Source organism: Ruegeria sp. EL01 (assembly GCF_900313035.1).
In the GTDB taxonomy this organism is placed as follows: domain Bacteria; phylum Pseudomonadota; class Alphaproteobacteria; order Rhodobacterales; family Rhodobacteraceae; genus Ruegeria.
The window spans coordinates 56649-113106 of the sequence record NZ_OMPS01000016.1; the positions used below are offsets into that span (position 1 = coordinate 56649).

Genomic DNA, 56458 nt, shown 5'->3' on the forward strand with positions numbered 1-56458 from the left:
GTGGTGGTGAAGGCTGCATCTGTGAGATCGGTATCGCCGGGTTCAACGCGTGCAAAGCACTTTCGACGAAATACGCTGACGATCCCAAAGCGGCCAGTCGCCCTTATGACATAGACCGTGATGGGTTTGTCATGGGCGAAGGGTCAGGCATCGTGGTTCTTGAGGACTACGAACACGCCAAGGCCCGCGGCGCAAAAATCTATGCCGAGGTGTTGGGTTATGGCATGTCCGGCGATGCGTATCACATCACGGCCCCAAGTGAAGACGGTGATGGTGCCGAGCGTTCTATGAGAGCGGCACTGCGCAGCGCCGGGTTGGAGCCGACTGATCTGGATTACATCAACGCGCATGGTACTTCGACCATGGCGGATACGATCGAATTGGGCGCAGTAGAGCGCTTGCTGGGAGATCACGCCAATGAGGCGACAATGTCGTCGACCAAATCTGCCACGGGGCATCTATTGGGAGCTGCAGGCGCGATCGAGGCAATCTTCTCGATCCTCGCCATCCGCGACCAGGTTGCGCCGCCAACGATCAATCTGGACAATCCGGCGGTCGAGACTGCACTTGATCTGGCGCCTAACGCAAAGCGCGAACGTAAGATCGATGTGGCGCTGTCAAATTCGTTCGGGTTCGGTGGTACGAATGCCAGCGTGATCTTCGGAAAGGTCGGATAAATGTGGCGGGCTCTTGCTTCTAATATGCTGACCGTTTTGGTAGTCGGCCTGTTTCTGGCGGGCGGGCTGATCCTTTGGGGTCAAACGCAATATAAAGAAGAGGGCCCGCTTGAAACCGCGATCTGCCTGCAGGTCAGAAGCGGTTCGAATATGACAAATGTCAGCCGCGAATTGGAAGATCAGGGCGCAATTAGCAACGCCACGATCTTTCGCATGGCGGCAGACTATGCGGATAGATCACAGCAACTGAAAGCTGGCAGTTTCTTGGTGCGCGAAGGCGCGTCGATGCAACAGATCATCGCTGAGATCACGAGTAGTGGCGCCAGCACATGCGGGTCCGAAATTGAGTATCGCATCGGTGTCACGCGTGCCCAGATCCGGGTCCGCGAGTTGAATCCGGCCACCCTGGATTTTGAGGACGTCGCATCGTTTGATGCGTCTGAGGAAGAATTTCCGGCAGCGTACACTGAAAAGCGGGAAGAGGCTGATACGCGTTACCGTATTTCTTTGGCGGAAGGCGTGACCTCGTGGCAGGTGGTCGAAGCGTTGAAGTCATTTGACGCATTGACCGGAGAGATATCTGAGATTCCGGCCGAAGGCATGTTGGCCCCCGACAGTTACGATGTGGCGTCTGGCCAAGATCGCGCTGAAGTGCTGCAAGCGATGCAGGGCAAACAGCAGCGACGGATCAATGCTGCCTGGGAGAGCAGGCAAGACGGCTTGCCTTTGGAAAGCCCAGAAGAGATGTTGATCCTGGCCTCGATCATCGAGAAAGAAACAGGTGTCCCTGACGAGCGGGGTCAGGTTGCGAGCGTCTTCGTGAACCGCTTGAATCAGGGAATGAAGCTGCAAACAGATCCAACCGTGATCTATGGCGTGACCAAAGGTCAGGGTTCGCTGGGTCGCGGCTTGCGTCGAAGTGAGCTGCGTCGCGCAACGCCCTGGAATACTTATGTTATCGATGGTTTGCCGCCGACGCCAATTGCCAATCCTGGTCAGGCGAGCCTTGAGGCTGCCGTCGCACCCGAACAGACCAATTTCGTATTCTTTGTTGCGGATGGAACGGGTGGTCACGCCTTTGCGGAAACGTTGCAGGAGCACAACCTCAACGTTGCTAAATGGCGCGAAATCGAAGCCGAACAACAAAGTTCCGGAAATTAGAGCAGCCGGTCAGATCTGCCGGCTGTCTCAGTTCGTATGCTCGCGCCAGCATATCGCCGGCGCGAGCAGAGAGGCCAAAAGTAGAGTGCTGCTTATGCCGCGGGCCGACGTTTTGGGCGGCGGCGTTTTGCATGGGCAGGCTTTGGGTTTCCGTTGGCGGCTTGTGGTTTGAAGTTACGACGGCGGTTGTTTTGGTTCCGCGCCGGTTTCTTTACCTCAACAGCTTCGGGCATTGTGCCACTGGCCACCGGAATCTCGATTTTCATCAGTTTCTGGATTTGACGCAGCAGATCGACCTCTTCAGCCGAACAGAAGGCAATCGCTTCGCCCTCGCGCCCTGCGCGGGCGGTCCGACCGATGCGGTGGACATAGTTGTCGGGCACCTCTGGCAGGTCATAGTTGATCACATAAGCCACGCCGGGGATGTCGATCCCGCGAGCGGCGACATCGGTGGCGACGAGAACGTTGATCTCGCCTGCGCGGAAGGCCTTGATGGCGCGGTCGCGTTGCCCCTGGCTTTTGTTGCCATGGATTGAGGCGGCGTTGAAGCCGTCGGCGACAAGTCCCTTCATCAGTTTTTCAGCACCGTGCTTTGTGCGCGAAAAAACCAGCGTCAGGGCGTCCATGTCCTTTGACAGAATCTCGCGCAGTTTGTGCGGTTTTCCCGGTTTGCTGACGAAGTGGATCGATTGAGTGATCTTGTCGGCGGCTTTGCCCGGAGGCGAAACCTGAACCCGGTGTGGGTTGTTCAGGTAGGCACGGCTGAGCTCTTCCATCTGTTTCGGCATGGTGGCCGAAAACAGCATGGTCTGGCGCGGTGTGCCGAGTTCGGGCGCGATGCGGCGCAGGGCGTGGATGAACCCCATGTCGAGCATTTGGTCGGCCTCGTCCAGCACCAGGTGTTTGACTGAACTCAAGTCGACCGCGCGGCGATCCATCAAGTCGATCAGGCGGCCCGGCGTGGCGACAAGGATGTCGGTGCCGCGCGACAGGAACATGATCTGTTTGTTAATCGACTGGCCGCCAACGACTGTGGCGACTCGCAATTTGGTGTTCTTGCACAGGCCGCGCAGGCTGTCGGCGATCTGGTTAACCAGTTCGCGGGTGGGTGCGAGGATCAGTGATTTGGCCATTTTGGGCGCGGGCTTGCCGGGTTGCGCCAGCAGGTGGTCGATTAGCGGCAGGCCGAAGGCAAGTGTTTTGCCGGTGCCGGTCTGGGCGAGGCCTAGGATATCGTGACCCTCAAGCGCCAATGGAATGGCCTTGTTTTGGATCGGTGTGGGCTGTGTCAGTTTGGCGCTTTTCAGCGCGTCATTCAGGGCGGGCGCAAGGCCCAGCATGTCGAAGTCGAACAAAAAATATTCCTTTGAAATCCGCAAGATTGGCCTGCGGACGAGTCAGTACTGGCCACGCAATGCGCGTGACCGGCAGGGGTTGTGCGAGACCTCGGGACGTGCAGGCGGTTCCTGCGGCATCTGGCCGTCGCGTCAAGAACCCTGCGTGAATGGGAACTGGAAATAGGTTGGGCGCTGTGGGGCCGGTTACGGCCCGCCGATGCTCACGCGTCAGCGCTGTGTTACGGGGCAGATGAGGGTTCGGCCCGGAAATGTCAAGCGCAGGCTTCTGTGTGCCACGTTCCTGCGCTGCAAATGGCACATACAAGAAGGTAGGGGTTTTGTCTCATAGAGTTAGGCCAACAGCCCGATTGATTGCACCACCCGTGTTCACAGCTTTGTAGATCGGAAACGGCATCCGACCTGAGGTTACAATATCCCGCCGGATCCAGTCTTGTGCCTCCAACTGATGCAGAGAAGAAGACAAAGCTCGGTCTGTGATCGGTGATAGATCCGACTTGATCGCTGAAAAACGATGTGGGGAGCCGGTCAGCGCCAGTATCGGCACTGTCCATGATTTGCGAAGCAGTCCGAACTCCGTTCCGTCGGGAACGGTCTTTACGATGCTGCTGGCTATTTCAGCGGCGCTAGCCCCGATCGAGGTCAAACGGAATTCAGGCCGCAGCGGGTGACCGTGACCCGGGTTCCTTTCGATCAAGCCAAGCTGAACAAGATGAGAGAGGCTCGACGCGAAGGCCGTTCTGCTTGCGCTGGTGGCAGCCAGAAGCGGCGCCTGCCGACCGGGAGTTCCTGCGTGCAGCAGGTCCAGAATGTTCAGGGACCACGCACGAGAGGTCAGCTTGACAAGAGCATTTATGTCCATAAAGTATAGTTACATTATTTTTAGCAAAAAGGAAAGTTCGATGCCGGTTGTTTCATTGAAAAATACGATCACGCTGGCGATGTCCGTTCGGGATCGGCATGCCAGCGCAGATTGGTACAAAGACAAACTTGGATTTGAACTGGTCCATCACATTGATGAAGCAGGGTGGAGTGAATTGCGCACCAATGTTGAAGGTGTGACGCTAGGGCTGGGCGAACAGTCGGAGCCTTCTCCGGGCAATAGCGTTCCTGTGTTTGAAGTCGCCGACATCGCAACGGCGCGCGGCGCATTAGAGGCGGTCGGTGTTAAGTTCGACGGTGAAACTGACACGATCGAAGGAATGGTGAGTACAGCCAGCTTTTATGACCCAGACATGAACGCATTGATGTTGGCGCAGGATCTGACGATCAGTGGTTGAGACGGGTTGGACGTTTCGCGATCTAATAGCAATTTGTTAACCATCGCCGTTCGGTCCCTGTTGCGCCTGTGTTGCGTAAAGTATTGACTTTGCGTACTTAATCTCCTATAGATTGTGTCATGCTAGAAGAAATGAGCAACGGCCCCGGGGCGACCCGGTGGCCGTTTTTCGTTTCTCTCGTGCGGAAACACTCACGCATGAGGTCACAAGCAAACATGACTTTGATTACCCCGGAAGAGCGGATGTCCCAGACGGCAGAACTTTTGCAGTCACTGGAGGCATCCATTCGCGGTCTGCGCCAAGCAGCGGAAGAACTGCGTAGGCAGATCGGAACCGGGGAGGATGCAGATCTTGCTGGTACAGGCAAGCGACTCGGGCAGCTAGAGGGGCTGATCCGCAGTTGTCAGAAAGTGGAGACAAGCTTTGTCGAACAACATCACAGGCAAGTCGGAATTGCACAAGGGAGCTATGCGCTTGACCTTGAACGGGCAAGATCTGAGATCGGGTGCAGGCTGGCTCGCCTCCGCGCCTGCTGCGACGCGAGATAGATTTCTGAGTGAAATTGGGGAGGGAGGGCTGTGCGCCCTCCCTTTTCTGTTCGAGTTTTGGGCGTTGCCGCATCAACTGCCGCCCGAAGGCGACTGGCGGTCCTGGGTGATCATGGGCGGGCGCGGTGCGGGCAAGACGCGGGCCGGGGCTGAATGGGTGCGGTCGATGGTCGAAGGATCATTGCCGTTGGACAAGGGTCAGGCGTGTCGCGTCGCTTTGATCGGCGAGACCTTTGATCAGGTGCGCGATGTGATGATTTTTGGAGACAGCGGGATTTTGCAGTGCTCGCCGCCGGATCGGCGGCCCACGTGGAAGGCATCCGAGCGCAAGCTGGTCTGGCCCAACGGGGCCGAGGCGCAGGCGTTTTCGGCGCATGACCCGGAAGGGTTACGCGGGCCGCAATTCGATGCGGCCTGGGTGGATGAACTGGCTAAATGGAAAAAAGCGGGCGAGACCTGGGACATGTTGCAATTTGCCTTGCGGTTGGGCGAGCGACCCCGGGTCTGTGTGACCACGACACCGCGCAATGTGAAGGTATTGAAGGAGTTACTGGCGTCTCCGTCCACCGTGCAATCCCATGCGCCGACCGAGGCGAACCGGGCCAATCTGGCGGATTCATTCTTGGCAGAGGTGCGCGCGCGGTATGCGGGCACGCGGCTGGGACGGCAAGAGCTGGACGGGGTGTTGCTGTCGGATGCCGAGGGGGCGCTGTGGACCGGCTCGATGCTGGAGGCGGCGCGCTGTGCGCAGGTGCCCGAACTGGACCGCATCGTGGTTGCGCTGGACCCGGCGATGACAGCGGGGTCAAATGCAGATGCCTGCGGGATCGTGGTCGTGGGCGCGCAATTGCAGGGTCCGCCGGAGGCGTGGCGGGCTTTCGTATTGGCTGACCGGACGGTGCAGGGGGTTGGCCCGGCGGGCTGGGCGCAGGCGGCGATTGACGCGATGGATGAGTTCGGGGGTGAACGGCTGGTGGCCGAGGTCAATCAGGGCGGGCAACTGGTGGAAGAGGTCGTGCGGCAGGTGGACCCTTTGGTGCCTTATCGCGCGGTGCGGGCCTCACGCGGGAAGGTGGCGCGGGCCGAGCCTGTGGCAGCCTTGTACGAACAAGGGCGGGTGGCGCATGTCGCCGGGTTGAGCGCGCTGGAGGAGCAGATGTGCCAGATGACCGCGCGCGGGTTCGAGGGGCAGGGCTCACCCGACCGGGTTGATGCGCTGGTTTGGGCGCTGCATGAGTTGGTTGTGGGGCCTGCGGGGGCGTATCGGCGGCCTAGGGTGAGGGCGTTGTAAGTATTAAATTGGAGTAAGTTAAATATCTGGCAAATTGTAATTTTAACGGGTTGCTCACCCGTGCGAACTAACTAAGAGTCGCAGTATGAAGCGACGCCCTAAATACATTCTGCATAGCCCGATCTCAGATGGTCTTCAGCTTGAGCAATTTGTCGAGCGCTGTCTGAAAGAAAAAGCCTCCTTGTTAGCGATCTTTGGCACTGATTGTTCGGGGCTTGAAGATTTGATCGACGATATTGTCATCGGAGACGGAAGCGATGCGGACCGCTTCTTGTGTACTACGTCTCATCCTGACGAGGCACTCGAAGACGTATTATCCTTCGCTCAGAAATGGGAAGCCGATGACGCTGGTGAGATACATCAAGTTCGTATTTGATGGAGAGGCACATTTCATCAGCGCATGTTTTCGATAGGCATTTCACCATGACTTCAGAATTGCGAGAACTCCAAAAAGAAGTCTGCAATGAATTCAATGCTGACGTTTGCGAAGTATTTCTAGGCGACAAGGTGGGAATATCGCAATCCGCAATGGATGGAGTGCTACCACTCAATGGACTTAGGCATCCCTATACCTCTGGTACAACTGGTTGGTATCTGTGGGGAGGAGAAGAACTTTCTGACGCAGCCGACTTTTTCAGACCCCTTCATGTGGGTCATCTACAAGAGTTTTGCAAGCTAAGCCTGAAGTACCTTTTACTGCCTCCAGGTTGGCGTTTTCTGACCAATGGTTCGTACGAAGACATTTGGTTTGACCCGAGCCCGCTCAATGTTGATGGAGATTGAGTTCAGAGTTCATCTGAACCCGTTGCCCAACCCCCGTACTCCCTGTTCCTAAGCCCTAAACTTCTTTCCGTCATAACTCCTTTCAACAAGCCGGGCAGAGCGGCGGCAGAAAGGAGCACAGATGGTATTCGATTTCTTGCGTCGTGGTTCGGCTGAGACAGCACCCGAGGCTAAGGCGAGCGCGACGGGGCCGGTGGTGGCGTGGCAGACGGGTGGGCGCGTGGCGTGGAGCCCTCGGGACACGGTCTCGCTGACGCGGACGGGATTTTCGGGGAACCCGGTGGGGTTTCGATCCGTCAAGCTGATTGCCGAAGCAGCAGCGGCATTGCCTTTGGTGCTGCAGGATCAAGCGCAGCGGTATGATGTGCATCCGATCCTGTCCCTGATGCGGCGTCCGAATGCGGCGCAGGGGCGGGCGGAGTTGATGGAGACTTTGTTCGGGCAGTTGTTGCTGTCGGGTGATGCGTATGTTGAGGCGGTTCAGGCTGACGAAGGGCTGCCGGTTGAGCTGCATGTTTTACGCTCGGACCGGATGAGCGTGGTGCCGGGGGCGGATGGCTGGCCCAAGGCTTATGATTATACGGCGGGGGGCAAGACGCACCGGTTTGCGGCGGAGGCCATCTGTCATATCAAGTCGTTCCACCCGCAGGATGACCACTATGGGTTTTCGCCGTTGCAAGCGGCGGCGATGGCGATTGATGTGCATAACAGTGCGTCGCGGTGGTCGAAATCGCTGCTGGACAATGCGGCGCGGCCTTCGGGGGCGCTGGTGTGGAAGGGCGGCGATGGCCATGGGGTAATGGCCGAGGATCAGTTCCGCCGCCTGAGTGATGAGATCGAGCAGAACTATCGTGGTGCGCGCAATGCTGGTCGTCCGATGGTTCTGGAAGGGGGGCTGGATTGGAAGCCGATGGGATTCTCGCCCTCTGACATGGAGTTTCAGAAGACCAAGGAAGCCGCCGCCCGCGAGATCGCGCTGGCCTTTGGGGTCCCGCCGATGCTGCTGGGGATTCAGGGCGACGCGACTTATTCGAACTATCAGGAGGCCAACCGGGCGTTTTATCGCCTGACCGTTCTGCCCCTGGTGACGCGGGTGGCGGCGGCGGTGTCGGAATGGCTGGCGAGCTTTGCCGGTGAGGAGCTGATGCTGAAGCCCGATCTGGATCAGGTGCCTGCATTGGCGGCTGAGCGTGACGCGCAGTGGACGCGGGTCAGTCGCGCGGAATTTCTGACGGATGCAGAGAAACGTGCGTTGTTGGGGCTGCCGGAGCGTGTTGATGAGTGAGGGGTATCCGCCATTTGACTGTGCGCCTGGCCTGCGTCTTGCCGCGCATGAGCGGGTGGCCGAGATCCAGCATGCCCATCTGTGCCGGCGGCTGGATCAGATCGAAGAGATGATGGAGCGGCTGGAGAAGCGGTTGTGGCTGGCGGTTTACGGCGTCGCTGCGGTGATCCTGGCGCAGGCGTTCCAGTCAATCTTGGTAGCAGTACCATGAATTCAGATACTTACAAGGAGTTGCTCATGGATTTGGAGCACAAGTTTGCGCGGTTTGGCGATGGATTATCGGTGACCGAGGATGCGGCGATCGAAGGCTATGCCAGCCTGTTCGGTCAGGTCGATCAGGGCAGCGATGTGGTACAGAAAGGTGCATATCATGGCTCGCTTGAGGGTCTGAAAATCGCCGGGCAGCGGGTCAAGATGTTGTGGCAACACGATCCGGCGCAGCCCATCGGCGTGTGGGATGAGGTGCGTGAGGACGACCGGGGCCTATGGGTCAAGGGCCGATTGCTTGAAAGCACGCAGAAAGGCCGTGAGGCGGCGGAGTTGATCCGGGCGGGCGCTATTGACGGGCTGTCGATTGGTTATCGCACCAAACGGGCCGTGAAGAATGACAAGGGCCAGCGGCTCTTGACCGAACTGGAGCTATGGGAGGTGTCACTGGTGACCTTCCCTATGTTGCCCAGTGCGCGGGTGGCAGCCAAGGGGACGGACCCCGAGGTCGAGGATACCTGGCGCAGTATTGCCGAGGTGTTCGACACCGCCCGGCAGGAGCTGGCGCGAATCTAGCGCGCCGCAAACTCACCCCGAAAAGGAAGTGCTGATGAGCAAGACCGAAACCCCGGCCTTGGCCGGAGAGGGTGTGCCCCTGGTTCAGGAGGTGAAGCAGGCGATGACTGGCTTCGTGAATGAATTCAAGGGCCTGAAGGCTGAAGTTCAAACAAAATTGCAACAGACAGAAGAGCGACTGACTATGCTGGATCGAAAATCTACTATTGCGGCGCGTCCGCATCTTGCCGCCTCGATCGACGAGGGTGCACCACATCAGAAGGCCTTTGACGCCTATGTGCGATCCGGCGAGGACGATGGGTTGCGCGGGCTTGAGATGGAGGCGAAATCTCTGTCGAGCGCAGTGAACAGCGACGGTGGCTATCTGGTCGATCCCCAAACCACCGAGATCATCAAGTCGGTTTTGAAATCCACGGCTTCGATCCGCTCGATTGCTGGAGTGGTGAATGTTGAGGCGAACTCGTTCGATGTTCTGGTCGACCATACCGATGTTGGTGCGGGTTGGGCGGACGAAAGTTCGGACACAACCGGGACGGCGACGCCGATGATTGATCGCATCTCGATCCCGCTACACGAGCTGAGCGCACTGCCCAAGGCGTCACAGCGATTGCTGGATGACAGCGCGTTTGACGTGGAAGGCTGGCTGGCCGGACGTATCGCGGACAAGTTCGCGCGGGCCGAAGCGGCGGCCTTTATCAACGGCGATGGTGCGGACAAGCCCAAGGGCATTCTGACCCACGGAACCACTGCAAATGATGGCTGGACCTGGGGTAATCTGGGTTATGTGCCGAGCGGTATCGATGGCGGTGTCGACGCAGATGCGATTGTCGATGTGGTCTATGCGTTGGGTGCGCAGTACCGCGTGAACGGTACCTTTGTGATGAACTCAAAAACCGCCGGTGTGATCCGCAAGCTGAAAGACAGCGACGGCCGCTTCCTGTGGTCGGATGGTTTGGCTGCTGGAGAGCCGGCGCGCCTGATGGGGTATCCGGTACTGATCGCCGAGGACATGCCAGATGCGGCCACGGACAGTTTCTCCATCGCGTTTGGCGACTTCCAGTCCGGATACACCATTGCAGAGCGTCCTGATTTGCGTGTGCTGCGGGACCCGTTCAGCGCCAAGCCGCATGTCTTGTTCTACGCGACCAAACGTGTGGGCGGCGACGTAAGCGACTTTGCCGCGATCAAGCTGGTGAAATTCGGCACCGCCTAAGCGGTGGCGGATCCGGGGGGCCTCGGCCCCTCGGACGGCGGGCGCGGGCCGGGGTGAGATCCCCCGCGTTGTCTAGCTGCTCCCCTCCGTCCGAGCAACGTGGGGCGGCGCGTGCCCGTCATTTTCCTGAGAGTGCGGCCCCCGGAGGGGTCCCAGATTGCGGAGTGAATGGATGATGTTGATCGAAGAAGCCGCCATCGCGGATGCGGCGCTGCCGGTAGATCAGTTCAAGGCGCATTTGCGGTTGGGCACAGGGTTTGCCGAGGCGAGTGTACAAGATGAGGTGCTGAAGGGTTTTCTACGGGCGGCGATCGCGGCGATTGAGGCGCGTACCGGCAAGGTATTGATCGAGCGTGAGTTCTCGTGGAGCCTGAACGGCTGGCGCGATGCGGCGGGCGAGGTATTGCCGGTTGCTCCGGTCGTAGCGATTGATGCGGTGACGGTCACTGACACAGCCGGGGCTGAAACTTTAGCCGCCACCGACGCCTATCGGTTGGAGCGGGACAGTCAGCGGCCCCGGTTGCGACCTTTTGCTGCCGCGCTGCCTGCGATTGCGACGGGTGGGTCGGTCAAGATCGACTTCACTGCTGGGATGGCTGCGGATTGGGGTGGTTTGCCAGCCGATCTGGGGCAAGCCGTGCTGCTGCTGGCGGCGCATTACTACGAATACCGCGATGAAACCGCGTTGGGCGACGGATGTATGCCGTTTGGCGTGACCAGCCTGATCCAGCGGTATCGGATGGTGCGTTTCGGCGCAGGGGTGGCGAAATGAAGATGCCGCATTTGAACCGAAAGCTGGTGCTTGAAGCGCCGGTGCGAGTGGCTGACGGCGCGGGTGGTTATACCGAAACCTGGGCCGGGCAGGGAACGCTGTGGGCCGAGGTCACGGCGCGCAACGGGGCCGAGCGCCAGATTGCCGGGGTGCCGGTGTCGCGCGTTGGTTATCGCATCGTCGTACGGGGTGCGCCTGAGGGGTCGTCGATGCGGCCGGCGCCAGATCAGCGGTTTCGCGAGGGCGACCGCCGTTTCGTGATCCGGGCGGTTGCCGAGCGCGACCCACGTGGCCAATTCCTGACCTGCTTCGCAGATGAGGAGGTGGCGGCATGAGTTACGGCGTTTCAGCCGCCCTGCAGGCGGCGGTCTATCAGCAGTTATCGACGGACGCAGACGTCGCCGCTTTGTCCGGTGGGGCCATTTACGACGCAGTTCCTGCCGGGGTAGTGCCGCAAACCTATGTGACGCTGGGCCCGGAAGATGTGCGCGCAGCCTCGGACAGATCAGACGAAGGGGCCGTGCATCGGTTCACGGTGTCGGTGGTGTCAGAGGCCGCTGGGTTTGGCGCCGCCAAGACGTTAGCGGGCGCGGTGTGTGACGCGCTGGAGAATGCGTCACCGGCATTGGATCGGGGGCGTTTGGTGGGGCTGTGGTTTGAACGGGCCCGCGCCAGGCGCACAGGAACCGGCGGCGCAATCCGCCAGATCGACCTGAGATTCCGCGCCCGCGTGGAAGACGACTAAGCAATCATTGGAGAGAGCATATGGGTGCCCAGAACGGAAAAGACCTGTTGGTCAAAGTGGATATGAACGGCTCGGGCCTGTTCGAGACCATCGCGGGGTTGCGCGCGACGCGCGTCAGTTTCAACGCGGAAAGTGTGGATGTCACCAGCCTGGAAAGCCAAGACGGCTGGCGCGAGTTGTTGTCCGGGGCAGGGGTCAAGTCTGCTGCGATTTCGGGATCAGGCGTGTTTAAGGACGAAGGGACGGATGAGCGTGCCAGGCAGTTGTTCTTTGACGGCGAGACGCCGGGGTTTCAGGTGATCATCCCCAATTTCGGCATTGTCGAAGGCCCGTTTCAGGTCACTGGGATCGAGTATGCGGGTTCGCACAATGGTGAGGCGACTTATGAGATGAGCATGGCAAGCGCTGGCGCTCTGACCTTCACGGCGCTGTAACCCATATGGCTAATCCATGGACGGGAGAGGTGGCGTTGACCATCGATGAGGAGCAGCGGGTGCTCAAGCTGACATTGGGTGCTTTGGCAGAGCTGGAACAGGAACTGGGAGTTGGTTCTTTGGTTGAGCTGGTGCAGCGGTTTGAAGGCGGGACTTATTCAAGTCGTGATGTGCTGGCGCTGATCGTGGCGGGATTGCGGGGCGGAGGCGCGGAAATGACCGGCTCCGACCTGCTGAGCGCCGAGATTAAGGGTGGCCCGATGGAGGGCGCACGAGCAGCGGCGGAGTTGCTAGCGCGGGCGTTCATGGTTCCAGAGCAGGCATGAGTGGGTTCGACTGGCCTGCGTTGATGCGTGCCGCGTTTCTGGGGCTGCGCCTGACGCCAGATCAATTCTGGCGTCTGACCCCCGCCGAGCTACGGCTGATGCTTGGGCACGGCGCGGGTTTGCCAGCGATGAGCAAGGCTGGCCTGGACGCCTTGTTGGCGGCCTATCCGGACAAGACACAAGGAGAGCGTGATGACGGATCGTGACGGGTTTGATGACCTGCAAGAGCGGGGGGAGGCGCTGGGTGACTCGTTGGGCGATGCTGCATCGATGGCAGCGGCCTTTGACGGACAAATGAAGCGGATCAGCGCCGCCTTTGAGGAAACCGGTAAGGATGTCGCCACCCTGGAGCGCGGCATGTCAGGCGGGTTGCGCAAGGCATTCGATGGCGTGGTCTTGGATGGGATGAGCCTATCGGATGCGTTGGATGTGCTGAAGAATTCGATGATACGGACTGCCTACTCGGCGGCGATCAAGCCGGTTACGGACCATTTTGGCGGCCTGCTGGCGGGTGGGATTGGCGGCCTGGTGCAAGGGTTGTTGCCGTTCGCGGATGGAGGCAGCTTTTCCCAGGGTCGGGTCATGCCCTTTGCAAACGGTGGCGTGGTCAGCGGACCAACCACCTTCCCGATGCGCGGCGGAACCGGGTTGATGGGCGAGGCAGGGCCGGAGGCGATCATGCCACTTGCGCGTGGGCCGGATGGAAAGCTGGGCGTTCGAAGTGCGGGCGGCGGGCAGCCAGTGAATGTCGTTATGAATATCTCCACTCCTGATGTGCAGGGATTTAGACGTTCGCAAGGCCAGATCGCCGCCCAGATGAGCCGGGCGTTGGGCCGTGGCAATCGCAACAGATAGACAAGGGAGCAGGTCATGAATTTCCACGAGGTGAGATTTCCCGCGAGTCTGAGTTTTGGCTCGGTCGGCGGTCCAGAACGGCGCACGGATGTCGTGACATTGGCCAATGGGTTCGAGGAACGCAACACGCCCTGGGCGCATTCGCGGCGGCGGTATGATGCGGGTCTGGGGATGCGATCCCTTGATGACATTGAAACGCTGATTTCCTTTTTCGAAGCACGGCAAGGGCAGATGTTCGGGTTTCGTTGGAAAGACTGGTCGGATTTCAAGTCCGGCAAAGCGTCCGCGGATGTTACGGGGGAAGATCAGGTCATCGCGCGCGGTGATGCGGTGCAGACCCAGTTTCAATTGGTCAAAACCTATAGCTCGGGCGGTGTCAGCTATGTCCGCCCGATTGTGAAGCCTGTACTTGGAACGGTGCGCTTGGGGCTGGATCAGGATCAGGTTCGGGAAGGTGTCGACTTTGAAGTGGACCTGACAACCGGGGTAGTTACGTTCGCTGACCCGCCCCCGGAAGAGGTCGATATCACGGCCGGGTTCGAGTTTGACGTGCCGGTGCGCTTTGATACTGACAAGATCCAGACCAGCGTCGCCAGCTTTCAGGCAGGCGATGCACCCAATGTACCTGTGGTCGAGGTGCGGGTCTGATGGCGGGCGATAAACACGGACTGCACGCTCACCTGCAAAGCGGGCTGACAACGGTGTGCCGCTGTTGGACGATCACGCGCACAGATGGGCAGGAATACGGATTTACAGATCATGACAAGGAGCTGCAGTTTGATGGGTTGGTCTTTAAGGCCAGTACCGGTCTGACGGCAGCAGCGATCGAGCAAGCGACCGGCCTCTCGATAGACAATTCCGAGGCCATGGGCGCGTTATCCGACGCCTCGGTAAGGGACGAGGATATCGAGGCTGGGCGCTTTGACGGTGCACAGGTTCGGGCCTGGTTGGTCAATTGGGCAAATCTGGATCAGCGCATGCTGCAGTTCCGGGGCTCGATCGGTGAATTGCGTCGAGCAGGTGGAGCCTTTCACGCCGAGCTGCGGGGGCTGACAGATTTGCTAAATCGGCCTTTGGGCCGCGTCTACCAAAAGCCTTGTACGGCTGTGTTGGGAGATGGGGTGTGCCGTTTCAACACGGAAACTCCGGGGTATTCAGTCGAAGCAGAAATCCTCGGATTTGACGGAGGAACATTGCTGCGCCTGATCGGTGGAGAAGCCGCAGACGAGGCTTGGTTCGAACGCGGCAGGTTGGACGTAGTGTCTGGCCAGGCGAGCGGTTTGTGGGCGTCGATCAAACAAGACCGGCGCATCGATGGTGGCCGCGAGGTTACGCTGTGGTCCGGCATAGGTGGCGGGCTTGCCATCGGGGACAGGATCAAGCTGACCGCTGGATGCGACAAGCGCATGGAAACCTGCCGCTTGAAGTTCGCCAATACTCTGAATTTCCAGGGTTTCCCGGATCTTCCCGGCGAAGATTGGGTGATGGCTGTGCCGAAGAAAAACAAGTCGAACAAAGGGGGGAGCATCAGGTGAAGGCACGCAGAGAAGATATTGTGGCCGAGGCCCGCTTGTGGCTGGGCACACCCTACGTACATCAGGCTGCAACCAAAGGGGCTGGTACGGATTGTCTGGGTCTGCTGCGCGGTGTTTGGCGGGCTTTAATCGGACGGGAACCCGAAGCGGTGCCAGCCTATAGCAAGGACTGGTCTGAACCTCAGGGCGAGGAACGCATGTGGGCGGCCGCGCAACGGCATCTGGTTGCAAAGCCGACGTCCGTGCTGGAAGCGGGTGATGTGCTGCTGTTCCGGATGCGAGATCGCGGCGTCGCTAAGCATCTTGGTATCGTCAGTGAAACAGGCGACGCGCCACGTTTTGTCCACGCATATTCCGGATATGGCGTTGTCGAAAACGCATTAAGCGATCCATGGCGTCGCCGGGTGGTCGCTTGTTTTGAATTCCCGTTGGAGGACCTCTGATGGCTACTATTCTTCTTTCTGCTGCAGGGGCGGCGCTGGGCGGTTCGATTGGGGGCACGGTCGCAGGTTTGTCGACCGCGATCATCGGGCGCGCGGTTGGTGCCACCGTGGGTCGGATCATCGACCAAAGGCTGCTAAGCCAATCAGTCATGGGCGATGGTAGTGAGGTCATTGAGACCGGCCGCATGGACCGTTTCCGGTTAACAGAAACAGGCGAAGGCGCACCGGTTACCACCGTGTTTGGACGTATGCGCGTTGGGGGTCAGGTGATCTGGGCGTCGGATTTCCTGGAAAGCCGCAGCACCACGACCGAAGGGGGCGGCGGCGGCAAGGGAAAACCCAAAACGCCCGAGGTTACGACGGTAACCTACAGCTATTCAGTCTCATTGGCGATTGCAGTCGGGGCGGGTGAGATCGCCGATGTCGCGCGCATCTGGGCCGATGGTGAAGAGCAGGAGCGTGTTGGCCTGAATATGCGCATCTACCATGGCACCGAAGACCAGTTGCCTGATCCGCTGATCGAGGCAATCGAAGGCGCCGGAACCGTGCCTGCGTATCGCGGAACGGCCTATGTAGTTATTGAGGACTTCCAACTGGCCGAGTTTGGCAACCGCGTTCCGCAATTCTCTTTTGAAGTGGTGCGCCCTGCGCAGCCGGATATGCCGGATCATGACAGCTCGTTGCCTCAGATCGTGCGCGGCGTGGCGCTGATGCCGGGAACCGGAGAATATGCGCTGGCCAGCACTCAGGTGAACTATTCCAATCAGTTTGGTCACCATCGGGCGGCCAACGTGAATTCTGCTTCGGGCCTGCCGGACTTGGTGAGTTCGACACAGGCCCTTGAGAAAGAGGTGCCTGCCTGTGACGCGGCATCGTTGATCGTGTCATGGTTCGGAGATGATCTGCGCTGTGGTTCCTGCCAGATCCGGCCAAAGGTCGAACAGAAAGAAATTGACGGTCAGAGTATGCCCTGGGCGGTGTCGGGGCTGAACCGCAACACTGCTCAGATCGTGAAGCAACAGGATAATCGTCCGGTTTACGGTGGTACCCCTGCGGATGCGGCGGTGGTGCAGGCGATCCGCCATTTGAAGACCACCGGAAAGCGCGTCATGTTCTATCCGTTTATCCTGATGGAGCAATTGCAGGGAAACGGTTTGCCGAACCCGTGGTCCGATGGATCTGAACAACCACACCTACCATGGCGGGGGCGGATCACGCTGGATATCGCGCCGGGGCGTTCAGGTTCCCTGGATCAGTCGGCATCAGCCGACGCGCAGGTTGCTGCGTTTTTCGGGCATGCCCGGGCCAATGACTTCTCCATCGGAAATGGCACGGTGTCATATCATGGACCAGCAGAGTGGGGCTTGCGACGGTTCATTCTGCATTATGCAGCGCTGTGCAAGGCGGCGGGCGGTGTGACCTCGTTCTGTATCGCGTCTGAGATGCGTGGTCTGACACAGATCCGTGGTGCATCCGGATTCCCAGCGGTCGAGCAGATGCGGGCGCTGGCAGCCGAAGTGCGGCAGATCCTGGGACCGCATACAAAAATCGGATATGCAGCGGATTGGAGCGAATATTTCGGCTACCAACCGACCGGTACCAGCGACAGGTACTTTCATCTCGATCCCCTTTGGGCCGACGACAATATCGACTTCGTCGGCATCGACAACTACATGCCGCTTTCGGATTGGCGCGATGGCCAAGACCATCTGGATGCCGAGGCCGGTGCGCCATCCATTTATGATCTGGACTATTTGCGCGGCAATATCGAAGGCGGCGAAGGGTATGATTGGTATTATGCCTCGCCTGAAGAGGCCACCGCCCAGATCAGGGCGCCGATTACGGATGATGAGCACAACGAACCGTGGATCTGGCGATACAAGGATCTGCGAAACTGGTGGTCAAACCCGCATCACGAGCGGATAGGCGGTGCTCGACAGGCAAACCCAACTGGTTGGGTGCCGGGATCAAAACCGATCTGGTTCACCGAGTTGGGATGTGCCGCGATCGACAATGGCACGAACCAGCCGAACAAGTTTCTTGACCCAAAATCTTCGGAATCCTTCCTGCCCAAGTATTCCAATGGGCTGCGCGATGATTTTATGCAGGTGCAGTACCTTAAGGCGATGCTGGGCTATTGGAATGATCCGCAGGTCAATCCTATTTCGGGCATCTATGGCGGCCCTATGCTGGACCTGTCGAACGCCTATGTCTGGGCCTGGGATGCGCGCCCGTTCCCGACGTTTCCGAACTTGCGCAGCCAGTGGAGCGATGGCGACAACTATGCGCGTGGTCATTGGCTGAATGGACGTTCGGGGTCACGAACTCTGGCGTCGGTTGTGACCGAGATCTGCCATGGCGCCGGTGTTACAGATATCGACGTGTCGAAGCTGTACGGCATTGTGCGCGGCTATGTGATAGAGGACGTGACAAATGCCCGCTCAGCTTTGCAACCGCTGATGCTGCGCTATGGCTTCGACGCGCTCGAACGCGACGGGGTGCTGCGGTTCCAGATGCGAGATGGCTATGGAGCGGTGAAACTTGATCCCGATCATCTGGCCGTCAGTTCTGACCTCGATGGCACCATCGAGTATCGTCGGGAAGCCGAAGCAGAGATGACAGGCCGCGTGCGCTTGCGGTTTGTACAATCCGACGCAGATCACGATGTGGTCGCGGAAGAATCAGTTTTGCCCGATACCAGTACGCATTCGGTGTCGGTCAATGAAATGCCATTGTCGATGACACGCGCAGAAGGACGCCAGACCGCAGAACGCTGGTTGAGTGAGGCACGGGTGTCCCGCGACACGTCCCGGTTCGCTTTGCCGCCGTCAATGATGCATTTGGGTGCCGGTGATCTGGTGCGTTTGTCGGCTGAGGATGGCGCAGCGGTCTATCGGATTGACCGTCTGGAAACTGCCGAGTTGCAATTGGCAGATGCCGTCCGGATCGAACAGGGGGTCTATAAGGCGGCCGAACTGCAAGAGGACGCCGTGACGGCGAAGCCCTATGTGGCGCCGGTGCCTGTTCTGCCGGTCTTCCTGGATTTACCTCTTTTAACTGGAGCCGAGGTGCCGCACGCGCCGTACCTAGCGGTTTCGGCCGACCCATGGCCCGGCAGTGCGGCGGTTTATTCATCAGCCAGTGATGACGGCTATGTTCTGAGCGATGTGGTCACCGGTCAGGCCATCATTGGACGAACCGAGACGCCATTACGGCGGGCCAGTACCGGGATCTGGGATGAAGGTCCTGCATTGCGGGTCAATCTGATCGAGGGTCTTTTGGAATCCCGCCCACGCGACGCATTGCTGGATGGCGTTAACCTTGCCGCAATTGGCGATGGCTCGCCCGATAACTGGGAAGTATTCCAGTTCTCGGATGCCACGTTAGAGGACCCGGGCATCTACGCGTTGTCTGGCCGGCTGAGGGGCCAATTGGGCACTGATGCGTTGATGCCGGATGTGTGGCCCGAAGGGTCGCTGTTCGTGATGCTGAACGATCGCGTCCATCAGACCAGCCTGCTGCGGACTGAACGGCGCATCGCCAAGCACTATCGCATCGGCCCGGCGACACGCGGATACGATGACCCGTCGTACCAGCATCTGGTCGAAGCGTTCAACGGAAATGGTTTGAGACCTTATGCACCTGCGCATCTAAGGGTCAGATCGACCCCGGCCGGGCACGAGCTGTCGTGGATACGGCGCACTCGGTTGGACGGAGACGATTGGTCCGGTCTGGATGTGCCCTTGGGCGAAGAAAGCGAATCCTACCTGCTGCGCGTATTGGCTGGCGGCGCGGTGGTGCGTGAGGTCGTCACGACCGAGCCCAATTGGCTGTATTCAACGGCGATGCAAGCAACCGATTCCGTGACGGGGCCATTCGATGTTGAAGTGGCGCAAGTCTCTGCCATTTACGGGCCAGGTGCCGTGTCCCGCCTGACGGTCGGGTAGGCTGCTTGATGCGTCCTGTTCTTCATGGTGATGTCAGTTCTGCGGCACGGGCCTTGTTGTTTGTGCCGCAGTTTGACCGAGAACGTCTTTGCATTCGAATGATTGCCGAGGCTGAACTGGCTGACGCGCATGTCCTTAAAACCGGTCGACTTCATCCGATCTATGGCAACGGCTCGCTCATGGCAGTTGCACGAAACAGGTCCTTGGCGAACGAACCCGGTTTCGACGACTTGCGATATTGTCAATGTTTTGAAACGGTTCTGCGCCATCTTGTTCGGTTCCAAATCAACCAGTAGCGCAGCTGACACATCTGCTGGCCGCCAAATCCAACTCCAGTCGCCCGTCGGGAATTTCATCTCCACAATCTTCGCAGTACCCATATTCGTCTTCTTGAACGCGGATCAATGCGGCCTTGAGGCGAAAGGTTTCGCGGTCACGGTTGACCTGTTGTGCCTTTGCCATCGCCTGATTTTGCAACGCGTCCATACGACTGAGGCGGCCAACGGCCTGCTGGTCCAACTCAACAACGGCCTGTGCCGTCTGGCCGCACGCGGACAACTGTTCCAGTTCCGCTAGATGCGCGCGGATTTTTGTTTCGAATTGGGCGCGTTTTAACTCATTCATTCTTGTTGCATCGCAGTTCACAGGTTTGCGTTTGGTCTTTTTGTCACTAAATGGCATTCTAGGCGCAGCAAAGGATCAAAAGCTATGTTTGAAACGCGCAGACAAGTGACGAATGTTGACCCGGTTTGGGATCGTATCACTTCTGAGGCTCACGACGCGGTCGAGAAAGAGCCCCTGATGGGTGGTTTGGTGCATGCCTGTATCCTGCATCACCGGAGCCTGGAGCGTGCCCTGTCCTACAGGGTGGCGGCAAAGCTATGCTCGAATGAGATGTCGATGATGGTTCTGCGTGAGATTGTCGATGAAGCCTATGCTGATGATTACAGCCTGCTTGAAGCTGCCCGTGCAGACCTGATGGCCGTCTATGAACGGGATCCGGCCTGCCATCGACTGCTGCAGCCGATCCTGTATTTCAAAGGCTATCAGGCGATGCAGGCCTATCGTGTAGCGCATTGGTTGTGGCGCAAGGGGCGTTACGATCTGGCATATTTCTTCCAGATGCGCTCGTCCGAGATTTTCGGGATCGATATCCATCCTGCCGCGAAAATCGGCAAGGGCATCATGATCGACCACGCCCATTCCATTGTCATTGGCGAGACTGCAGTGGTGGGCGACAATGTCTCGATGCTGCATTCGGTTACCCTGGGCGGGACCGGCAAGGAAGAAGAACAGCGCCACCCGACGATTGGCGACGGTGTTCTGATCGGGGCTGGCGCTAAGGTACTGGGCAATATCGAAGTCGGTCATTGCAGCCGTATCGCTGCCGGTTCAGTGGTGTTGCAAGAGGTTCCGGCCTGCAAGACGGTGGCCGGTATCCCTGCCAAGATCGTGGGGGAAGCGGGATGCGATCAGCCATCCATTTCTATGGATCATATGCTGGGCAAGGACCAATAGCCTGAGTTGAATGAACAAAAAAAGCCGCCTCGAAAATTGAGGCGGCTTTTTTGTGTGTGTTCGCCGGATTAGGCCAGCATGACCATCGGGTTTTCCAGATTGTCGACGATGGCCTGCAAAAGCTGTGCGCCAAGCGCGCCGTCGATGACCCTGTGATCGACCGACATTGTCACGGACATGATGGTTGCAACAGTCAATTCTCCATCGTCGCCGACAACGGGTTTCTTTGCGCCAGTCCCGACCGCCAGAATCCCCGCATGTGGTGGGTTCACGATGGCATCGAAATTATCGATGCCGAACATGCCCAGGTTTGAGACCGCGAAAGTGCCGCCCTGATATTCATGCGGCGCCAGTTTGCGTTCGCGCGCGCGACCTGCGAGGTCTTTCATCTCGGTTGAGAGTGCGGACAGCGATTTTGTGTCGGCGTCCTGCAAGACCGGAGTGAACAGGCCGCCCTCGATTGCTACAGCGACGGCCACATCCGAGGGTTTCAGTTGCAGCACCCGGTCACCCGCCCAAACGGCATTGCATTCGGGCACCTGTTGCAGCGCGTTGGCGACGGCCTTGATGATGAAGTCATTGACACTCAGCTTCACGCCGCGGGCTTCGAGTTGTTTGTTCAACTGGCTGCGGAACTTCAGCAGCGCGTCTAGCTTGATATCGCGGCGCAGGTAGAAATGCGGGATGGTTTGTTTGGCTTCGGCCAGACGGGCGGCGATGGTTTTGCGCATCCCGTCAAGCTTGACCTCTTCGTACTCTCGGCCTTCGTACATCCGCGCGACCATATCCGCCGACGGACCAGTCGGGACCGCGGTGGCAGCGGGCCCTGCTGCGGCGGGTGCGGTCGCGGCGACAGGTGCGGTCGCGGTTGCGCCCTCTACATCTGCCTTGACGATGCGGCCATGCGGGCCCGAGCCAGTGATCTGAGCAAGGTCGAGGCCTTTCTGAGCTGCAATCCGACGCGCCAGAGGCGAGGCAAAGATACGACCGCCATCGGCTTTGGCCGGAGCGGCGGGGGCAGGGGCAAGCGCCTCGGACACCGCTGGCGCGGCAGCCTCGTTGCCCGCGGCGGCTGCAGGTGCAGCCGCAGGCGCTTTGGCGGGCGCGGTGCCAATATCATCGGCGCTTTCGCCATCTTCCAACAGGACCGCGATGGCGGTGTTGACCTTGACCCCTTCGGTGCCTTCGGCGATCAGAATCTTGCCGATGGTCCCCTCGTCAACAGCTTCGAACTCCATCGTCGCCTTATCGGTTTCGATCTCGGCCAGCAGGTCACCGGAAGAGACGGTATCGCCTTCCTTGACCAGCCATCTGGCAAGCGTGCCTTCTTCCATGGTCGGTGACAGGGCGGGCATCAGAATTTCGGTGGGCATCTGTCTGTCGCTCCTTACCGGTAGGTCACTTGTTTGACGGCGGCGATCACCTCATCGGTGGTCACCAGCGCCAGTTTTTCGAGGTTCGCCGCATAAGGCATCGGAACGTCCTTACCGGTAAGGTTGATCACGGGGGCGTCGAGGTAGTCGAACGCCTCTTGCATCACCACGGAAGAGATGTAGCTGCCAACTGAGCCTTGCGGCCAGCCTTCTTCAACGGTCACCAGACGGTTGGTTTTCATCACCGAGTTGATGATGGCGCCCGTGTCCATCGGTCGGATAGTACGCAGGTCGATCACCTCGGCGTTGATACCGTCCTCGGCCAGTTTGTCAGCGGCTTCCAGGGCCAATTGCATGCCGATGCCAAAGCTGACGATGGTGACGTCCGAGCCTTCGCGCCAGATACGCGCCTTGCCCAGCGGAACGGTCAGATCATCCACCTGCGGCATGTCATAGGACCGGCCATACAGGATCTCGTTTTCCAGGAAGACCACCGGGTTGGGATCACGGATTGCAGATTTCAGCAGGCCTTTGGCATCTGCCGCCGAATACGGTGCAACCACCTTGAGGCCCGGCACCTGCATATACCAGGCAGTGTAATCCTGACTGTGCTGGGCGGCAACGCGTGCGGCGGCGCCGTTGGGGCCACGGAACACAATGGGACAGCCCATCTGACCACCGGACATATAAAGCGTCTTAGCGGCGGAGTTGATGATCTGGTCCATCGCTTGCATGGCGAAATTGAAGGTCATGAATTCGACAATCGGTTTCAGTCCCGCCATGGCGGAGCCGACCGCGATGCCGGTAAAGCCATGTTCGGTGATCGGCGTGTCAATCACGCGCTTGCTGCCGAACTCGTCCAGAAGCCCCTGTGAGATTTTGTAAGCGCCCTGATATTCAGCGACTTCTTCACCCATCAGATAAACGTTTTCGTCGCTGCGCATTTCTTCGGCCATGGCGTCGCGCAAGGCTTCGCGGACGGTCTGTTGCGTCATCTCGGCATCTGCAGGCCAGTCTGGCGACAGGTCCACCACAGGCGCGGCAGGGACTGCGGCGGCAGGAGCGGCGGCCTCAACCGCCACAGGGGCGGCCTCGGTCACCGCTGCGGCTGCTGGTGCAGACGCGGGCAAGGCGGAGGCGTCTTCGCCTTCCTCGACCAGAATGGCGATGGGGGTGTTCACCTTAACTCCTTCGGCGCCCTCAACGATCAGGATTTTGCCAATGATGCCTTCATCGACCGCTTCGAACTCCATCGTCGCCTTGTCGGTTTCAATCTCGGCCATGATGTCGCCCGAGGATACGGTATCGCCCTCTTTGACCAGCCATTTGGCCAATGTGCCCTCTTCCATGGTCGGCGAGAGTGCGGGCATGAGAATTTCGGTTGCCATGTCTTATTCGTCCTCTCAGGCGTAGATATCGGTCCAGAGCTCGTCCAGTGACGGCTCGGGGCTTTCTTTCGAGAATTCGGCGGCCTTGTTCACGATCTCTTTGATTTCTTTATCGATCGCCTTCAGATCATCCTCGCTGGCGTGTTTGCCGCTGAGCAGCAACTCGCGCACATGTTCGATCGGGTCGCTTTGTTCGCGGACCTTTTGAACCTCTTCGCGCGTGCGGTACTTGGCCGGGTCAGACATCGAATGGCCGCGATAGCGATAGGTCTTGACCTCAAGGATGTAGGGGCCTTTGCCCGCGCGACAGTGCGCGACGGCCTTTTCACCGGCCTCTTTGACGGCCATGACATCCATACCGTTGACGATCTCACCGGGGATGCCGAACGCCTCGCCCCGGTGGTAGATGTCCTTGGTCGAGGTCGAGCGGGCCTGCGATGTGCCCATGGCGTACTGATTGTTTTCGATGACGAAGACGACTGGCAGGCTCCAGATCGCGGCCATATTGAAGGTCTCGTAGACCTGTCCCTGGTTCGCGGCGCCGTCACCGAAATAGGTGAAGGTCACGCGGCCGTTCTCTTTGTACTTGTCGGCAAAGGCTAGACCTGCACCCAGGGGAACCTGAGCACCAACAATGCCGTGGCCGCCGTAGAAATGCTTCTCTTTCGAGAACATATGCATCGAGCCGCCCTTGCCTTTGGACAAGCCACCCTCACGCCCGGTAAGTTCAGCCATCACGCCGCCGGGTTCCATACCGCAGGCCAACATGTGGCCGTGGTCACGATAAGATGTAATGCGCTTGTCGCCATCTTCAGCGGCTGCTTCGAGGCCAACAACAACGGCTTCCTGTCCAATGTACAGGTGACAGAACCCGCCGATCAGGCCCATTCCATAAAGCTGACCAGCCTTTTCCTCGAATCGGCGGATCAGCAGCATTTCGCGGTAATAGGTTTTCAGCTCTTCCGCAGAAACGTTTGGTTTCTTTGTGGTTTTTCGCGCAGCCATCGTGGCGATCTCCCCCTTCCGGACAGATAGTTTAGCTTTAAACTATCTCATAAAGCATTTGGGGCAGTCTGGCGAGTGGAAATGTGACGCAGCGTCGGGACCCGCGGTTTCCAGCAGGAGTCCGAGAGTTGGCAATGTTGGATGACGCTTAATTTGGCCCAAAAGGCAGGCGAGATTATTGAATAACAATTTCGTCCGAGCGGATCATACCCAGGATCGAACGGGCCTGCTGGTCCAGCAGGTCCAGGTCCAGATAAGTATCGGACAAGCGGCGCGTCAGGTTTTCCATTTCGGTGATCTCGGCATCAAGCTGCGCCAAGTCGCGCGACAGGGCATCCCGTTCCGCAGCAATCTCGACCCGTCTGAACAGGCCATAGTCGCCCTGCACGGCGGCAAAGGTGAAATACACACCCAGCATGAAAGCCACCGAGAAAAAGACAACTGCGCCCAAGCCGGGCCGATGGGAACGGGACACTCTGTTTACCGCCGTATGAACTCTGCCTCAAAAACGTGCCCTTTGCGGGCATCTGTCAGCACTATGTCACAGGTGATTCGCGATGTGAATCCCCTGATTCGCAAAAAGCGCCGAAATGCGTATCACCGCGTTGACATCTGACCGCCCAGCTAATGTTCTAGCGCTGCAACACCCGGTAGTGTTTTGCCTTCCATCCATTCCAGAAACGCCCCACCGGCGGTTGAGATGTAGGAAAAATCATGCGCCGCACCCGAGGCGTTCAGGGCGGCAACCGTATCGCCTCCTCCAGCGACCGAGACCAGTTGACCGGACCGGGTCAGCGCTGCTGCCTTCAGGGCAGCCGCGTTGGTGGCGGTGTCAAATGGCTCCAACTCGAACGCGCCCAGCGGGCCGTTCCAGATCAGGGTATGGCTTTGCGCAAAGACTTCGGTGATCTCGGCAACGCTTTCAGGACCCGCGTCCAGGATCATGCTGTTATCGGGACACTGATCCGAAGGCAGTACTTGATGCGGGGCGTTGGCCTCGAATTTCTCTGCCACTACGATGTCCCGCGGTAAAACGATCTTGCATCCCGTTTTGTCCGCTTTGGTCAGAATATCTGCGGCCGTATCTTTCATTGCGGTCTCAGCCAGCGACTTGCCGACGTTGATGTCCTTGGCAACCAGAAAGGTGTTTGCCATGCCCCCGCCGATCACCAGATAGTCGACCTTGTCGATCAGGTTGCCCAGCAGTTCCAGTTTGGTTGAAACCTTGGCGCCACCAACCACCGCCGTCACAGGACGTTTTGGGGCACCCAGCGCGCCTTCCAGCGCTTCCAGCTCGGCTTGCATCAGACGGCCTGCACAAGAAGGCAGCAGGCGCGCAATGGCTTCGGTTGAGCTGTGGGCGCGGTGGGCGGCCGAGAAGGCGTCGTTGCAGTAGATATCACCCAGCCGGGCCATGCCAGCAGCAAGATCAGGATCGTTTTTCGTCTCGGCTGCGTGAAAGCGGGTGTTTTCCAGCAGCAAGACCTGCCCCGGTTGCAGCGCTTCGGCTGCCAGTTCCGCTTCGGAGCCGACACAATCAGCGGCAAACAGAACTTGAGCTTCGAAGGCATTTTCAAGTGTGGGCACAAGCTGCTTCAGGGACAGGCTCTCGCGCCGCTCACCTCCCGGACGTCCGAAATGGGCCAGCAGGATCGGCTTGCCGCCTGCCGCAAGAATATAGCGCACCGTTGGCACGATGCGTTGAACGCGGGTGGCATCCGTCACAGTCCCATCCACAACAGGCACATTGATGTCGACGCGCACCAGCACGCGTTTGCCGTTCAGGTCCATATCGTCCAGTGTTTTCCAGCCCATCGCGCGATCCTCGTGTGTTGAAACGGATTTAGGCGGTTCTTTTCCTGCATTTTGCCCTCAGGTCAATGCGTCACTTGGCATTCGCGCGCCCGGCGAATAGGTAATTGCCCAAGATAAAACGACAGGAGGGCCAAATGGCCGAGATCAAAGATCCCGAAAACACAATCATCGTCGAGCTGAGCGGCGGCAATGTCATCATCGAGCTGCTGTCCGATGTGGCACCACAGCACAGCGCGCGGATGAAAGAGCTGGCGCGTGCGGGCGAGTACGACAACGTAGCTTTTCACCGTGTGATCGACGGGTTCATGGCGCAGACCGGTGACGTACAGCACGGCGACATGGAAGACGGGTTCAATCTGCGGATGGCAGGTACCGGCGGATCGTCACTGCCAAACGTTCCGGCCGAGTTCTCGAAGCTGCCGCATGACCGGGGCACATTGGGCGCCGCGCGCTCGCAAAACCCGGATTCTGCCAATTCGCAGTTCTTTATCAACTTCAAAGACAATCACTTCCTGAATGGGCAGTACACTGTTTATGGCCGTGTGATCGACGGGATGGAGCATGTGGATGCCATCGTAAAGGGTGAGCCGCCAGCGAACCCAGATCGTATGATCAGCGTCAAGGTGGCCGCAGATGCATAAGCTGGCCACTGTTTTTGCCCTGCTGGCCAGCCCCGCGCTGGCCACGGGTTTAAAGATTGAGGTCGAGGGCGAGGGTGCCAACGGCACGATCACAATCGATCTATTTGATGACGTCGCCCCGAAACATGTTGAGCAAATCTCGGCGTTGGCAACTGAAGGCCAGTATGATGGCGTCGTCTTTCACCGTGTGATCGAAGGCTTCATGGCCCAGACAGGCGATGTGGAATTCGGCAACAAGTCCGCCGAAAACTTTGATATTCGCAACGCAGGTCGCGGCGGGTCTGCACGTGCGGATTTACCGGCCGAGTTCTCGGACACCACCTTTGATCGGGGCATCGTGGGCATGGCAAGGTCACAAGATCCCAATAGCGCCAATTCGCAGTTCTTCATCATGTTCGAACCAGGCCCGTTCTTGGACGGTCAGTACACGGTTGTTGGTCAGGTCACCGACGGCATGGACGTCGTTGATGCGATCAAACGTGGCGAAGGTCAGAACGGCGCCGTTGTCGGTCAGCCGGATGTGATGAAAAAAGTCACCGTCACAGAGTAAATCTCTAGAACCCGGCGCCATTTGTAGCGCCGGGTTCTGATTTGTCCGTCTATTTGATGGCCGCCGTCCGCTTCGGTAACAATTGATCTGGCACAAGCCAGCCATGCCGCCCGAAGCCGAGCGTCAGTTCACCTTCTCTGATGTCTGCGGCTCTGATCTGGACACGCTGTTCTTGATCCGCGCCAGCAATCCGTTTTCGTTAATGTAGCGCTGATAGGCGCGGTAGGACGGTGCTTGCGACAGGCAACGTTCCTCGTGCCATGCGCGCAGAAAATAGATGACATTTACACCCAACAGAGCGATGCAATTGGCCACGCCTGCCCAGAAATCCACCGCGATGAAGGGGATCGAGACCAGCCACCAACTGATGTTCTTGCTGATGTAAGATGGATGCTTGCTGATGTTATAGGGAAAATCACAGGCGAGGCCCCGATACGTGAGGTTCGAAAACCGCAGACCCATACGGGCGGCTGTCAGACAGTACATCCCCAGAAAGAACAGGATTGTGCTGCCCCATATCGTGTAGGCAACCGGGTAATTCCACAGCCATGCGCCCCAAGCGAAATCGTCCTGAACATAGTTGAAATAGTCTCGGGACAGGACCTGCCAGAACGGGGAATAGCAGATTATGCAGACCAGCCACCCTCCGATAGTGGTTTCAGTCCAGCGGATGTGGGAAATCAAAAGGCGCGTGGCCGTCGCATATCCTATGACGACGACCGTCAGGTCCAGGAAGAAAGAAAACCTGAAAAGATGTTCGTAAACTTCCGGGAACCCCGAGGCGTTCCAAAGTGATCTGGATTGAAAAAACGTCCAGTCATAAACCAGATAGCAGAACATCAGTGGCAGAAAGAACCCTTTGACGCCGAGGCCCAGCAGATAGACTTTCAATCCGCGTGCATCGGTAGATTGGCGGCCCATGGTCAGGACGACCCGCCCCAGATGCCACATCCCGTCGCGCGGGTGACGCATCATGAAATGAACAGATGTCACTACGGCCAGAACGACAGCCAGGATAAGCCCCCAATAGTCCGCCAGTAGTGAGAAGAACGGCGTGTACCAATCGCCCCGGTACAGGTCAGCCGACCAATAAAACAGCGCCAACAGGGCAGCACTTGTGATCAATCCGACCAGCTTGACCTGAAAATCCCGAATATAGGTGGGGTCAGAAAAATTCTGCGATCTGTAGACCAGACCGCTGCCCGGTAATCTATGCAGTTTGGCAAAGTAGAATTCGGACAACGCCATCAGCCCGAAGACAGACAGGGCAAACAATACGGTTTGGTCCCGGTCCGAAACACTCGGCATATCTGGCCACAGGTAGTGAAGAACCGGAATACTGATCACAGCGATCAAACCGGTTGTCGCCGGAATCGCTGATGCGGGACGTTTGAAACCGGGGCGGGACTTCATGAATTCGAACTCGTATACATGCGGCTGGATTTTCGCGGCTTTTTACTGGAATTCAACCGGCCAATTCAGCCGTGTTGGAATCGTGCGCAATGTGTGACCTGCGAATTCTAACGTCAAAGCCCTTTGCTGCGCACGGGCAGGCCAAGTTAACGCACTGTAAACAAGTTCAAAGACGCAACCGATATGGTTGCGTCTTTGAGTAACCAATTTACTCGTCTGGCGACATGACTTTCCAGATCATCGCGCCCAGCGCACCACCAATCAGCGGAGCGACCCAGAACAGCCAAAGCTGAGACAGGGCAGGGCCATCGGCAAAAAGCGCCACGCCTGTCGACCGCGCCGGGTTGACCGAGGTGTTTGTCACCGGAATCGACACCAGATGGATCAGGGTTAGACCAAGTCCGATGGCGATCGGGGCGAACCCGGCTGGTGCCTTGTCTGATGTTGCGCCCAGAATGATGAGAATGAAGAACGCGGTCATCACGATCTCGATCACCAGCGCGGACATCATCGAATAGCCTTCGGGCGATGCGTCCCCATACCCGTTTGAGGCAAAACTGCCGACCCCGATAAAGTCTGGTGCACCGCTCACGATCAGGTACAGAACCGCCGCTGCTGCCATAGAGCCAAATACCTGCGCCGCCCAGTAGGGGACCAGATCCTTGGCTGGAAACCGTCCACCGATCATCAGGCCGAGGCTGACCGCCGGGTTGAAATGACCGCCCGAGATGTGACCGACTGTGTATGCCATAGTCAAAACCGTCAGGCCGAAGGCGAGGGACACACCCAGCCATCCGATCCCCACGTCTGCTACACCCGCTGCAAGTACCGCACTGCCACAGCCCCCAAGGACCAACCAGAAAGTGCCGAAAAACTCGGCCATGAGTTTGGAAGACATGAAAACTCCTAGGTCAAAACAATCTTATGAAATTGTACAACAAAACGTACCTTTTGTCAGATTGGCGCGAACGGGGAATTTCGGTTGATGTTTTGTCACAAGCCAGTTGGCCTGAATATCGGTAACGGTCACTGGCTGATCGCCCTTTGCGAGGCAGGCATAATTTTGCAATTTCTGCCCGGCGTGAGACCTAAACCCAGGTGATGGGATCAAGGTGAAACAGTTTTTCCAATTGCTCGTAAATTTCCGGGATCTCTTTTTTCAAAGCCTGCGGTTTCTCAAAAAACACTTCAACTGCAACAGCAAAGAACTCTTCATGCCCCTCGGCACCATAGGGGTCGATTACGCTTGGCTGCCCGGCCTCAACGGCGCACACATGGGCGTTGTAGGCTGTCAGAAAGGTGCTTTCCCATTCATCAAAGCTCTGACCTGCGCTTAGGACTGGGACGCCATTGGTGCTGCCAGAGAGATCGTCTATTTGATGCGCAAACTCATGAAAGACCACATTCTGGCCGTCGTGTTCATTCAGCGCGCCCTGCTGGCTGTGTTCCCAGGACAGGATCACAGGGCCGCGATTCCAGCTTTCGCCGGTCCGCACGACTTCTTTTTCGGTCACGACATACCCGCTGTGTTTGGTTTGCCGCGATTTGAAGGCATTGGGGTAGATCAGAATGGTCGTCAGGCTATCGTACCACATGTCATTATTGGCGACGAGAAGACTGGCCTGCGCGGCAATTGACAACTGCATTTCTTCTGTGACCTCAAGGCCATCACAGCCAAAGAATGTCACCTGATCCAGAAACAGGTTCACCTTGCCATCCAGCTTGGCGCGCAGCTCCGACGGCAATCGTCGTACAATCGGAACGTGGCTTTCAATGAGGTTGCTTTGATGCGTCGTCAGCGGCGCAGCCAGCAGCGACTTACGCGCCTGCGACTTCGACCATTGGCGAAAGATCAAGACCCCTGCGATCAGCGCGACAATTGTAAGGAAAATCAACATGGGGGAATTCTATCTGTCTCAGGTCGAACTTGGAACTCTGATCATACATCGACCTGCTCTTGGCAGGTTACCCCAAAAAGAAACGCCGCAGGCTGACCTACGGCGTCTGAATTTCTGTTCTATTTGCGGAACTTACTGTTTGACTTCCGCCGCCGGGTTGGCACCTGGCTTCGAGCTGCGGCCTGGGTTCAGCGGGTCATCCTGACGCTGGACTGAACCTTCAAAGTGCGCGCCGCTTTCGATCGCGATCGTCTTGTGGATGATGTCGCCTTCCACGCGAGCGGTGGAAGTCAGGCGCACCTTCAAGCCACGTACGCGGCCCACGATGCGGCCGTTTACAACAACGTCATCAGCGGTGACTTCGCCTTTGATGGTCGCTGTTTCGCCGATTGTCAGCAGGTGGGCGCGGATATCGCCTTCGACCGTGCCCTCAACCTGAATGTCGCCGGTTGTCTTGAGGTTGCCTGTGATGTGCAGGTCAGAAGACAAAACCGACGCGGGTGGCTTGGGCTTGGGCGCGGTGCTGGCCTTCGGTTCTGCCGGTGCTGGTGCCGCCGGAGTTGCCGGGGCAGCCGGTTTTGTTGCCTCAGCCTCTTTGGATCCGGGCTCGTTGATTTTGCTCTTAGAAAACATTTCTCGCAGCCTTGATGTAAGTCATTGGGTTTACGGGCTTTCCGTTCACGCGCACCTCATAGTGAAGATGCGTGCCGGTCGACCGTCCGGTGCTACCCATATCAGCAATATGATCCCCGCGCGAGACCCTTTGGCCGACCTTTACGTTGATCTTGGTGTTATGAGCGTAAAGTGTCTCAATTCCAAAGGCGTGCCTGATCTTGACCAGCCGCCCGAAGCCCGATTGCCAGCCTGCATGAGACACCACACCATCTGCCGTCGCGAAGATATCGGTGCCCTGCGCGCCGGCGAAATCCGCGCCGTTATGCATGCGCCGTCCACCGGTTTTGGGATCGCGGCGCGTGCCATATCCGCTGGTAAAGCGAACGGCGGCGCGAACGGGGCTGGCAAAAGGCGCTTTTTCTGCTGCGATACGATAGAGGTTCAGCTGATCCATCTGCTGCAGCAGCGTGTTTGCGCGGATCTCATCTGCGGACAGCTCTTCTCCGCGTGTGCTGAACGTTAAAGGGGTTAACGGACCGCCAATACCGCTGTATCCGCGTCGAACCTCTTCGATAATACGATCAGTGGGCATGCCAGCCTGCCGGAACATCTTGTCCAGCGGTTCGACCGAGATAACCATGGCTTCTTCCAACTGACGGAAAATTTCGTCACTGCGTTCCTGCATCAGTTGGATTTCAAGCTCTAGATCGTCGCGTTGATCCAAAGCGTTCTGCGCATTCGCAGCGATCTGATCCCGCTCTTCAGCGGTGCGCGCCAGCGCTTCGGTCATGAATTCCATCTGAGCGGGGTTGGCGACGGCGGCCTTATACATGTCCGTGCCGTCAGCTTCCTGCTGCAATTCGGCCAGTTCCGTGCGAACTGCTTCGCGCTGCTTCATTGTTGCGCGCAACGTGGTCTGGATCACTTCAATTCCGGTTTCCAGCTCGCGACGGCGGTTTTCCGATGCCAGAAGTTCTGATTGCATCGCCGAGATCTGTTCCAGCGCAGCGTTAAACCGATCCTGTGCCGCCAGCGCCTCATGCGCACGCGAGTCACGTTCGGTCGACAACACGTTAAGGCGCTCCTGATAGGTCGCCTGATCCCGTTTCGCCTGTTCGCGGAAATTGCCTGACCCGATACTGTCCATCAGCAGGATCGCTGTCGCGACGGTTGTCCAGCCCACGATCACAGCGACACCAGCCACCGCGAAAAACTGAGTTTCCGAGCTAAGACGGATAAACCGCGTGTCCTGATCCGATTTCAGAAACACGCGACGTTCCGGAAATTGCCGTTCAAGAAGTGAGTGTAGTTTTATTGCCAGACGTGTTCTCACGCGCCTCACCTTTCATCCCCAAGATCGGGACCGGTCATGAGTGGATCGCCGCCCCTTGGGCGGACTGCATAAAGGGGCTGCTGCGTTCGGGCAAGTTTGTTGACCAATATGTGGCTGAGAACAGGCAATTCCCGTGCGTCATCGGCGGGAATTTGCCGAAATTAACCTAAAAAGGATCAATTTGAGACTGATCCGGGCGCGGGCATATCTTCGGTCAGCGGCCAGTAGAAATCGGGGGGCAGACCGGCTTCGGCGCGTTTCTCTTCGTTGAAGGGTGGTTTCAGTTGCCCGTGAAAGTAGCGGCGGACCAGTTGATGAAACACATCTTTCGGGTCCAGGTTTTCGCGCCCGCACAGGAAATGGAACCATTTCGACCCATAGGCAACATGCCCGACCTCTTCGGCGTAGATCACTTCCAAAGCGGCAATCGCTTGTTCGGCCTTTGCCTTGCGGAAGATGTCGATCATTCCGGGTGTGACGTCCAGCCCACGGGCCTCGAGCACCATAGGCACAACGGCAAGCCGTCCCATCAGATCTTCGGCGGTGTCTTCGGCGGCGCGCCACATACCGGCATGGGCGGGCAGGGCACCATAGTAACTGCCCATCTGATCCAGGCAATCGCACACCATCTCAAAATGGCGCGATTCCTCTGCGGCGCATTTGACCCAGTCGTCATAGAACCCGATGGGCATCGGTACATGGCCAAAGCGGGCGATGATATCCCAATGCAAGTCGACAGCATTCAGCTCGATATGTGCCACTGCATGCAGCAGCGCGATGCGCCCGGCGTCGGTGCCGGGGCGGCGTCTCGGGACATCGCGCGGGGACAGCAGTTCAGGTTTGTCGGGGCGAGCCGGGTTCAACGGCGGTTCTGCAGTGCCGATCTCAATCTCTGGGGCCTGGCCTTTGCGGGACGCAAGCCAGACGGCAGCATGGCGTTTGGACAGGGCGGTCTTGGCCCGCCCGTCCGCGGTTGTTAGCACTTCGGTCGCCATCTCGGTCAATGTTAAGGGCACGGGTTCGCTCCGCCTGTCTTCGGTTGGTTGCGGCATAAGCCGGATGGCGACGCAGGTCGAGGGCGTTACGGCGCCTTTACGGCGTCAAGCACCGCATCCACATGGCCCGGCACTTTCACCTTGCGCCAGACATTTGCGATGCGGCCTTCGCCATTGATCACAAAGGTCGACCGTTCGATCCCCATCGACTTGCGGCCATACATGTTCTTTTCGACCCACACACCATAATCCTCGCAGACGGTCGAGTTCTCGTCCGACAGCAGCGGCGTGGTCAGCCCGTGTTTGGCGACGAATTTGTCATGCTTGGTTACGCTGTCGCGCGAGATGCCGAAGACCTGAGCACCTGCATCGGCAAAGGCTTGAAGTTGCTCTGAGAAACCGATGGATTCCTTGGTGCAGCCCGGCGTATCATCACGGGGATAGAAAAACAAAACGACGGTACCGCCGCGCAGGTCCGATAAGGTCACTTCGCCGCCGCCGTCGCGGGGCAGTGTGAAATCGGGGGCGATGTCTGAGACGTCGGGCATTGGAAACTCCGCTAAAGAATCTTATAGGCTGCCCGGTATCATAGGGCGGCACGGGCAGGTTGAAAGGCGTGGATACCAAATTGGCGCAGCAGGAACATGACGGGGGCGAACAGCCGGGTAAACCCCCGCGCCGTCGGTCACGCCGTCGCACTGCCGGGATCTGGACCATGCGCGGGGTGCTGCTGCTGGTTTTTCTGGCGCTGTTCACGGGGTTCATGGTCATTGGCCATCGCATGCATGCGCCTGCGTGGTTGCGGGACCGGGTCGAAGCGCGGTTGGAACAAACTCTTGGTGGCCTGCAGATCCGGTTCGGCGATGTCAGCTTTGTCATTCATGAGGGGTGGCGGCCCCGCCTGAGGTTGACGGATGTCAGCATCAGTGACGCGGCAGGGCAGCAGATTGCGCAAGTGTCCGATATGCGGGCCAGCCTTGCCATGCGCCCGTTGCTGCGCGGTCATGTCAGGCCCAAACGCATTATCCTTAGTGGGGCACAGGTCGCCCTGACGCGCGGAAAAGACGGCGCGCTGACGCTGACCGTCGGCGCAGGAAGTACGCCGGTGCGAGAAGCGCCAAACCTGGCGCAGCTGATCGAGGCTTCTGATCAGGCCTTTCTGTCCGAGAATCTGTCCGCGCTGACATCCGTGGAACTGGATGCGATTACCCTGGACTATCGCGACCTTCGGCTGGAACGGTCGTGGGTTCTGGATGGCGGGCATATACTGGTAACCCGCAGCGCCAGTGAAATGCGGCTGGCGACAGGGTTTTCCGTTTTGGCGGGCCGCGACTATGTCAGTACGATCGAGGCGAATTACACCAGCGTTCTGGGGTCACCTGCTGCGCGGTTTGGGATTTCGATCACAGATCTGCCGGCCGAAGATGTTGCCGGTCAAAGCCCTGCGTTCGGCTGGTTGCAGGTCCTGCGAACGCCGATTTCGGGCGCGTTGCGCGGCAGTATTGATGGCGAAGGCGCCCTCGGGCCACTATTTGCCACGTTGAATTTGGGCGCAGGCGCTGTCCAGCCCAACCCGGAAACCCGCCCGGTTCCCTTTGAATCCGCACGCACATATTTCACCTATGATCCGCGTCGGCAGGCGCTTGATTTTAACGATGTATCGGTAGAATCCGCGTGGGGATCAGTGCAGGCCGAAGGCACCGCGTTCTTGGCAGGGGTCGAGGATGGCATCCTGGACAGTTTGGCAGCCCAACTGCGTCTGACAGGCATCAACGTAAACCCGGCGAACCTGTTTCCCGAGGCACTGGAGCTGTCGCAGGCAGATCTCGATTTCAAGATGAAGTTCGCGCCCTTTCAGCTGCATCTTGGGCAGATGACCGTCTACGATACAGATCACACGGCCCGCGCCTCGGGCAATCTGACCGGGCGGCCCGACGGTTGGGCTGTTCAGCTGGATGCCCATCTGGATGGCATGTCATCGGAACGGGTTCTGGGCTATTGGCCCGAGCGCCTGGCGCCTAAACCACGCGAATGGGTTACGGAAAACCTATACGAGGGCGACCTTTCGGACATGGATTTCGCCTTGCGGCTAGAGCCCGGGAATAAACCGGATATCTATCTGGATTTCGGGTTTGAAAAGGCCAAAGTCCGATTTGCCAAAACGCTGCCACCGATCATTGGGGCGCAGGGACAGGCCAGCCTGATCAATGGCAGGTTTACAGCAACAGCTGAAAGTGGCGTGGTGCAGGCAGATCAGGGTGGTGGTGTAGATGCGTCGGGAACATCTTTTATTATTCCAGACACGGATATCAAAAAATCCGCACCAGCCATTGCGCGGATCAGGGCAACGGGCAGCGTAACGGCGGCATTGTCGTTGCTGGATCGGCCGCCACTGGAATTGCTGAGCAAGGCCAATTTGCCGGTCGATCTGGCTGATGGCTCGGTGTCGTTGGCCGGAACATTGTCACTGCCAATGAAAAAGGGTTTGAAATTCCAGGACACTGAATTCCATTTCGACGGCGATCTGGGAAATCTGAGCAGCGACCGATTGGTGCCTGGGTTTTTGGTCAGCGCCGACATGCTGAACCTTAGCGGAGACCAGACAGGTGTTCAGGTCGAAGGCGAAGGGTTGTTCGAAGGTGTTCCCATCCAGGCGCTATGGCGGCAACCCATCGACGGAGAGACCGCGCAGCGCAGCGCGCTGACCGGGCAGATCGAACTGTCGCCGCGGTTGATGCAGGCGATCAACTCAGGTTTGCCGCAGGATATGCTGACGGGGCAGGGCGCCGCGGATATCACCTTGGGGATTGGTGCTGGTGAACCGCCTAAACTCTCTGCGTCCTCAGACCTGGAGGGGGTCGTACTTGCCATTCCAGAGTTGGGGTGGCGCAAGGCTGCTGGCAGCAAAGGGAATCTGACGGCCGAGGCGACACTGGGACAGCAGCTAAGTGTGGATTCTTTGCGATTGGATGCCGCGGGTCTGCGAACGGCTGCGTCCATCTCGTTTCGGGGGGATGGGGGCTTTGATCGCGCCCGCTTCAGCTCGTTCGAGGTCGGCGATTGGTTGGCCGTTCCGGCAGAACTGGTGGGGCGCGGTGCAGCGCCGCCGGATATTCGGGTTCTGGGCGGCGTTGTAAATCTGGGCCGTGCAACATTCGGTGAAAGCAGCGGGTCCGGAAACGGCTCGACAGCCGCTGGGCCAAAATTGGATGTGAACCTGGATCGGCTGCAAGTCACTGAAACAGTTGCCTTAACCCGGTTCAAAGGTGTGTTTGCGACCACCGGAGGTATCAACGGTGGATTCACGGCACAGGTCAACGGCGGGGCTTCTGTGCGTGGACAAGTTATTCCACGCGGTGGTCGCAGCGCAGTCAATCTTACGTCCGAGAACGCAGGCGCTGTTCTGCGGTCTGCCGGTCTTCTGACACAGGCTCGGGGCGGTGGTCTTGATCTGCAGCTGGAGCCTGTAGGTGCGCCCGGCAGCTATGATGTGATCCTTAAGATCATCAACACGCGCATTCAGGATGCGCCAGCCATGGCTGCATTGCTCAATGCCATCAGCCTGATCGGGTTGCTGGATGAGATGGCAGGGCAGGGCATATTCTTCTCGACAATCGAAAGCCGGATGCGGCTTACCCCGACGGAAATCAAAGTACTGAGCGGCAGCGCTGTTGGCCCCTCCATGGGTTTGTCTTTTGACGGCACCATCGATCCCGTCGCAGGGATGTTGAATTTGCGCGGTGCAATCTCTCCGATCTATCTGGTGAATGCGATTGGCAGCGTATTCACGCGCAAAGGTGAGGGTGTGATCGGTTTCAACTATACGCTGACCGGACCACTGGATTCACCACAAGTTTCCGTAAATCCCTTGTCCGGTCTCGCCCCATTGTTTCTGCGTAATCTGTTGCGCGCGCCAGCCCCGACTGTCTCGGACGGTCCCAATGCGCAGCCGCAAAAGCCGGACAAACCACGGCGTACTTTTGGATCCCCGTCCAGGGACAACTGACCGGGGATGGCCGAATCTTTTTCGGCCTTGTATGGCGCACCCATGAAACTCAGCGATTTCGATTTCAACCTTCCCGAAGACCTGATTGCGACGCGACCAGCCAGCCCGCGTTCTGCTGCGCGCCTTCTGGTGGCGCATGGGGATGCGATTGCAGATCGTCACGTGTTTGATCTGCCTGAATGGCTGCAACCCGGCGACCGGTTGGTGCTGAACGACACCCGGGTGATCCCAGCGCGTCTTAGCGGGCGGCGCCATCGGGATAGCGCGCAGGGTGCTGTTTCTGCGGCGATCGAGGCGACTTTGCTGGACCCTCAGGCAGATGGCACCTGGTCCGCCCTGATCAAACCTTTGAAAAAGGTAAAACTGGGTGAAGAGATCGTATTTTCGGATCACCTCAGCGCAACGTTGGAGCAGATCAATGACGGGCAGGCCTATCTGCGCTTCAACCTGACAGGTGATGATTTCGACGCCGCGCTGGAACAAGCAGGGGCTATGCCACTGCCACCATACATCGCCGCGAAACGCCCTGCGGACGAGAAAGACAAGACGGACTACCAGACGATCTGGGCGCGGAATTCCGGGGCGGTCGCCGCGCCAACCGCGTCGCTGCATTTTGATGACTCACTTATGGGCGCTTTGGCAGAGCGCGGCGTGACGTTCAGCCATGTCACCCTGCATGTCGGAGCGGGGACGTTTTTACCGGTCAAGGTCGAGGACGTGACCACACATAAAATGCATGCGGAATGGGGACGTGTCAGTGCAGCCGCAGCCGAAGAAATCCGCGCGACCAAAGCGGCCGGGGGACGGGTCATCCCGGTTGGCACAACGGCCCTGCGCCTGATCGAAAGTGCAGCGCGCGGTGGCGTGATCGAAGATTGGGAAGGCGAAACGGACATCTTTATCTATCCGGGCTTCAAGTTCGCTGTGACTGACGCTTTGATGACCAATTTTCACCTGCCGAAATCCACTTTACTGATGCTGGTCTCGGCCCTGATGGGGCAAGAGAGGATGCAGTCGGTCTATGCCCATGCGATCAATCAGAACTATCGCTTCTTTTCCTATGGGGATGCGTCGCTTTTGATCCCCTGAAGGGCGTGTTCACGGGATCGAGACATCGCAATGTCGTAGACAAGCGCGATCAAAGCGATTTTTGATCGCATAACGATTCCAATACTCAGGTTGATTTAGTTCGGAGGCCCCAATGCTTCAGGTCCTTTCCAGCGCGTGGGCGCTATTGCTCGGTATGGGGCTGCTTATGGTCGGGAACGGCCTGCAGGGTACCCTGTTGGGTGTGCGCGGAGACATTGAAGGGTTCTCGACGCTAGAGATGTCGTTTGTGATGTCCGCCTACTTTGTTGGCTTTCTGGGGGGGTCGCGCCTGGCCCCCGAGATGATACGACGGGTAGGCCATGTGCGTGTATTCGCCGCTTTAGCCTCGTTCATTTCCGCCGTCATGATTATGTACCCCATGCTCACGGACCCGATTGCATGGTCGCTGGGCCGCGTCGTGATCGGGTTTTGTTTTTCAGGAGTGTATGTCACAGCAGAGAGCTGGCTGAACAACGCGGCGAGTAACGAAAATCGTGGTCAGGCCCTGTCACTATACATGATCGTGCAGATGACCGGCGTTGTTACCGCGCAGGCGCTGTTGCTTGTGGGTGACCCGGCAGGGTATGAAACCTTTGTAATTGCATCCATTCTTGTGTCTGTATCGTTCGCGCCCATCTTGCTCTCGATCTCACCAACGCCGGCCTTTGATACAACCAAACCAATGACACTGCGCAAGCTGATGGAAACGTCGCCGCTGGGTTGTGTTGGCATGTTCCTGCTGGGTGGAGTGTTTTCGGCCCAGTTCGGGATGAGCGCTGTTTACGGAGCACAGGCAGGGCTGTCGCTGATCGAGATTTCGTCTTTTGTGGCGGCTTTCTACATTGGCGCTGTTCTACTGCAATTTCCCCTGGGATGGGTATCAGACAAGGTTGATCGACGTATTTTGATCCTTCTGGTGTCAGCGGTTGGAGGGGGCGGTGCATTGATCGGCATGATGTTCGGCACCACTTTCACAACCTTGTTGTCTGCGGCTTTTATCATCGGCGGCATGACAAGCCCGCTGTATTCACTGTTGGTTGCCTACACAAACGACTATCTGGAATATGATGATATGTCGGCGGCCTCTGGTGGGTTGGTCTTTATCAACGGTCTTGGTGCGATTGCCGGGCCAGTGATCACAGGGTGGTTGATGGGTAGTGGGGTTATCGGGCCACCGGGATTTTTCCTGTTTATTGCTACCTTGATGTTTGCGATGGCAGTATATGCGCTCTACCGGATGACACAGCGTGCCTACGTGCCTGTTGATGAAACCGGAGCCATCGCCCCGATCTACCCAACCTCGTCGCCGATCGCGATGGAGGTCGCGCAAGAGGTTGTCATCGAAGCCGCGCAGGAAGAGCAGGACGCGCAGGATACCGCCTAGGACACGAAAATATGTCGTAAGTGTTGCAATATGTTACTGTAACACTTCTGTAAAACCGACTTAAATGACGTTACGTCCCTGGGGAGGGCAAAAGACGGAGTTTAAGGCAATGGTTGGGCCTGAAGACGTATTGAGTTTTTGGTTAGACAAGGTTGGTCCCAAGGGGTGGTATCTGCCGGATGACGCGCTGGACGCTGAAATCCGTGACCGTTTCCAAGAGACCTGGAAGGCAGCGAATGAGGGCAAGTTTTCGCTCTGGCTGACCTATCCAAGCGGGGCTTTGGCATACATCATTTTGATGGATCAGTTCCCGCGAAACATGTTCCGCGGAGAGGCTAGGGCCTTTGCGTCGGATCGTGCGGCGCTGACGGCGGCAAAATGTGCGGTCGACAGGGGCTGGGATCTCAAAATCGATGAACCGGCACGGCAGTTCTTTTATCTGCCGATGATGCATTCCGAGAATTTGTGTGATCAGGAACGCTGCGTACGACTGATGTGCCAGAACCTGAGCAGTGATGACCCGAGCAACCTTCTGCACGCCCGGGCGCATCGAGAAGTGATCCGCAAGTTCGGCCGCTTCCCGTATCGCAACGAAGCCCTGTCTCGCCCAACGACCGAGCCAGAGGCGGCCTATGTGAACATGGGTGGATACGGCACGACGGTTCGCGAATTGCAAGCCGCAGGTTAACTTTCCGGCACGCATCCACGAATGTCTTTGATCCTGTCGGCCACTGCGTCGGCCGACAGATCTATCGCCTGTTCGATCAGTGTCTCTGGCGACTCGGCCATTTCCGAGAACCGGGCTTGCGTGGATTGAAGTTTGCTTTCCACTGCGTTCAATTTGTCCAGGACATCCGCAATTCGTGTTGCAGTCGCGCTGTCGAGTGTGCCCCCGTCCACTGGAATCGCTGCCAGATCGCTCCGCAGGGCGGCCAGCTCACCGCGAATTCCCTGAGCCTCGTCCCGCAGCGGCGTGACGATCTTCAGGTTCTCGGAAAAGCTTGTGGTGACGTTGTCCACCGAAGAGGCCAGCTTCCATCCCAGAAACAGGCATAGGGCAACCAGTATTAGTGTGGCGTTCAGCAGGGCGAGCACTAAATCTTTGAGCGTCTTGGCCATGGTAAGCCTTTCGAATAACTTGTGAAAAGGAAAGTCCAAGGAGCGTTCGTTCATCTTTTCTAGCCTTTGTAACGTCCCGGGTATAGGTTGAAAGCCGCACAACCTGAACATGCCGATCTTGCGTCGCATATGTCGCGCAGGCAGCGTGTTGATGCGTCGCGAAATTTGGTTTAATGGTAAACTAAATTTGAACCGACCTGCGCCGAGAGGGACATATGGCTGCACAATCTTTTGATCTGATCGTAATCGGCGCTGGTCCTGGCGGCTATGTGGCTGCAATCCGCGCCGCTCAACTTGGGCTGAAAACAGCCGTAGTCGAACGCGAACATCTGGGGGGCATCTGCCTGAACTGGGGATGCATTCCGACCAAGGCGCTTTTGCGTTCGTCCGAGGTGTTCCACCTGATGGAACGTGCCAAGGACTTTGGTCTTAAGGCGGATAAGGTCGGGTACGATCTGGACGCGGTGGTAAAGCGGTCACGCGGCGTCGCCGGGCAACTGTCCGGCGGTATCGGGCACTTGCTGAAGAAAAACAAAGTAACCGTGGTGATGGGAGAGGCAACGATCCCGGCCAAAGGCAAAGTCAGTGTCAAAACCGACAAAGGTACTGAAGACCTGACTGCCAAGAACATCGTTCTGGCCACCGGTGCGCGGGCGCGTGAGCTTCCGGGTCTTGAGGCCGATGGCGATCTGGTTTGGACCTATAAGCACGCGCTTCAGCCGCCTCGAATGCCGAAGAAGCTGTTGGTGATCGGTTCGGGCGCCATCGGTATCGAATTCGCCAGCTTCTATAATACGCTTGGCGCCGACACGACTGTGGTCGAAGTCATGGACCGGGTGCTGCCGGTTGAAGATGCTGAGATCAGCGGGCTCGCCAAGAAAGCGTTTACCAAGCAAGGCATGACCATCATGGAAAAGGCGATGGTCAAGCAGCTTGATCGCGCCAAGGGCAAGGTAACCGCGCATATCGAGGTGAAAGGCAAGGTCGAGAAACACGACTTTGACACCGTGATTTCTGCAGTTGGGATTGTCGGCAACGTTGAAGGCCTTGGGCTCGAGGCTTTGGGCGTCAAGATCGACCGCACGCATGTGGTGACAGATGAATTCTGCCGCACGGGCGTCGATGGTCTTTATGCTATCGGCGACATCGCCGGAGCACCTTGGTTGGCGCACAAAGCCAGCCATGAAGGCGTTATGGTCGCAGACCTGATCGCCGGAAAGCATGCGCATCCGGTGAAACCCGAGAGCATTGCCGGCTGCACGTATTGCCAGCCACAAGTGGCATCAGTGGGTTACAGCGAAGCAAAAGCAAAGGAACTGGGCTATGATATCAAGGTCGGTCGCTTCCCGTTCATCGGCAACGGCAAGGCGATTGCCCTTGGTGAACCCGAAGGTTTGATCAAGACTGTATTTGATGCAAAAACCGGGGAGCTTCTGGGTGCCCACATGATCGGCGCTGAGGTGACCGAGCTGATTCAGGGGTATGTCGTCGGACGTCAGTTGGAGACAACGGAAGAGGATCTGATGAACACCGTCTTCCCGCATCCAACATTGTCGGAAATGATGCATGAAAGCGTTCTGGATGCCTATGGCCGTGTGATCCATATGTAAATCTGCTGAAACGCAATCAAAAAAGGCACCGCCAATCTGGCGGTGCCTTTTTTGATGTTTATTTGGTCAACGCATCCAGAATACGCGCCCATGAGCGGATACCCTTGTGGAAGCTTTTGACGTCATATTTTTCGTTCGGCGAATGGATGGCGTCATCATCATTGGCATATCCAACCAACATGGAATCGAGCCCGAGCTCGGTGTTGAAGTAACCAACCACAGGAATTGATCCGCCCATGCCGGTAAACACGGCTTCGCGGTTCCATTCATCCGACAATGCGCCGCGCGCGGCCTCGAATTCAGGACGATCCAGGTTCATGACCGAGGCAGGTGCGCCTTCCAGATCGTTGTCCCAAACAACTTTGGCATCCGTGGACAAACGGTCTTCGACATGTTTGCGGATTTTGTCGCGCAGCGCGTCGGGATCCATATCACCGACGAGACGGCACGTTACTTTGCAGTGGGCCTCTGACGGGATGACGGTTTTCGATCCGGCACCGTTATAGCCGCCCCACAAGCCGTTCACCTCAAGGGTCGGGCGTGCCCATTGTTGCTCCAGTGTTGAATACTTCTTTTCACCATGGGGTTGGCTGTACCCGACCGAGTTCAGATACTCTGCCTCATCAAATCCGCAGCTTTGCCATTGGCGCAGCTGTTCGTCAGACACCTCATGAACACCTTCATAGAAGCCCTCCACCGCGACGCGCCCGGTTTCGTCATCGTAAAAAGAGGCAACGATTTTCGAAAGTTCGCGCAACGGGTTTAGGCCCGGGCCACCGTAGTGACCGGAATGCAGGTCGATCCGGGGGCCAACAATGGTGAATTCATCCTTCAGCATCCCACGCAGTTGAGATGCAATCGAAGGCACGCCGCGCGACACCATCGAGGTGTCGCAAACCAGCGCCAGGTCTGCCTTCAGCTCAGCCGCGTTTTCACGGAGGAAAGGAACCAGCGAAGGGGAACCCGATTCCTCTTCACCCTCGAAGAAGAAGGTGATGCGACAGGGCAGGGACCCGTGAACCGCTTTCCAGGCACGGCAGGCTTCGACAAATGTCATCAGCTGCCCTTTGTCATCTGACGAACCACGCCCCCGAATAACCGGGCCATGGTCTGTGTCTTCGATGGCGGGATCAAACGGCTCGCGGTTCCACAGCTCCAACGGGTCCACCGGCTGCACGTCGTAGTGGCCGTAAAACAGGACATGCGGCCCGTCGCTTCCCTCACCAACATGCCCGACAACCATCGGATGACCGGGTGTTTCTCGTTTCTCGGCTGAAATGCCGATGCTTTGCAGGTCTGCAACCAGCCAATCAGCGGCCTGACTGACCTGTTCGTTAAAGGCGGGGTCGGTTGAGATGGACGGAATGCGCAGCAGCTCCATCAAGCGGTCGATCGAAGTTTGCAGATCTGCATCGATCTGGTTCAGCACGGCGTCTAGCGACATGGGTGGCTCCTGCTTTTGGGTGTTTTCAGGCGCGAACCTATCAGCGCTATCGCCGCCGTCCAGTGCGGTTAAGGCGGAAATTGGTCTAATATCGGAAACTTGCCGATCCCGGATAGTTTGCCTGCGTCGTTTCCTCGCGTCTGAAGGACGTAACTTTACTTGTCGGAGCAAGCGCAAACTTATATTTGATGCAAATCAAAGTTGGGTTCACTGGTTCGGCTGTAGGCAGTTAGGTCAGAGGAACGCAAAAACCGCGAAAACAGTGTATACTGTGCATTGTGGTAGAATACATTGTCCGGGGTCGGAATGATCGCCAGGCATTCAAGGAGGGTCCGTTGGACTATACTGCTCAGCTCGATTCAGCGATTGCCAGGCTGCATGACGAAGGACGCTACCGGACCTTCATCGACATCGAACGTCGCAACGGACATTTTCCGCACGCGGTGCGCACGCGCCCGGATGGGTCACATCAGAACATCACTGTCTGGTGCGGCAATGATTATCTCGGCATGGGTCAACACCCTGTTGTTCTGGATGCGATGCACGAGGCCGTTGATGCGGCCGGGGCAGGGTCCGGCGGCACGCGCAATATCTCGGGCACCACCGTCTTTCACAAACGGCTTGAGGCGGAACTGGCCGACCTGCACGGGAAAGAAGCGGCGCTGCTGTTCACCAGCGCGTATATTGCCAATGACGCCACGCTGAGCACGCTGCCAAAGCTGTTTCCTGGCCTGATCATTTATTCCGACGCGTTGAACCATGCCTCGATGATCGAAGGCGTGCGCCGCAATGGTGGGGACAAGCGTATCTTCCGCCATAACGACGTCGCTCATCTGCGTGAACTGCTTGAGGCTGACGATCCCGCCACGCCCAAGCTGATCGCATTTGAATCTGTTTACTCGATGGATGGCGATTTCGGTCCGATCGAAGAAATCTGCGATCTTGCCGATGAATTCGGCGCGCTGACTTACATCGATGAAGTTCACGCCGTTGGCATGTACGGCCCGCGCGGCGGTGGCGTGACCGAACGTGACCGACTGGCCCACCGTATCGACATCATCAACGGGACGCTCGCCAAAGCGTATGGCGTCATGGGTGGCTATATCGCGGCAAGCGCCAAGATGTGTGACGCTGTACGCTCTTATGCGCCGGGCTTCATCTTTACGACATCCTTGCCACCCGCTGTCGCAGCTGGGGCAGCGGCTTCGGTCGCCTATCTGAAACGTGCGCTCGAGTTGCGCGAGCAGCATCAAACACAAGCCAGCATCCTCAAGCTGCGGCTCAAAGGGCTGGGGATGCCGCTGATCGATCACGGCAGTCACATCGTACCGGTGATTGTTGGCAACCCGGTGCACACCAAAAAGCTCAGCGATATGCTGCTGGACGATCATGGCATCTATGTGCAGCCGATCAATTTCCCGACTGTCCCGCGCGGAACCGAGCGTCTGCGCTTTACCCCGTCTCCGGTGCATGGACCTGACGAAATGAACCGTCTGGTGCACGCGATGGACGAACTTTGGTCACATTGTGCGCTAAATCGCGCCGAACTTGCCGGATAACCTAACGCCAAAGTGTGCAACTAGTTTGTCGCGTGTTAAGATTACGCTAACAAAAGTAGCGGACGAATCGTTATGGGGACGATTCGCTGCGAGCGCGATACACGCGGCGGGCAGAATGGGGCAGTAGGAATGATTGGGCGCAGATCACAGCGCGATTCCGAAGAAGGCATGGAAGTCAGGCCAAAAGGCTATGACGACTATGAGGTACGGCTTGGCGACATGATGCGCGGCGAACGCGCGACCATGGGCAAGTCTCTTCTGGACGTACAACGCGAACTGCGGATCAAAGCCAACTACATCGCTGCTATCGAAAATGCCGATCCTGACGCATTTGACACACCCGGCTTCATCGCCGGGTATGTGCGTTCTTATGCGCGCTATCTGGGAATGAACCCGGACGAGACATTTTCTTCCTTCTGTCAGGAAAGCGGGTTTGAAGTCGCACATGGGATGTCTGCCGAGGCGTCGGTCGTGCGCAAACCCACCGGCGACTTACCGTCGCGCGGGCCAATGGGACGCGATCCGTTCATCTCACCCAATACGCCCTACATTCCGGGCAAAGAATCTCTGGTCAGCCAGATCGAACCGCGTGCCGTAGGCTCATCGCTGGTCTTGTTGGCACTGATCGGCGGCATTGGCTATAGCGGCTGGGCTGTTTTGAACAAGATCCAGCAAGTGCAGGTCAGCCCTGTAGAACAGGCGCCTGTAGTTCTGTCCGATCTTGATCCGCTGGATGCAGCGCGTAACAGCAGCGATGTCGATGAAACGACGTTGGCGTCAAACTCCGAAGCGCTGGATCGTCTGTATCGTCCTCAGGCGCTTGATGTACCGGTTCTGGTGGCGCGTGACGCTCCGATCTCGACGCTTGATCCACGGGACGTGGGCACCTTCCGTCCGCCTGAACTGCCGCAGGTTCAGGTCGCAGACATACACACGGTCGAAAGACCTTCGCTGCCACAAGTTGTCGAGCAGGTTGATACGACCCTAAAAATCGTGGCTGTTGATCCGTCCTGGATGCGTGTGACCGCAGCTGACGGCAGCGTGATCTTTGAGGGTACGCTAGGTACAGTCGAGCAGGGCAGCACCTTCGAAGTGCCCTTGACCGAGGAACCTCCGCAACTGCGTGCTGGTGCATCCGGGTCAGTCTATTTTTCGATGAATGGTGAACACTATGGACCCGCCGGTGCGCCGGGTACAGTCGCCAAAGGTGTCATCCTGTCCAAGGATGCGGTTTCCGAGGTCTATAGCGTTGCAGATCTGAACTCGGAACAAAACAGCGCGCTGAAGCAATTGGTGGCCGAACTGCAGACCGAGGCGACTGAAGAGCCCGCCGAGTGATCTAGCCATTGCGAAGACCGGGTTGCCGAACTATCTAAAGCAGCAACCTAGGCAGACGCGGATCCGTCCTCATGTCCCTCAATCACGTACGTCCTTGGCGCGATATCTATCGCCGCAAATCCCGTCAGATCATGGTCGGCAATGTGCCCGTCGGGGGGGATGCCCCCATCGCTGTGCAAACCATGACGAATACTCTGACCACCGATGTCGCAGCGACGGTTGCGCAGGTTCAGGCCGCCGCCGAAGCTGGCGCGGATATCGTGCGGATTTCTGTTCCGGATGAAGCGTCCTCGAAGGCGCTGAAAGAAATCGTGCGCGAAAGCCCGGTTCCGATCGTGGCTGACATTCACTTTCACTACAAACGTGGCATCGAGGCGGCCGAAGCAGGTGCCGCCTGTCTGCGGATCAATCCCGGGAACATCGGAGACGAAAAGCGGGTCAAGGAAGTCATCAAGGCGGCGCGTGATCACAACTGTTCAATCCGGATTGGCGTGAACGCAGGCAGTCTGGAAAAGCATCTCCTTGAGAAATACGGCGAGCCGTGCCCCGAGGCGATGGTCGAAAGTGGGCTGGAACATATCCGCATCCTGCAAGACAATGATTTCCATGAGTTCAAGATCAGCGTGAAGGCCAGCGATGTCTTTCTGTCGGCGGCCGCATATCAGGGTATTGCCGAGGCGACTGACGCGCCAATCCATCTGGGTATCACCGAGGCGGGCGGGTTGGTCTCTGGCACCATCAAATCCGCCATCGGTTTGGGAAACCTTTTGTGGATGGGGATCGGCGACACGATCCGCGTCAGCCTGTCGGCCGATCCGGTGGAAGAGGTCAAGGTCGGGTTCGAAATCCTGAAATCACTCGGCTTGCGTCATCGCGGCGTCAACATCATCTCATGCCCGTCTTGCGCGCGGCAGGGGTTTGATGTGATCAAAACGGTCGAGGCGCTGGAACATCGTTTGGAGCACATTAAGACACCGATGTCCCTGTCGATCATCGGTTGCGTCGTGAACGGTCCGGGTGAGGCGTTGATGACCGATGTCGGGTTTACTGGGGGCGGAGCGGGATCCGGCATGGTCTATCTGGCAGGCAAGGCCAGCCATAAGATGTCAAACGATCAGATGATTGATCACATCGTGGAAGAGGTCGAGAAGAAAGCGGCCGAGCTTGATGCTGTTCAGGAAGCGGCGGAGTAGGGTGAATCCGTCAGGCCAAGATCAGTTTTTGTTGGATGCTAGCGCAAGTTGGTCGGCGAAGGTGAAAGCAGCCTGCTTTCGTTGACGGTCAATGACTTCCGGGCGGTGTGCCAGAATGCCAATGGTTCATTCCCGGCGAGTTCTGGAAAAAGCCCGAAGATTTCATCACGGGCGCTTTGACACAACGCGCCAAGGCTTTGATCCGCCGGAAACAGGCTTTCTGTGGGTACGCCATCCGAATAGATGATTTCATGTGTGTCGAACAGGATGTGGTAGTAGTCAACATATCCGCCACGTTCGAAAAAGATGGATCCGTCATTGACGAGGGCCTTCGCTGGAACCAAAACCTCGTCTTCACCGAACAGCAGTTCCGCCCTCCATCCAGAGATCAACAGCCTGTGCTGCGGCGATAGTTTTAGAACACGTGTGTTGTCAATGACACCCTTTTGGAAAACGACCGGGGCCAATTCACCGGCAGCAAACCGTCTGGCAGAGCCGATCCAACGAATGGGTTGTAGGCCGTTGTCTTGGGTGACGACCTTGTCACCAACCTCTAGGTCTTCGACGACAACCTCGCCATCTGCAGTTTGTATCTTTGTCCCGGCTACAAAGCAGACAACCACCTCGGACGGAACGTTTACAATTCCAGATGCAGTGTATGTGGTTCCGGTGACAATCGGCGTACCGCCGGGGTACTGAACCAAGTGGGTCGAAATGAAGTTGGACCCGCCGCCAATCACCATGCCCAAAGCATCCGGGCCGCCGGTTCCGTCGATTTGTTGTTGCCAGCCAAAGGCAAGGGTTTGTCCAACCCAGCCCGCAGGTAAAGTGCCCGTCACACCCGTGATCACGGGAAGCGCGGCCGTTTCTGTATCGGGGTTGTTGTCGCCAATGCCAAACGAGTCATCATCCGAAAACGTGATCGTGCCGACGACACCCAAAGACGTGAAAGTTCCCCAAGCCGTACCAGTTACACCGATGACGTCGATACTGAATGTGGGCATCTACCCCTCCTGACCCCTTAAACACATAACAACACTGTCGATTAGGTATCATACGAAACGTGCTTAAAAAGGGTGAAAAAGTGCCGTTTAGGTGCAATTTTCCAGTTTTTGTTCGTTTTGCACCACCACCAGGGACCATGGTCTTCACTGACCTTTTGATCATGTGGTGACAAGTTTTCGCGCTTTCGGACATAATGCGGCGAAAATCTGGTACATTTTTCTATACGAATGGCATCTGCTGCGTGGCGCAGTGAATGCCTCCGCCAAGCTCTCCTAACACGTCGACATTCAAGGGCACGATCTCTCGCCCGGGATAATGGCGCGCCAGCGCCTCACCTGCGATGGCATCTGTTTCAGCGTCGCCAAACTGCGCCATAACGGCCGCTCCATTGCAGACATAGTAATTCGCGTAGGAGGTGACAAAGTCCGGGTCTTCAATGCGCACAGAATATGGTTCAGGGATAACCTCAACCTGCAGGCCCTCGGCCACCAAACGATCATATGTGGCCAGCGCGGCGACGTGGAAGGGATCGGACATATCGGGATCGTCAGGCAGGTTTATCAGAACACGTCCCGGGCCTGTGAACCGCGCAAGACTGTCTATATGATAGTCTGTGATGTCTTCGCCATAGACGCCCTCTGACCAGATCATGTGATGCGCGCCGTATGTGGCAAGCAACCGGGCTTCGATCTCGCCCCGGGACAGGCCAGGATTGCGGTTGTCATTCACCCACGAGCTTTCGTGCGCCATTAACAGGCCGTGACCGTCTTGTTCAACGCCACCAGCTTCGCCCTTTAGACCACTTGGTAGTAGGGGCAGGCTTAGGCGTTCCGCCACCTGTGCGGCGACACGGGCGTCGTTTCTGTGCACCTGTTTGTGACCCCATCCGTTGAACTGAATTTGGCTGACGGCCAATTCCTTGGTCCCGTTGATCACGAATATTGGCCCGGAATCCCGGCACCAAAGGTCCTCGGTCGGTACATCCCAAAGTTCGACCTGATCCGATAGCTTACTGCGAGCGGTTGCGTGATGTTCGAGTGCTGCCAGCACTGTCACCCGTTCAAAATCTGAGATCGCATTGGCAATGTCAGCAATCGTCTGCTGGACCATGTCCAGAAAGATCGAATCCCGGTAGACCTTTCGGCTGACCGGCCATTGCATGAATGTCCGCTGATGCAGGGTCTCTTCGGCAGGAACGAAAAAGCTGGTATCGGTTCGACCATATGACGTACCGGGAACACTCATCAAACCTACCGCTCCTCCGGCGAGAACGAAGTCCCGCCGGTTCATCACAGATCGCATTCTCATAAGCCCGCGCTTTGCCACTTAACCCTGATCAGCGCGCACGCCATCGGCGATTTGCAGCATTTGATCAGCGGTCAGATATCCGCGCAACATTTCGGTGCCCAATACAAAGGACGGGGTTCCCGAAATCTGCATGCGCTGCGCCAGTGCGCGGGTCTGTGAGATCTCATCGGTGACCTGTTCGCTGTCCATCGCCGCAATGATCGCATCGCTGTCCAACCCAAGGCCATCGGAAATCCGGCGCAGGGTTACCTCAGACGCGTCGCCACTGAACTCCAACAAAGCATCGTGGACCTGCTTGTAGGCGTCGTCACCCGCAACGTGCTTTGTCGCTACAGCAAAGCGCGACGACAGCACGGACGCATCACCCAGGATCGGGAACTCCTTGATCACCAGACGAATATTGCCGTCCTCGGACAACAGGCTGGCCACTTCAGGCACGGCACGACGGCAGTAGCCACAACGGTAGTCCATGAATTCGACCAGAGTGATATCGCCGTCGGGGTTGCCACCAACCCAGCTGTAGCCGTCGTTGAACAGCTCATCGACATTGGCCGCGACAAGTTCCTTGTCCGTCTCGGCCTCGGCAGCGGCGTTGCGCTGTTCAAGGATATTGATCGCCTCGATGATGACGTCTGGGTTTTCCAGCAGATATTCTCGGACCTGCGCGCCGAATTCGGCCTTTTCCGTATCGGTCATCGCGTTCAGGTCCAACGCCTGTGCCGGGCTGGTGATCAGGGAAAGCCCCAGAAGGGCGGGTGCAGCATGTCTGAGGATCATTTCCGTTTCCTTTTTGATTTCTTTGCGCGTTCTGAGGCAATCAACACATCCTGCGCCCTTTGCCAACCCGGAGACCCTTCGGGCAATTGCCCAACGGCCCGTCTTGCATGGATACCTGCATCCGCCAGACGGCCTTGCAGGGCATACCGTTCTGCTGTGACGGCTGACGCCATTCCATTGTTGCCAACCTGGGCATAGGCCGCGCCCAAATCCCGCATCAATCGGGCATTCCGATAGTCACGTGCGCGCGCCTTTTCAAGGGCTTGCAACGCTTTCTTCGTCTGGCCTTGGGCCAGTAGCGCGCGGCCATACCCGGCCAGAATCAGCGCGTTGTTCGGGGCCATTTCTACGGCTTGCCCGTAAGCTTTGGTTGCGTCCTGAAATCGCCGGTTTTCCAGCAGAATTTGCCCCTTCAGTTCGTAATAGAACGGATCATCCGGGCGAATGGCCAGTGCTGCATCAATTGCCGCACGGGCGCGAGCCAGATCGCGATTCTGGTGATGGGCCGAAGCTTCGCGCATCAGGCGGATATCGCGGTCAGTTTCTTCCTTGGCGCGGCGCAGTGTCCATGTCGGTGACCGCAGGAACGCGGACAGCTTGCCTTTGACGCGGGCAAACCAGTAATCGGCATTGGCATTTGGCTCCGCCTTGTCACCAAATTCGTCCAAAAACGTCTCGGCCGCGCGCAAACGTTCGCGGCTGGTGGGATGGGACCGCATGTAAGGGTCCTGATTTGCGGTGCTCAGCAATTCCTGACCGGCGAATTTGCGGTGCAGTTTGACCATGCCGCTGGGCGATATACCTGCCCATCGCAAATAGCTGGCGGCGCTGCGATCGGCCGAGGATTCTTCGGCGCGCGTGTGACCCAGAAAACTGCGCAGGGCCGAGGCAGATGTCCCGGCAGCAATGCCCGCAGCAGCCTCTCCGCCGCCAGCAGCTGCAGCAATGATCGCGAGGGCTGTGCCGAGGCCCGCGTTTCGCTGCGCGGCGCGCAGGTTTTCGGCGCGGCGCGCCAGATGGCCATTGGCGATATGGGCCGCCTCATGCGCGATGACGGCTTGCAGCATTTCGGGGCTGTCCACGGTCAGAATCAGGCCGTAGTTCACGTAGATGGCGTTGTAGTCGATGACAAAGGCGTTGAACGTGTTGTCATTGACCACAAAAATTCGAACGCGATTGGTGTTTAGCCCGGCCGCGCGCAGGACCGGAAAGGCCAGTTCCCGCAGCCCATGTTCAATATCCGGATCCCGGATCAGGCTTTGTGCGTTACTTGATGTCGCGGCTGTCAGCCAAACGACAACCACCAGCATCAGGGCCGGGATTGACGCCAGACGGGATACGCGTTCAAAAGCCATGGATGCAACATGGGAGATGGGCATGAGAAACTCAACCCGATCCGGGGTCGATCCCTTCATCGTGATGGATGTGATGGAGGCTGCGCGCAAGGCGGAAGAGGCCGGACGTCACGTGATCCACATGGAGGTCGGCCAGCCCGGAACCGGTGCGCCCAAAAGGGCTGTTCAGGCGCTTGCCCAAGCCATGGAACAAGGCCCGCTAGGCTATACAGTGGCGTTGGGTTTGCCTGCGTTGCGCCAACGGATCGCGCGTCTGTACGGTGAATGGTACGATGTCGACCTGAACCCGGAGCGTGTGGTGATTACGCCCGGGTCTTCCGGTGGGTTTCTGTTGGCCTTCACCGCACTTTTTGACAGTGGCGATCGTGTCGGCATCGGTGCGCCCGGCTATCCATCTTACCGGCAGATTCTGAAAGCTCTGGGACTGGTTCCGGTCGACCTGTCCACCGCGCCGGAAAATCGTCTGCAACCGGTGCCCGCAGATTTCGCGGGACTGGATCTGCAAGGGCTGATGGTCGCATCCCCTGCGAACCCGACCGGCACCATGCTGGATCACGCTGCCATGAGCGCGTTGATTGAGGCCGCACAAGGGCAGGGGGCATCATTCATTAGCGACGAGATTTATCATGGCTTGGAATACGAGGCCAAAGCCGTCACTGCGCTTGAACTGACCAATGAGTGTTATGTCATGAACTCATTCTCCAAGTACTTCTCGATGACCGGGTGGCGTGTGGGCTGGATGGTGGTGCCCGAGGATCAGGTGCGGGTTGTGGAACGTATTGCGCAGAACATGTTCATCTGTGCGCCGCACGCCAGTCAGGTGGCTGCGCTGGCCGCAATGGACTGTGAGGATGAGCTGCAAGCCAATCTGGATGTCTACCGGCAGAACCGCGCGCTGATGCTGGATGGACTTCCCAAAGCAGGGTTCACCAATATCGCACCGCCAGATGGGGCGTTTTATGTCTATGCCGATGTCTCGGACCTGACAGATGACAGCCGGGCCTTCGCGTCAGAGATTTTGGAAAAGGCCGGTGTCGCGGTGACGCCGGGGTTGGACTTCGACCCGCAACGCGGCCATACGACCCTGCGGTTTTCCTATGCTCGTGCCACGGCTGATATTCAGGACGGGCTGGACCGGTTGCGTCGCTTCATGGCTGAAAAGGGCGTGATCAGCGAACAGGTCTGAAGCGTTCACAAAGCCCCCCGCTTGGTATAGGGTACGTTCCAAACGATCTCGGGAAAACTTGAGGCTATGAGCAGGATCATCTTTTGCATTGCGCTGTTCTGGGCGCTGGCCGGTACGGCCGTCGCGCAGGACTTCAGCGCGCTTGCCCGTGTGCAACCGGATCAAAGCCGGATTGTCGATACCGGGCGCGCGGGTATTCGCGTGGACATTGGCCTTAGCCAAGGTGTGCCATACCGCATTTTTACATTACGAGATCCCTACCGAATGGTGCTGGATTTTCAAGAGGTTGACTGGACCGGTTTGACGCGGGACGCCTTCCTGAAATCCGAACGTATAAGCGACGTGCAATTTGGTGCCTATGTGCCGGGATGGTCCAGATTGGTTCTGGATCTCGGTGCCCCGATGGCAGTGGAAACGGCGAACCTGAAGATTGACGAAGGGTCCGGTTCAGCACTGCTGTCGCTTACCCTTAAAGGTACTGATTTCGATGCATTCAATGCCGCTGCAGGTGCACCGCGTAATCCAGGTTGGGATTTGCCTAAACCAGCGGTCACCCAAAAGGCCCAACCACGCGATGGGAACCGACCCTTGCGCGTGATGCTGGACCCCGGCCATGGCGGGATCGATCCGGGGGCCGAGGTTGGTGGCACTGACGAAAAAACAATGATGTTGATTTTTGCCCGCGAGTTGCGTGAGTTACTTTTGCGTTCAGGGGGTTATGAGGTTGTTCTGACGCGCGTCGAAGACCAGTTTGTTTCGCTGGAGCGGCGCATTGCGCTGGCCCATCGGGCCGGCGCAGATCTGTTCATTTCGCTCCATGCCGACTCGCTGTCCGAAGGGCAGGCGCATGGGGCGGCGGTTTATACCCTGTCCGAGGATGCGTCAGACGTGGCCAGCTCAAAACTTGCCGAACGACACGATCGGGGCGACCTGATCTCGGGGATCGATCTGAACGGCGCGGATGATCAGGTGGCCGATGTGTTGTTGGACATCGCACGGCAGGAAACCAAGCCGCGCACGGATGCGCTTGCACGGTCGCTGGCCAATGGAATGGCGCAACAGGGCGGGCCGATGAATCGCCGACCTTTGCGTAAAGCCTCGTTTTCAGTGCTAAAAGCGGCGGATATCCCGTCGGTTCTGGTTGAACTTGGGTTTCTGTCCAGCCCCAGGGATTTGAACAACCTCAAAGATCCTGAATGGCGTGCAAAGATGGCAGTGGGAATTTATCAGGGGCTGGAAGACTGGCGTCAGCAGGATCTGGTCCGGCAATCCCTGATTGGTCAGTGACCTGACGGCGCAAACCAGCTAGAATGTGCTTGTTGTTTTGACCCTTGAGCAGCGCGACACTATATAGGCGGCAGCGCGAGAAAAAGGCAGTAACGTGATCCGGTTCATTCTTTCGATTTTTGGGGCTATTTTCAGCCTTGTTACCTTGGGTATCTTCATGGCTGCGTTGGTTGTTGGCGCGGTGTTCTGGATGTACGGGCGTGACCTGCCCAGCCACGAGTCGCTGGCACAATACAAACCGCCGACAATCAGCCGTATTTATTCCGGCGAAGGTCAGCTGATCGACGAATTTGCGCAGGAACGCCGTTTGTTCACGCCGTCCGAAGAAGTTCCGGACCTGGTGAAACAGGCCTTCATTTCTGCCGAAGACAAGAATTTCTACACCCATCAGGGATACGACCCACGCGGTATCATTGCCGCCGGGGTCGAGGCGGTCCGCACCAAAGGGGAAACCGTGCGCGGCGCGTCAACCATTACCCAGCAGGTGATGAAGAACTTCCTGCTGTCCGGTGATCGCCGGGCCGAACGCAAGATCAAGGAAATCATCCTCGCCACACGGCTTGAGGATACGCTGGATAAAGAACAGATCCTCGAGCTCTATATGAACGAGATCTTTCTGGGCCAGAACTCGTATGGTGTGACGGCTGCGGCACAGACCTATTTTAACAAAACCCTGCAAGAGCTGGATCCGCATGAGGCCGCCATGCTGGCCGCCATGCCTAAGGCGCCGTCGGATTATCATCCGGTGCGGGAAAAAGACCGCTTGATGGCGCGCCGCAACTACGTACTGCGCGAGATGCAGCAGAATGGTTATATCGATC

57 protein-coding genes (2 of these 57 only partly in view) are annotated in these 56458 nt (G+C 57.9%); 36 read left to right on the forward strand and 21 right to left on the reverse strand.

Annotation, left to right across the window (positions count from 1 at the left end):
* A protein-coding gene (gene fabF, locus D9K61_RS08550; RefSeq protein WP_120632826.1) for a beta-ketoacyl-ACP synthase II crosses the window boundary here: on the forward strand, positions 1–677 show its 3' portion. 589 nt of this gene lie to the left of the window's left edge; 677 of the gene's 1266 nt are visible here — the last part of the coding sequence; its start codon lies off the left edge, out of view; its stop codon occupies positions 675–677.
* Complete coding sequence (mltG, locus tag D9K61_RS08555; protein ID WP_120632827.1) at positions 678–1838, forward strand: endolytic transglycosylase MltG; 1161 nt, start codon at positions 678–680, stop codon at positions 1836–1838. It begins immediately after the preceding gene.
* Positions 1839–1930: 92 nt separating this feature from the next.
* On the opposite strand, the gene D9K61_RS08560 is transcribed toward mltG, so the two are convergent.
* Both D9K61_RS08560 and D9K61_RS08565 read right to left on the reverse strand, forming a co-directional pair.
* Positions 1931–3193, reverse strand: a complete 1263-nt coding sequence (locus D9K61_RS08560) for a DEAD/DEAH box helicase (RefSeq protein ID WP_120632921.1) — start codon at positions 3191–3193, stop codon at positions 1931–1933.
* 325 nt (positions 3194–3518) lie between these two features.
* Positions 3519–4055: a winged helix-turn-helix transcriptional regulator gene (locus tag D9K61_RS08565; protein WP_120632828.1), complete on the reverse strand. Its 537-nt coding sequence runs from the start codon at positions 4053–4055 to the stop codon at positions 3519–3521.
* A 40-nt stretch (positions 4056–4095) separates the two neighbouring features.
* On the opposite strand from D9K61_RS08565, the gene D9K61_RS08570 reads away from it, so the two are divergent.
* The 20 genes from D9K61_RS08570 to D9K61_RS08670 all read left to right on the forward strand — a co-directional run bounded on the left by D9K61_RS08570 (position 4096) and on the right by D9K61_RS08670 (position 19729).
* Positions 4096–4473, forward strand: coding sequence for a VOC family protein (locus D9K61_RS08570; RefSeq protein ID WP_120632829.1), 378 nt, complete (start codon positions 4096–4098; stop codon positions 4471–4473).
* Between the two features lie 468 nt (positions 4474–4941).
* Positions 4942–6312 (forward strand): DNA-packaging protein, encoded by a 1371-nt coding sequence (locus tag D9K61_RS08580; RefSeq protein ID WP_174235086.1) that lies wholly within the window; start codon positions 4942–4944, stop codon positions 6310–6312.
* Positions 6313–6397: 85 nt separating this feature from the next.
* Complete coding sequence (locus D9K61_RS08585) at positions 6398–6688, forward strand: hypothetical protein (RefSeq protein ID WP_216825774.1); 291 nt, start codon at positions 6398–6400, stop codon at positions 6686–6688.
* Between the two features lie 47 nt (positions 6689–6735).
* Positions 6736–7095 carry a hypothetical protein gene (locus D9K61_RS08590; RefSeq protein WP_120632925.1) on the forward strand — a complete coding sequence of 120 codons (360 nt, stop codon included), beginning with the start codon at positions 6736–6738 and terminating at the stop codon, positions 7093–7095.
* Between the two features lie 121 nt (positions 7096–7216).
* Positions 7217–8380 (forward strand): phage portal protein, encoded by a 1164-nt coding sequence (locus tag D9K61_RS08595; protein WP_120632830.1) that lies wholly within the window; start codon positions 7217–7219, stop codon positions 8378–8380.
* Positions 8373–8591 carry a hypothetical protein gene (locus tag D9K61_RS08600; RefSeq protein ID WP_120632831.1) on the forward strand — a complete coding sequence of 73 codons (219 nt, stop codon included), beginning with the start codon at positions 8373–8375 and terminating at the stop codon, positions 8589–8591. Before D9K61_RS08595 ends, D9K61_RS08600 begins: the two co-directional genes overlap by 8 nt.
* 26 nt (positions 8592–8617) lie before the next feature.
* Positions 8618–9163, forward strand: a complete 546-nt coding sequence (locus D9K61_RS08605; protein ID WP_174235087.1) for an HK97 family phage prohead protease — start codon at positions 8618–8620, stop codon at positions 9161–9163.
* 34 nt (positions 9164–9197) lie between these two features.
* Positions 9198–10376 carry a phage major capsid protein gene (locus tag D9K61_RS08610; protein ID WP_120632833.1) on the forward strand — a complete coding sequence of 393 codons (1179 nt, stop codon included), beginning with the start codon at positions 9198–9200 and terminating at the stop codon, positions 10374–10376.
* A gap of 172 nt (positions 10377–10548) precedes the next feature.
* Complete coding sequence (locus D9K61_RS08615) at positions 10549–11148, forward strand: head-tail connector protein (protein WP_120632834.1); 600 nt, start codon at positions 10549–10551, stop codon at positions 11146–11148.
* Positions 11145–11483, forward strand: a complete 339-nt coding sequence (locus D9K61_RS08620; RefSeq protein WP_120632835.1) for a phage head closure protein — start codon at positions 11145–11147, stop codon at positions 11481–11483. Before D9K61_RS08615 ends, D9K61_RS08620 begins: the two co-directional genes overlap by 4 nt.
* Positions 11480–11893, forward strand: a complete 414-nt coding sequence (locus tag D9K61_RS08625; RefSeq protein WP_120632836.1) for a DUF3168 domain-containing protein — start codon at positions 11480–11482, stop codon at positions 11891–11893. The genes D9K61_RS08620 and D9K61_RS08625 overlap by 4 nt, the downstream gene beginning before the upstream one ends.
* Before the next feature lie 20 nt (positions 11894–11913).
* Entirely contained in the window at positions 11914–12327 is a 414-nt protein-coding gene (locus D9K61_RS08630; protein ID WP_120632837.1) for a phage major tail protein, TP901-1 family, read from the forward strand.
* Positions 12328–12332: 5 nt separating this feature from the next.
* Positions 12333–12653, forward strand: a complete 321-nt coding sequence (locus D9K61_RS08635; RefSeq protein WP_120632838.1) for a gene transfer agent family protein — start codon at positions 12333–12335, stop codon at positions 12651–12653.
* Positions 12650–12859 (forward strand): rcc01693 family protein, encoded by a 210-nt coding sequence (locus tag D9K61_RS08640; RefSeq protein WP_120632839.1) that lies wholly within the window; start codon positions 12650–12652, stop codon positions 12857–12859. Before D9K61_RS08635 ends, D9K61_RS08640 begins: the two co-directional genes overlap by 4 nt.
* Positions 12846–13508, forward strand: a complete 663-nt coding sequence (locus tag D9K61_RS08645) for a phage tail tape measure protein (protein ID WP_120632840.1) — start codon at positions 12846–12848, stop codon at positions 13506–13508. The genes D9K61_RS08640 and D9K61_RS08645 overlap by 14 nt, the downstream gene beginning before the upstream one ends.
* Positions 13509–13523: 15 nt before the next feature.
* Entirely contained in the window at positions 13524–14156 is a 633-nt protein-coding gene (locus D9K61_RS08650; protein ID WP_120632841.1) for a DUF2460 domain-containing protein, read from the forward strand.
* A complete protein-coding gene (locus D9K61_RS08655) occupies positions 14156–15043 on the forward strand; it encodes a DUF2163 domain-containing protein (protein WP_120632842.1) in 888 nt (295 codons plus the stop codon). Before D9K61_RS08650 ends, D9K61_RS08655 begins: the two co-directional genes overlap by 1 nt.
* Positions 15040–15486: an NlpC/P60 family protein gene (locus tag D9K61_RS08660; protein WP_120632843.1), complete on the forward strand. Its 447-nt coding sequence runs from the start codon at positions 15040–15042 to the stop codon at positions 15484–15486. Before D9K61_RS08655 ends, D9K61_RS08660 begins: the two co-directional genes overlap by 4 nt.
* The gene (locus D9K61_RS08665) at positions 15486–19433 is read left to right on the forward strand and encodes a glycoside hydrolase/phage tail family protein (RefSeq protein WP_120632844.1); all 3948 of its coding nucleotides are present in this window, start codon (positions 15486–15488) and stop codon (positions 19431–19433) included. Before D9K61_RS08660 ends, D9K61_RS08665 begins: the two co-directional genes overlap by 1 nt.
* A gap of 8 nt (positions 19434–19441) precedes the next feature.
* On the forward strand, positions 19442–19729 hold the full coding sequence (locus D9K61_RS08670; protein ID WP_120632845.1) for a hypothetical protein: 288 nt from the start codon (positions 19442–19444) through the stop codon (positions 19727–19729).
* Here the strand turns inward: D9K61_RS08670 and D9K61_RS08675 are convergent.
* Entirely contained in the window at positions 19719–20057 is a 339-nt protein-coding gene (locus D9K61_RS08675; RefSeq protein ID WP_120632926.1) for a TraR/DksA C4-type zinc finger protein, read from the reverse strand. The genes D9K61_RS08670 and D9K61_RS08675 overlap by 11 nt on opposite strands.
* 84 nt (positions 20058–20141) lie before the next feature.
* Between D9K61_RS08675 and cysE the strand changes: the two genes are divergently transcribed.
* Positions 20142–20951, forward strand: a complete 810-nt coding sequence (gene cysE, locus D9K61_RS08680) for a serine O-acetyltransferase (protein WP_120632846.1) — start codon at positions 20142–20144, stop codon at positions 20949–20951.
* Positions 20952–21019: 68 nt separating this feature from the next.
* Here cysE and D9K61_RS08685 read toward each other — a convergent pair whose 3' ends face one another.
* The 5 genes from D9K61_RS08685 to pgk all read right to left on the reverse strand — a co-directional run bounded on the left by D9K61_RS08685 (position 21020) and on the right by pgk (position 26532).
* A complete protein-coding gene (locus D9K61_RS08685) occupies positions 21020–22324 on the reverse strand; it encodes a pyruvate dehydrogenase complex dihydrolipoamide acetyltransferase (protein WP_120632847.1) in 1305 nt (434 codons plus the stop codon).
* Positions 22325–22338: 14 nt separating this feature from the next.
* The gene (locus D9K61_RS08690; protein WP_120632848.1) at positions 22339–23712 is read right to left on the reverse strand and encodes a pyruvate dehydrogenase complex E1 component subunit beta; all 1374 of its coding nucleotides are present in this window, start codon (positions 23710–23712) and stop codon (positions 22339–22341) included.
* A gap of 15 nt (positions 23713–23727) precedes the next feature.
* On the reverse strand, positions 23728–24717 hold the full coding sequence (gene pdhA / locus D9K61_RS08695) for a pyruvate dehydrogenase (acetyl-transferring) E1 component subunit alpha (RefSeq protein ID WP_120632849.1): 990 nt from the start codon (positions 24715–24717) through the stop codon (positions 23728–23730).
* A gap of 175 nt (positions 24718–24892) precedes the next feature.
* The gene (locus D9K61_RS08700; RefSeq protein WP_162946812.1) at positions 24893–25192 is read right to left on the reverse strand and encodes a septum formation initiator family protein; all 300 of its coding nucleotides are present in this window, start codon (positions 25190–25192) and stop codon (positions 24893–24895) included.
* A gap of 149 nt (positions 25193–25341) precedes the next feature.
* Positions 25342–26532 (reverse strand): phosphoglycerate kinase, encoded by a 1191-nt coding sequence (gene pgk, locus D9K61_RS08705; protein ID WP_120632850.1) that lies wholly within the window; start codon positions 26530–26532, stop codon positions 25342–25344.
* A 134-nt stretch (positions 26533–26666) separates the two neighbouring features.
* Here pgk and D9K61_RS08710 point away from each other — a divergent pair, with 134 nt between their 5' ends.
* Together D9K61_RS08710 and D9K61_RS08715 are read left to right on the forward strand one after the other, a co-directional pair.
* On the forward strand, positions 26667–27173 hold the full coding sequence (locus D9K61_RS08710; protein WP_120632851.1) for a peptidylprolyl isomerase: 507 nt from the start codon (positions 26667–26669) through the stop codon (positions 27171–27173).
* Positions 27166–27723 (forward strand): peptidylprolyl isomerase, encoded by a 558-nt coding sequence (locus D9K61_RS08715; protein ID WP_120632852.1) that lies wholly within the window; start codon positions 27166–27168, stop codon positions 27721–27723. Before D9K61_RS08710 ends, D9K61_RS08715 begins: the two co-directional genes overlap by 8 nt.
* 123 nt (positions 27724–27846) lie before the next feature.
* Here D9K61_RS08715 and D9K61_RS08720 read toward each other — a convergent pair whose 3' ends face one another.
* The 7 genes from D9K61_RS08720 to D9K61_RS08755 form a co-directional block, all read right to left on the reverse strand.
* Complete coding sequence (locus tag D9K61_RS08720; protein ID WP_120632853.1) at positions 27847–29136, reverse strand: isoprenylcysteine carboxyl methyltransferase; 1290 nt, start codon at positions 29134–29136, stop codon at positions 27847–27849.
* 208 nt (positions 29137–29344) lie between these two features.
* Positions 29345–30034, reverse strand: a complete 690-nt coding sequence (gene aqpZ, locus D9K61_RS08725) for an aquaporin Z (RefSeq protein ID WP_120632854.1) — start codon at positions 30032–30034, stop codon at positions 29345–29347.
* A gap of 190 nt (positions 30035–30224) precedes the next feature.
* The gene (locus tag D9K61_RS08730) at positions 30225–31034 is read right to left on the reverse strand and encodes a zinc-dependent peptidase (protein ID WP_120632855.1); all 810 of its coding nucleotides are present in this window, start codon (positions 31032–31034) and stop codon (positions 30225–30227) included.
* A 132-nt stretch (positions 31035–31166) separates the two neighbouring features.
* The gene (locus D9K61_RS08735) at positions 31167–31667 is read right to left on the reverse strand and encodes a polymer-forming cytoskeletal protein (protein WP_120632856.1); all 501 of its coding nucleotides are present in this window, start codon (positions 31665–31667) and stop codon (positions 31167–31169) included.
* Complete coding sequence (locus tag D9K61_RS08740; protein ID WP_120632857.1) at positions 31657–32982, reverse strand: M23 family metallopeptidase; 1326 nt, start codon at positions 32980–32982, stop codon at positions 31657–31659. Before D9K61_RS08740 ends, D9K61_RS08735 begins: the two co-directional genes overlap by 11 nt.
* A 176-nt stretch (positions 32983–33158) precedes the next feature.
* Positions 33159–33977 (reverse strand): ferritin-like domain-containing protein, encoded by an 819-nt coding sequence (locus D9K61_RS08750; protein WP_371688468.1) that lies wholly within the window; start codon positions 33975–33977, stop codon positions 33159–33161.
* Between the two features lie 86 nt (positions 33978–34063).
* The gene (locus D9K61_RS08755; RefSeq protein ID WP_120632860.1) at positions 34064–34525 is read right to left on the reverse strand and encodes a peroxiredoxin; all 462 of its coding nucleotides are present in this window, start codon (positions 34523–34525) and stop codon (positions 34064–34066) included.
* A gap of 68 nt (positions 34526–34593) precedes the next feature.
* Here D9K61_RS08755 and D9K61_RS08760 point away from each other — a divergent pair, with 68 nt between their 5' ends.
* From D9K61_RS08760 to D9K61_RS08775, 4 genes are all read left to right on the forward strand, one after another.
* A complete protein-coding gene (locus D9K61_RS08760) occupies positions 34594–37983 on the forward strand; it encodes a DUF3971 domain-containing protein (protein WP_254055726.1) in 3390 nt (1129 codons plus the stop codon).
* 42 nt (positions 37984–38025) lie between these two features.
* The gene (gene queA / locus D9K61_RS08765) at positions 38026–39072 is read left to right on the forward strand and encodes a tRNA preQ1(34) S-adenosylmethionine ribosyltransferase-isomerase QueA (protein ID WP_120632928.1); all 1047 of its coding nucleotides are present in this window, start codon (positions 38026–38028) and stop codon (positions 39070–39072) included.
* A 112-nt stretch (positions 39073–39184) separates the two neighbouring features.
* Complete coding sequence (locus D9K61_RS08770; RefSeq protein ID WP_120632862.1) at positions 39185–40456, forward strand: MFS transporter; 1272 nt, start codon at positions 39185–39187, stop codon at positions 40454–40456.
* A 109-nt stretch (positions 40457–40565) separates the two neighbouring features.
* Complete coding sequence (locus D9K61_RS08775) at positions 40566–41144, forward strand: DUF924 family protein (protein WP_120632863.1); 579 nt, start codon at positions 40566–40568, stop codon at positions 41142–41144.
* On the opposite strand, the gene D9K61_RS08780 is transcribed toward D9K61_RS08775, so the two are convergent.
* Entirely contained in the window at positions 41141–41629 is a 489-nt protein-coding gene (locus D9K61_RS08780; RefSeq protein WP_254055727.1) for a hypothetical protein, read from the reverse strand. The two genes, D9K61_RS08775 and D9K61_RS08780, sit on opposite strands and share 4 nt — an antisense overlap.
* Positions 41630–41790: 161 nt before the next feature.
* Between D9K61_RS08780 and lpdA the strand changes: the two genes are divergently transcribed.
* Positions 41791–43185, forward strand: a complete 1395-nt coding sequence (gene lpdA / locus D9K61_RS08785; RefSeq protein WP_120632864.1) for a dihydrolipoyl dehydrogenase — start codon at positions 41791–41793, stop codon at positions 43183–43185.
* Between the two features lie 58 nt (positions 43186–43243).
* Here lpdA and D9K61_RS08790 read toward each other — a convergent pair whose 3' ends face one another.
* Complete coding sequence (locus D9K61_RS08790; protein ID WP_120632865.1) at positions 43244–44629, reverse strand: M20/M25/M40 family metallo-hydrolase; 1386 nt, start codon at positions 44627–44629, stop codon at positions 43244–43246.
* Between the two features lie 335 nt (positions 44630–44964).
* Here D9K61_RS08790 and hemA point away from each other — a divergent pair, with 335 nt between their 5' ends.
* The 3 genes from hemA to ispG all read left to right on the forward strand — a co-directional run bounded on the left by hemA (position 44965) and on the right by ispG (position 48719).
* Positions 44965–46188: a 5-aminolevulinate synthase gene (hemA, locus tag D9K61_RS08795; RefSeq protein WP_120632930.1), complete on the forward strand. Its 1224-nt coding sequence runs from the start codon at positions 44965–44967 to the stop codon at positions 46186–46188.
* A 129-nt stretch (positions 46189–46317) separates the two neighbouring features.
* Complete coding sequence (locus D9K61_RS08800; RefSeq protein ID WP_120632931.1) at positions 46318–47526, forward strand: helix-turn-helix domain-containing protein; 1209 nt, start codon at positions 46318–46320, stop codon at positions 47524–47526.
* A gap of 71 nt (positions 47527–47597) precedes the next feature.
* Positions 47598–48719: a flavodoxin-dependent (E)-4-hydroxy-3-methylbut-2-enyl-diphosphate synthase gene (ispG, locus tag D9K61_RS08805; RefSeq protein ID WP_120632866.1), complete on the forward strand. Its 1122-nt coding sequence runs from the start codon at positions 47598–47600 to the stop codon at positions 48717–48719.
* A 38-nt stretch (positions 48720–48757) separates the two neighbouring features.
* Here ispG and D9K61_RS08810 read toward each other — a convergent pair whose 3' ends face one another.
* The 4 genes from D9K61_RS08810 to D9K61_RS08825 all read right to left on the reverse strand — a co-directional run bounded on the left by D9K61_RS08810 (position 48758) and on the right by D9K61_RS08825 (position 53188).
* On the reverse strand, positions 48758–49723 hold the full coding sequence (locus D9K61_RS08810) for a Hint domain-containing protein (protein WP_120632867.1): 966 nt from the start codon (positions 49721–49723) through the stop codon (positions 48758–48760).
* 220 nt (positions 49724–49943) lie between these two features.
* Positions 49944–51014, reverse strand: a complete 1071-nt coding sequence (locus D9K61_RS08815) for an agmatine deiminase family protein (RefSeq protein WP_120632932.1) — start codon at positions 51012–51014, stop codon at positions 49944–49946.
* Positions 51015–51050: 36 nt separating this feature from the next.
* The gene (locus D9K61_RS08820; RefSeq protein ID WP_120632868.1) at positions 51051–51809 is read right to left on the reverse strand and encodes a DsbA family protein; all 759 of its coding nucleotides are present in this window, start codon (positions 51807–51809) and stop codon (positions 51051–51053) included.
* Positions 51806–53188, reverse strand: a complete 1383-nt coding sequence (locus D9K61_RS08825) for a M48 family metalloprotease (RefSeq protein ID WP_120632869.1) — start codon at positions 53186–53188, stop codon at positions 51806–51808. The genes D9K61_RS08820 and D9K61_RS08825 overlap by 4 nt, the downstream gene beginning before the upstream one ends.
* On the opposite strand from D9K61_RS08825, the gene D9K61_RS08830 reads away from it, so the two are divergent.
* The 3 genes from D9K61_RS08830 to D9K61_RS08840 form a co-directional block, all read left to right on the forward strand.
* Entirely contained in the window at positions 53187–54350 is a 1164-nt protein-coding gene (locus D9K61_RS08830) for a pyridoxal phosphate-dependent aminotransferase (RefSeq protein ID WP_120632870.1), read from the forward strand. The two genes, D9K61_RS08825 and D9K61_RS08830, sit on opposite strands and share 2 nt — an antisense overlap.
* A gap of 66 nt (positions 54351–54416) precedes the next feature.
* Positions 54417–55637 carry an N-acetylmuramoyl-L-alanine amidase gene (locus tag D9K61_RS08835; RefSeq protein ID WP_120632871.1) on the forward strand — a complete coding sequence of 407 codons (1221 nt, stop codon included), beginning with the start codon at positions 54417–54419 and terminating at the stop codon, positions 55635–55637.
* A gap of 94 nt (positions 55638–55731) precedes the next feature.
* A protein-coding gene (locus D9K61_RS08840; protein ID WP_120632872.1) for a penicillin-binding protein 1A crosses the window boundary here: on the forward strand, positions 55732–56458 show its 5' end (the start). Its footprint extends 1763 nt past the window's final position; only the first 727 of its 2490 coding nucleotides appear in the window; it begins with the start codon at positions 55732–55734; the stop codon falls past the right edge of the window.

What these genes read in the sequence shown, in the direction of transcription:
- mltG (WP_120632827.1), top strand. Translation starts at nt 678, where the DNA reads ATGTGGCGGGCTCTTGCTTCTAATATGCTGACCGTTTTGGTAGTCGGC.
- D9K61_RS08565 (WP_120632828.1), bottom strand. Translation starts at nt 4,055, where the DNA reads ATGGACATAAATGCTCTTGTCAAGCTGACCTCTCGTGCGTGGTCCCTG.
- D9K61_RS08570 (WP_120632829.1), top strand. Translation starts at nt 4,096, where the DNA reads ATGCCGGTTGTTTCATTGAAAAATACGATCACGCTGGCGATGTCCGTT.
- D9K61_RS08580 (WP_174235086.1), top strand. Translation starts at nt 4,942, where the DNA reads ATGCGCTTGACCTTGAACGGGCAAGATCTGAGATCGGGTGCAGGCTGG.
- D9K61_RS08585 (WP_216825774.1), top strand. Translation starts at nt 6,398, where the DNA reads ATGAAGCGACGCCCTAAATACATTCTGCATAGCCCGATCTCAGATGGT.
- D9K61_RS08590 (WP_120632925.1), top strand. Translation starts at nt 6,736, where the DNA reads ATGACTTCAGAATTGCGAGAACTCCAAAAAGAAGTCTGCAATGAATTC.
- D9K61_RS08595 (WP_120632830.1), top strand. Translation starts at nt 7,217, where the DNA reads ATGGTATTCGATTTCTTGCGTCGTGGTTCGGCTGAGACAGCACCCGAG.
- D9K61_RS08600 (WP_120632831.1), top strand. Translation starts at nt 8,373, where the DNA reads ATGAGTGAGGGGTATCCGCCATTTGACTGTGCGCCTGGCCTGCGTCTT.
- D9K61_RS08605 (WP_174235087.1), top strand. Translation starts at nt 8,618, where the DNA reads ATGGATTTGGAGCACAAGTTTGCGCGGTTTGGCGATGGATTATCGGTG.
- D9K61_RS08610 (WP_120632833.1), top strand. Translation starts at nt 9,198, where the DNA reads ATGAGCAAGACCGAAACCCCGGCCTTGGCCGGAGAGGGTGTGCCCCTG.
- D9K61_RS08615 (WP_120632834.1), top strand. Translation starts at nt 10,549, where the DNA reads ATGATGTTGATCGAAGAAGCCGCCATCGCGGATGCGGCGCTGCCGGTA.
- D9K61_RS08620 (WP_120632835.1), top strand. Translation starts at nt 11,145, where the DNA reads ATGAAGATGCCGCATTTGAACCGAAAGCTGGTGCTTGAAGCGCCGGTG.
- D9K61_RS08625 (WP_120632836.1), top strand. Translation starts at nt 11,480, where the DNA reads ATGAGTTACGGCGTTTCAGCCGCCCTGCAGGCGGCGGTCTATCAGCAG.
- D9K61_RS08630 (WP_120632837.1), top strand. Translation starts at nt 11,914, where the DNA reads ATGGGTGCCCAGAACGGAAAAGACCTGTTGGTCAAAGTGGATATGAAC.
- D9K61_RS08635 (WP_120632838.1), top strand. Translation starts at nt 12,333, where the DNA reads ATGGCTAATCCATGGACGGGAGAGGTGGCGTTGACCATCGATGAGGAG.
- D9K61_RS08640 (WP_120632839.1), top strand. Translation starts at nt 12,650, where the DNA reads ATGAGTGGGTTCGACTGGCCTGCGTTGATGCGTGCCGCGTTTCTGGGG.
- D9K61_RS08645 (WP_120632840.1), top strand. Translation starts at nt 12,846, where the DNA reads ATGACGGATCGTGACGGGTTTGATGACCTGCAAGAGCGGGGGGAGGCG.
- D9K61_RS08650 (WP_120632841.1), top strand. Translation starts at nt 13,524, where the DNA reads ATGAATTTCCACGAGGTGAGATTTCCCGCGAGTCTGAGTTTTGGCTCG.
- D9K61_RS08655 (WP_120632842.1), top strand. Translation starts at nt 14,156, where the DNA reads ATGGCGGGCGATAAACACGGACTGCACGCTCACCTGCAAAGCGGGCTG.
- D9K61_RS08665 (WP_120632844.1), top strand. Translation starts at nt 15,486, where the DNA reads ATGGCTACTATTCTTCTTTCTGCTGCAGGGGCGGCGCTGGGCGGTTCG.
- D9K61_RS08670 (WP_120632845.1), top strand. Translation starts at nt 19,442, where the DNA reads ATGCGTCCTGTTCTTCATGGTGATGTCAGTTCTGCGGCACGGGCCTTG.
- D9K61_RS08675 (WP_120632926.1), bottom strand. Translation starts at nt 20,057, where the DNA reads ATGAATGAGTTAAAACGCGCCCAATTCGAAACAAAAATCCGCGCGCAT.
- cysE (WP_120632846.1), top strand. Translation starts at nt 20,142, where the DNA reads ATGTTTGAAACGCGCAGACAAGTGACGAATGTTGACCCGGTTTGGGAT.
- D9K61_RS08685 (WP_120632847.1), bottom strand. Translation starts at nt 22,324, where the DNA reads ATGCCCACCGAAATTCTGATGCCCGCCCTGTCACCGACCATGGAAGAA.
- D9K61_RS08690 (WP_120632848.1), bottom strand. Translation starts at nt 23,712, where the DNA reads ATGGCAACCGAAATTCTCATGCCCGCACTCTCGCCGACCATGGAAGAG.
- pdhA (WP_120632849.1), bottom strand. Translation starts at nt 24,717, where the DNA reads ATGGCTGCGCGAAAAACCACAAAGAAACCAAACGTTTCTGCGGAAGAG.
- pgk (WP_120632850.1), bottom strand. Translation starts at nt 26,532, where the DNA reads ATGGGCTGGAAAACACTGGACGATATGGACCTGAACGGCAAACGCGTG.
- D9K61_RS08710 (WP_120632851.1), top strand. Translation starts at nt 26,667, where the DNA reads ATGGCCGAGATCAAAGATCCCGAAAACACAATCATCGTCGAGCTGAGC.
- D9K61_RS08715 (WP_120632852.1), top strand. Translation starts at nt 27,166, where the DNA reads ATGCATAAGCTGGCCACTGTTTTTGCCCTGCTGGCCAGCCCCGCGCTG.
- D9K61_RS08720 (WP_120632853.1), bottom strand. Translation starts at nt 29,136, where the DNA reads ATGAAGTCCCGCCCCGGTTTCAAACGTCCCGCATCAGCGATTCCGGCG.
- aqpZ (WP_120632854.1), bottom strand. Translation starts at nt 30,034, where the DNA reads ATGTCTTCCAAACTCATGGCCGAGTTTTTCGGCACTTTCTGGTTGGTC.
- D9K61_RS08730 (WP_120632855.1), bottom strand. Translation starts at nt 31,034, where the DNA reads ATGTTGATTTTCCTTACAATTGTCGCGCTGATCGCAGGGGTCTTGATC.
- D9K61_RS08735 (WP_120632856.1), bottom strand. Translation starts at nt 31,667, where the DNA reads ATGTTTTCTAAGAGCAAAATCAACGAGCCCGGATCCAAAGAGGCTGAG.
- D9K61_RS08750 (WP_371688468.1), bottom strand. Translation starts at nt 33,977, where the DNA reads ATGGCGACCGAAGTGCTAACAACCGCGGACGGGCGGGCCAAGACCGCC.
- D9K61_RS08755 (WP_120632860.1), bottom strand. Translation starts at nt 34,525, where the DNA reads ATGCCCGACGTCTCAGACATCGCCCCCGATTTCACACTGCCCCGCGAC.
- queA (WP_120632928.1), top strand. Translation starts at nt 38,026, where the DNA reads ATGAAACTCAGCGATTTCGATTTCAACCTTCCCGAAGACCTGATTGCG.
- D9K61_RS08770 (WP_120632862.1), top strand. Translation starts at nt 39,185, where the DNA reads ATGCTTCAGGTCCTTTCCAGCGCGTGGGCGCTATTGCTCGGTATGGGG.
- D9K61_RS08775 (WP_120632863.1), top strand. Translation starts at nt 40,566, where the DNA reads ATGGTTGGGCCTGAAGACGTATTGAGTTTTTGGTTAGACAAGGTTGGT.
- D9K61_RS08780 (WP_254055727.1), bottom strand. Translation starts at nt 41,629, where the DNA reads ATGAACGAACGCTCCTTGGACTTTCCTTTTCACAAGTTATTCGAAAGG.
- lpdA (WP_120632864.1), top strand. Translation starts at nt 41,791, where the DNA reads ATGGCTGCACAATCTTTTGATCTGATCGTAATCGGCGCTGGTCCTGGC.
- D9K61_RS08790 (WP_120632865.1), bottom strand. Translation starts at nt 44,629, where the DNA reads ATGTCGCTAGACGCCGTGCTGAACCAGATCGATGCAGATCTGCAAACT.
- D9K61_RS08800 (WP_120632931.1), top strand. Translation starts at nt 46,318, where the DNA reads ATGATTGGGCGCAGATCACAGCGCGATTCCGAAGAAGGCATGGAAGTC.
- ispG (WP_120632866.1), top strand. Translation starts at nt 47,598, where the DNA reads ATGTCCCTCAATCACGTACGTCCTTGGCGCGATATCTATCGCCGCAAA.
- D9K61_RS08810 (WP_120632867.1), bottom strand. Translation starts at nt 49,723, where the DNA reads ATGCCCACATTCAGTATCGACGTCATCGGTGTAACTGGTACGGCTTGG.
- D9K61_RS08815 (WP_120632932.1), bottom strand. Translation starts at nt 51,014, where the DNA reads ATGAACCGGCGGGACTTCGTTCTCGCCGGAGGAGCGGTAGGTTTGATG.
- D9K61_RS08820 (WP_120632868.1), bottom strand. Translation starts at nt 51,809, where the DNA reads ATGATCCTCAGACATGCTGCACCCGCCCTTCTGGGGCTTTCCCTGATC.
- D9K61_RS08830 (WP_120632870.1), top strand. Translation starts at nt 53,187, where the DNA reads ATGAGAAACTCAACCCGATCCGGGGTCGATCCCTTCATCGTGATGGAT.
- D9K61_RS08825 (WP_120632869.1), bottom strand. Translation starts at nt 53,188, where the DNA reads ATGCCCATCTCCCATGTTGCATCCATGGCTTTTGAACGCGTATCCCGT.
- D9K61_RS08835 (WP_120632871.1), top strand. Translation starts at nt 54,417, where the DNA reads ATGAGCAGGATCATCTTTTGCATTGCGCTGTTCTGGGCGCTGGCCGGT.